Annotated in this window: 51 protein-coding genes, 1 tRNA gene and 5 pseudogenes (2 of these 57 only partly in view); 29 read left to right on the top strand and 28 right to left on the bottom strand. The window is 61.6% G+C overall.

Translation table 11 applies throughout. The annotated features are described in order from the left end of the window. Positions 1 to 616: the 3' portion of a tetratricopeptide repeat protein gene (locus KY496_RS19290; RefSeq protein ID WP_219862004.1), read on the top strand. It extends 455 nt beyond the left edge of the window; 616 of the gene's 1071 nt are visible here — the last part of the coding sequence; its start codon lies off the left edge, out of view; it ends in the stop codon at positions 614 to 616. On the opposite strand, the gene KY496_RS19295 is transcribed toward KY496_RS19290, so the two are convergent. The 3 genes from KY496_RS19295 to KY496_RS19305 all read right to left on the bottom strand — a co-directional run bounded on the left by KY496_RS19295 (position 607) and on the right by KY496_RS19305 (position 3601). Then, positions 607 to 1698 (bottom strand): NADH:flavin oxidoreductase/NADH oxidase, encoded by a 1092-nt coding sequence (locus KY496_RS19295; protein WP_219862006.1) that lies wholly within the window; start codon positions 1696 to 1698, stop codon positions 607 to 609. The two genes, KY496_RS19290 and KY496_RS19295, sit on opposite strands and share 10 nt — an antisense overlap. A gap of 221 nt (positions 1699 to 1919) precedes the next feature. Continuing rightward, positions 1920 to 2726 carry a family 16 glycosylhydrolase gene (locus tag KY496_RS19300; RefSeq protein WP_219862008.1) on the bottom strand — a complete coding sequence of 269 codons (807 nt, stop codon included), beginning with the start codon at positions 2724 to 2726 and terminating at the stop codon, positions 1920 to 1922. A 17-nt stretch (positions 2727 to 2743) separates the two neighbouring features. Continuing rightward, complete coding sequence (locus KY496_RS19305; RefSeq protein WP_219862010.1) at positions 2744 to 3601, bottom strand: polysaccharide deacetylase family protein; 858 nt, start codon at positions 3599 to 3601, stop codon at positions 2744 to 2746. A gap of 519 nt (positions 3602 to 4120) precedes the next feature. On the opposite strand from KY496_RS19305, the gene KY496_RS19310 reads away from it, so the two are divergent. The 3 genes from KY496_RS19310 (at position 4121) to KY496_RS19320 (ending at position 8995) form a co-directional block, all read left to right on the top strand. Continuing rightward, the gene (locus KY496_RS19310) at positions 4121 to 7153 is read left to right on the top strand and encodes a TonB-dependent receptor (RefSeq protein ID WP_219862012.1); all 3033 of its coding nucleotides are present in this window, start codon (positions 4121 to 4123) and stop codon (positions 7151 to 7153) included. A 125-nt stretch (positions 7154 to 7278) separates the two neighbouring features. Continuing rightward, a complete protein-coding gene (locus tag KY496_RS19315; RefSeq protein ID WP_005663795.1) occupies positions 7279 to 7998 on the top strand; it encodes a SapC family protein in 720 nt (239 codons plus the stop codon). Continuing rightward, a complete protein-coding gene (locus tag KY496_RS19320) occupies positions 7982 to 8995 on the top strand; it encodes a cupin-like domain-containing protein (RefSeq protein ID WP_219862014.1) in 1014 nt (337 codons plus the stop codon). The genes KY496_RS19315 and KY496_RS19320 overlap by 17 nt, the downstream gene beginning before the upstream one ends. A 50-nt stretch (positions 8996 to 9045) precedes the next feature. Here the strand turns inward: KY496_RS19320 and KY496_RS19325 are convergent, their stop codons facing one another. The 9 genes from KY496_RS19325 to KY496_RS19360 form a co-directional block, all read right to left on the bottom strand. Beyond that, a complete protein-coding gene (locus KY496_RS19325) occupies positions 9046 to 10350 on the bottom strand; it encodes a sugar MFS transporter (protein WP_005663791.1) in 1305 nt (434 codons plus the stop codon). A 12-nt stretch (positions 10351 to 10362) separates the two neighbouring features. Then, complete coding sequence (locus KY496_RS19330) at positions 10363 to 11343, bottom strand: glucokinase (protein ID WP_005663789.1); 981 nt, start codon at positions 11341 to 11343, stop codon at positions 10363 to 10365. Further along, positions 11340 to 13862, bottom strand: coding sequence for a glycoside hydrolase family 3 protein (locus KY496_RS19335; protein ID WP_184238460.1), 2523 nt, complete (start codon positions 13860 to 13862; stop codon positions 11340 to 11342). The genes KY496_RS19330 and KY496_RS19335 overlap by 4 nt, the downstream gene beginning before the upstream one ends. A 37-nt stretch (positions 13863 to 13899) precedes the next feature. After that, a complete protein-coding gene (locus KY496_RS19340) occupies positions 13900 to 15264 on the bottom strand; it encodes a GH1 family beta-glucosidase (RefSeq protein ID WP_005663785.1) in 1365 nt (454 codons plus the stop codon). Between the two features lie 126 nt (positions 15265 to 15390). Then, positions 15391 to 16458, bottom strand: a complete 1068-nt coding sequence (locus tag KY496_RS19345) for a LacI family DNA-binding transcriptional regulator (RefSeq protein ID WP_005663783.1) — start codon at positions 16456 to 16458, stop codon at positions 15391 to 15393. Between the two features lie 80 nt (positions 16459 to 16538). Next, positions 16539 to 17585, bottom strand: coding sequence for an ABC transporter ATP-binding protein (locus tag KY496_RS27170; RefSeq protein WP_005663781.1), 1047 nt, complete (start codon positions 17583 to 17585; stop codon positions 16539 to 16541). Positions 17586 to 17591: 6 nt separating this feature from the next. Further along, the gene (locus KY496_RS27175) at positions 17592 to 18452 is read right to left on the bottom strand and encodes a carbohydrate ABC transporter permease (RefSeq protein ID WP_051205051.1); all 861 of its coding nucleotides are present in this window, start codon (positions 18450 to 18452) and stop codon (positions 17592 to 17594) included. 32 nt (positions 18453 to 18484) lie between these two features. Beyond that, positions 18485 to 19378, bottom strand: a complete 894-nt coding sequence (locus KY496_RS19355) for a carbohydrate ABC transporter permease (protein ID WP_005663778.1) — start codon at positions 19376 to 19378, stop codon at positions 18485 to 18487. Between the two features lie 4 nt (positions 19379 to 19382). Beyond that, on the bottom strand, positions 19383 to 20633 hold the full coding sequence (locus tag KY496_RS19360; RefSeq protein WP_219862015.1) for an ABC transporter substrate-binding protein: 1251 nt from the start codon (positions 20631 to 20633) through the stop codon (positions 19383 to 19385). Positions 20634 to 20894: 261 nt separating this feature from the next. Between KY496_RS19360 and KY496_RS19365 the strand changes: the two genes are divergently transcribed. From KY496_RS19365 to KY496_RS19390, 6 genes are all read left to right on the top strand, one after another. Continuing rightward, the gene (locus KY496_RS19365; protein WP_370659787.1) at positions 20895 to 22094 is read left to right on the top strand and encodes a cation:proton antiporter; all 1200 of its coding nucleotides are present in this window, start codon (positions 20895 to 20897) and stop codon (positions 22092 to 22094) included. A 272-nt stretch (positions 22095 to 22366) separates the two neighbouring features. Further along, positions 22367 to 23671, top strand: coding sequence for an integrase family protein (locus KY496_RS19370; protein WP_219862019.1), 1305 nt, complete (start codon positions 22367 to 22369; stop codon positions 23669 to 23671). A 248-nt stretch (positions 23672 to 23919) separates the two neighbouring features. After that, on the top strand, positions 23920 to 24153 hold the full coding sequence (locus tag KY496_RS19375) for a hypothetical protein (protein WP_219862021.1): 234 nt from the start codon (positions 23920 to 23922) through the stop codon (positions 24151 to 24153). Between the two features lie 4 nt (positions 24154 to 24157). After that, a complete protein-coding gene (locus tag KY496_RS19380; RefSeq protein ID WP_219862023.1) occupies positions 24158 to 24973 on the top strand; it encodes a plasmid recombination protein in 816 nt (271 codons plus the stop codon). Between the two features lie 327 nt (positions 24974 to 25300). Beyond that, the gene (locus KY496_RS19385) at positions 25301 to 26080 is read left to right on the top strand and encodes a Hachiman antiphage defense system protein HamA (RefSeq protein ID WP_219862025.1); all 780 of its coding nucleotides are present in this window, start codon (positions 25301 to 25303) and stop codon (positions 26078 to 26080) included. 259 nt (positions 26081 to 26339) lie between these two features. Further along, on the top strand, positions 26340 to 29582 hold the full coding sequence (locus tag KY496_RS19390; RefSeq protein ID WP_229520313.1) for a DEAD/DEAH box helicase: 3243 nt from the start codon (positions 26340 to 26342) through the stop codon (positions 29580 to 29582). Between the two features lie 60 nt (positions 29583 to 29642). On the opposite strand, the gene KY496_RS19395 is transcribed toward KY496_RS19390, so the two are convergent. Both KY496_RS19395 and merR read right to left on the bottom strand, forming a co-directional pair. Continuing rightward, on the bottom strand, positions 29643 to 31115 hold the full coding sequence (locus KY496_RS19395; RefSeq protein WP_219862029.1) for a hypothetical protein: 1473 nt from the start codon (positions 31113 to 31115) through the stop codon (positions 29643 to 29645). A gap of 48 nt (positions 31116 to 31163) precedes the next feature. Further along, positions 31164 to 31598, bottom strand: coding sequence for an Hg(II)-responsive transcriptional regulator (merR, locus tag KY496_RS19400; protein WP_005413398.1), 435 nt, complete (start codon positions 31596 to 31598; stop codon positions 31164 to 31166). A gap of 71 nt (positions 31599 to 31669) precedes the next feature. Here merR and merT point away from each other — a divergent pair, with 71 nt between their 5' ends. The 9 genes and pseudogenes from merT to KY496_RS19445 form a co-directional block, all read left to right on the top strand. Then, entirely contained in the window at positions 31670 to 32020 is a 351-nt protein-coding gene (gene merT, locus KY496_RS19405) for a mercuric ion transporter MerT (RefSeq protein WP_031623830.1), read from the top strand. Positions 32021 to 32035: 15 nt separating this feature from the next. Beyond that, positions 32036 to 32311, top strand: coding sequence for a mercury resistance system periplasmic binding protein MerP (merP, locus tag KY496_RS19410; RefSeq protein WP_005413396.1), 276 nt, complete (start codon positions 32036 to 32038; stop codon positions 32309 to 32311). 70 nt (positions 32312 to 32381) lie between these two features. Then, positions 32382 to 32966 carry a tetratricopeptide repeat protein gene (locus KY496_RS19415; RefSeq protein WP_200412083.1) on the top strand — a complete coding sequence of 195 codons (585 nt, stop codon included), beginning with the start codon at positions 32382 to 32384 and terminating at the stop codon, positions 32964 to 32966. Between the two features lie 8 nt (positions 32967 to 32974). Next, complete coding sequence (gene merC, locus KY496_RS19420; protein ID WP_005413394.1) at positions 32975 to 33397, top strand: organomercurial transporter MerC; 423 nt, start codon at positions 32975 to 32977, stop codon at positions 33395 to 33397. 38 nt (positions 33398 to 33435) lie between these two features. Then, the gene (gene merA / locus KY496_RS19425) at positions 33436 to 35121 is read left to right on the top strand and encodes a mercury(II) reductase (RefSeq protein WP_005413393.1); all 1686 of its coding nucleotides are present in this window, start codon (positions 33436 to 33438) and stop codon (positions 35119 to 35121) included. A gap of 14 nt (positions 35122 to 35135) precedes the next feature. Next, on the top strand, positions 35136 to 35774 hold the full coding sequence (gene merB / locus KY496_RS19430; RefSeq protein ID WP_000761850.1) for an organomercurial lyase MerB: 639 nt from the start codon (positions 35136 to 35138) through the stop codon (positions 35772 to 35774). A gap of 111 nt (positions 35775 to 35885) precedes the next feature. Then, positions 35886 to 36251, top strand: coding sequence for a mercury resistance co-regulator MerD (gene merD / locus KY496_RS19435; RefSeq protein ID WP_000995361.1), 366 nt, complete (start codon positions 35886 to 35888; stop codon positions 36249 to 36251). Next, a complete protein-coding gene (gene merE, locus KY496_RS19440) occupies positions 36248 to 36484 on the top strand; it encodes a broad-spectrum mercury transporter MerE (RefSeq protein WP_005413392.1) in 237 nt (78 codons plus the stop codon). Before merD ends, merE begins: the two co-directional genes overlap by 4 nt. A gap of 48 nt (positions 36485 to 36532) precedes the next feature. After that, a pseudogene (locus KY496_RS19445) lies at positions 36533 to 36820 on the top strand (DUF3330 domain-containing protein); the annotation flags it as partial. Positions 36821 to 36858: 38 nt separating this feature from the next. Here KY496_RS19445 and KY496_RS19450 read toward each other — a convergent pair. Genes KY496_RS19450 through KY496_RS19465 form a run of 4 tightly spaced genes read right to left on the bottom strand, consistent with a single transcriptional unit; the run spans position 36859 to position 41338 of the window. Further along, positions 36859 to 37473, bottom strand: a complete 615-nt coding sequence (locus KY496_RS19450) for a recombinase family protein (protein ID WP_010981357.1) — start codon at positions 37471 to 37473, stop codon at positions 36859 to 36861. Positions 37474 to 37533: 60 nt separating this feature from the next. After that, entirely contained in the window at positions 37534 to 38751 is a 1218-nt protein-coding gene (locus tag KY496_RS19455) for a TniQ family protein (RefSeq protein ID WP_005413389.1), read from the bottom strand. After that, positions 38748 to 39656, bottom strand: coding sequence for a TniB family NTP-binding protein (locus tag KY496_RS19460; RefSeq protein ID WP_003830789.1), 909 nt, complete (start codon positions 39654 to 39656; stop codon positions 38748 to 38750). The genes KY496_RS19455 and KY496_RS19460 overlap by 4 nt, the downstream gene beginning before the upstream one ends. Before the next feature lie 2 nt (positions 39657 to 39658). After that, positions 39659 to 41338: a Mu transposase C-terminal domain-containing protein gene (locus tag KY496_RS19465; protein ID WP_003830788.1), complete on the bottom strand. Its 1680-nt coding sequence runs from the start codon at positions 41336 to 41338 to the stop codon at positions 39659 to 39661. A 216-nt stretch (positions 41339 to 41554) separates the two neighbouring features. Between KY496_RS19465 and KY496_RS19470 the strand changes: the two genes are divergently transcribed. Then, positions 41555 to 42145 carry a recombinase family protein gene (locus KY496_RS19470; RefSeq protein WP_109345554.1) on the top strand — a complete coding sequence of 197 codons (591 nt, stop codon included), beginning with the start codon at positions 41555 to 41557 and terminating at the stop codon, positions 42143 to 42145. A gap of 294 nt (positions 42146 to 42439) precedes the next feature. On the opposite strand, the pseudogene KY496_RS19475 reads toward KY496_RS19470, so the two are convergent. After that, positions 42440 to 42598: pseudogene (locus KY496_RS19475) on the bottom strand (IS3 family transposase); the annotation flags it as partial. A 132-nt stretch (positions 42599 to 42730) separates the two neighbouring features. Between KY496_RS19475 and KY496_RS19480 the strand changes: the two are divergent. The 4 genes and pseudogenes from KY496_RS19480 to KY496_RS19495 all read left to right on the top strand — a co-directional run. Further along, positions 42731 to 42898: pseudogene (locus KY496_RS19480) on the top strand (IS5/IS1182 family transposase); the annotation flags it as partial. A 266-nt stretch (positions 42899 to 43164) separates the two neighbouring features. Further along, positions 43165 to 44250, top strand: coding sequence for a catalase family protein (locus KY496_RS19485; RefSeq protein ID WP_219862030.1), 1086 nt, complete (start codon positions 43165 to 43167; stop codon positions 44248 to 44250). Positions 44251 to 44262: 12 nt separating this feature from the next. After that, a complete protein-coding gene (locus KY496_RS19490) occupies positions 44263 to 44961 on the top strand; it encodes a hypothetical protein (protein WP_219862032.1) in 699 nt (232 codons plus the stop codon). A 1-nt stretch (position 44962) separates the two neighbouring features. Further along, positions 44963 to 46339, top strand: coding sequence for a Dyp-type peroxidase (locus KY496_RS19495; protein WP_219862033.1), 1377 nt, complete (start codon positions 44963 to 44965; stop codon positions 46337 to 46339). A gap of 251 nt (positions 46340 to 46590) precedes the next feature. Here KY496_RS19495 and KY496_RS19500 read toward each other — a convergent pair. The 3 genes and pseudogenes from KY496_RS19500 to KY496_RS19515 all read right to left on the bottom strand — a co-directional run. Continuing rightward, a pseudogene (locus KY496_RS19500) lies at positions 46591 to 47111 on the bottom strand (transposase); the annotation flags it as partial. Between the two features lie 37 nt (positions 47112 to 47148). After that, positions 47149 to 48554 (bottom strand): annotated as a pseudogene (locus KY496_RS19505) (IS3 family transposase); the annotation flags it as partial. A gap of 428 nt (positions 48555 to 48982) precedes the next feature. Beyond that, a complete protein-coding gene (locus tag KY496_RS19515) occupies positions 48983 to 49627 on the bottom strand; it encodes an antitoxin Xre/MbcA/ParS toxin-binding domain-containing protein (RefSeq protein ID WP_219862039.1) in 645 nt (214 codons plus the stop codon). A gap of 135 nt (positions 49628 to 49762) precedes the next feature. Between KY496_RS19515 and KY496_RS19520 the strand changes: the two genes are divergently transcribed. Further along, the gene (locus KY496_RS19520) at positions 49763 to 50005 is read left to right on the top strand and encodes a helix-turn-helix domain-containing protein (protein WP_109345544.1); all 243 of its coding nucleotides are present in this window, start codon (positions 49763 to 49765) and stop codon (positions 50003 to 50005) included. A gap of 432 nt (positions 50006 to 50437) precedes the next feature. On the opposite strand, the gene KY496_RS19525 is transcribed toward KY496_RS19520, so the two are convergent. The 6 genes from KY496_RS19525 to petA all read right to left on the bottom strand — a co-directional run bounded on the left by KY496_RS19525 (position 50438) and on the right by petA (position 54707). Continuing rightward, positions 50438 to 50513: transfer RNA gene (locus KY496_RS19525), tRNA-Thr, on the bottom strand. A 25-nt stretch (positions 50514 to 50538) separates the two neighbouring features. Beyond that, positions 50539 to 51039, bottom strand: a complete 501-nt coding sequence (locus KY496_RS19530) for a ClpXP protease specificity-enhancing factor (RefSeq protein WP_071360827.1) — start codon at positions 51037 to 51039, stop codon at positions 50539 to 50541. Positions 51040 to 51174: 135 nt separating this feature from the next. After that, positions 51175 to 51786 (bottom strand): glutathione S-transferase N-terminal domain-containing protein, encoded by a 612-nt coding sequence (locus tag KY496_RS19535; protein ID WP_219862041.1) that lies wholly within the window; start codon positions 51784 to 51786, stop codon positions 51175 to 51177. Positions 51787 to 51884: 98 nt separating this feature from the next. Continuing rightward, positions 51885 to 52649: a cytochrome c1 gene (locus tag KY496_RS19540; RefSeq protein WP_219862043.1), complete on the bottom strand. Its 765-nt coding sequence runs from the start codon at positions 52647 to 52649 to the stop codon at positions 51885 to 51887. 28 nt (positions 52650 to 52677) lie between these two features. Further along, on the bottom strand, positions 52678 to 54090 hold the full coding sequence (locus KY496_RS19545) for a cytochrome b N-terminal domain-containing protein (protein ID WP_219862045.1): 1413 nt from the start codon (positions 54088 to 54090) through the stop codon (positions 52678 to 52680). 2 nt (positions 54091 to 54092) lie between these two features. Continuing rightward, complete coding sequence (gene petA, locus KY496_RS19550; RefSeq protein WP_005663766.1) at positions 54093 to 54707, bottom strand: ubiquinol-cytochrome c reductase iron-sulfur subunit; 615 nt, start codon at positions 54705 to 54707, stop codon at positions 54093 to 54095. A 222-nt stretch (positions 54708 to 54929) separates the two neighbouring features. On the opposite strand from petA, the gene mscL reads away from it, so the two are divergent. The 4 genes in view from mscL to KY496_RS19570 are tightly spaced (at most 50 nt apart) and all read left to right on the top strand, a layout consistent with a single transcriptional unit that may run on beyond the window. Then, complete coding sequence (mscL, locus tag KY496_RS19555) at positions 54930 to 55349, top strand: large conductance mechanosensitive channel protein MscL (protein ID WP_005663765.1); 420 nt, start codon at positions 54930 to 54932, stop codon at positions 55347 to 55349. Positions 55350 to 55399: 50 nt separating this feature from the next. Next, a complete protein-coding gene (locus KY496_RS19560; RefSeq protein ID WP_040775530.1) occupies positions 55400 to 56545 on the top strand; it encodes a Do family serine endopeptidase in 1146 nt (381 codons plus the stop codon). Positions 56546 to 56571: 26 nt separating this feature from the next. After that, entirely contained in the window at positions 56572 to 57270 is a 699-nt protein-coding gene (locus tag KY496_RS19565; protein WP_005663762.1) for a DUF2461 domain-containing protein, read from the top strand. An 11-nt stretch (positions 57271 to 57281) separates the two neighbouring features. Continuing rightward, positions 57282 to 57552, top strand: the 5' portion of a protein-coding gene (locus KY496_RS19570) for a cupin domain-containing protein (protein WP_005663760.1). The gene runs 107 nt beyond the window's last position; only the first 271 of its 378 coding nucleotides appear in the window; it begins with the start codon at positions 57282 to 57284; the stop codon falls past the right edge of the window.

Genomic DNA, 57552 nt, shown 5'->3' on the forward strand with positions numbered 1-57552 from the left:
TGCGGGCTTGGGACAAACGGAAAGGGCGGAACAGATGCGCAGACAGGCGGCGGCGCTGCGCCAGCATGACCTGCGCGCCGATTTTGCCGCCGCCGGCGGCAAGACCGAGGTGGCGCCGCTCGGCCAGGCCTTGGCCGCGCCAAAGCCGCAGGCCCACCCCGACTGGTCCCAGTCCTATATCCACGTCGGCGTGGATGGCATGATGGAGTTGCGGCGGGTGGAGGCGGCGCGCGCGGCGCACGAGGCGCAGGAGGAACGCGAGGCGCCGGCTTCGGCTGCGGTGGCGCGGCTGGAGATCCGCAACGGCAATGGGGTGACCGGCATGGCGCGCGCGCTGTCGAATCGCATCGACGAACCGGGCATCCGGGTGACGCGCCTGTCGAACGAGGCGGGCTTCGCGGTGCCGCATACCCGCATCGAATACGAGCCGTCCCATGCCGACGCCGCGCGCAGGCTGGCGCGGCGCCTGGGCAGCACCCAGCTGCGCGAAGTCGACCTGGGCGCGCCCGTCAACTTGCGGCTGGTGCTGGGCCGCGACCTGGCGCGCCACGGCACGGCGCTGCGGCTGGCGCCGCCCGCGCCGGCCGCGGACCAGCAGCGGCTGGCTTACCGGTAGCGTTCCAGCCACCAGCCGTACTGCGGCGGCAGGATGGCGAACGGATTTTCCACGCCCAGCTCCTTGGCCGCGCGGAAGGCGTAGTGCGGATCGGCCAGGTGCTCGCGGCCGATCATCACCAGGTCCATCTGCTCATCAAGCACCGCCTGGTTGGCCACCTGCGGGTCGCCGATATACCAGGACGACGCCACCGGCAGGCCGGCCTCGTTCTTCACACGCCTGGCGACCGGCGCCAGGAAGCCCGGACCCCAGGGAATCTTGACGTCGGGGACGGTGAAGTTGACGCTCACGTTCAACATGTCCAGGCCGGCCTCGCGCATGCGACGGGTCAGCTCGATCGATTCCGCCAGCGTCTCTTCGTCGCTGCCGTCGTATTCGATCACGCCCATGCGCGCCGTCAGCGGCAGGTGCTGCGGCCATACCTCGCGCACCGCGGCCAGGGTCTCGAGCAGGAAGCGTCCGCGGCCATCGAGGTCGCCGCCGTACTGGTCATCGCGGCGGTTCGAATGCGGCGACAGGAAGGATTGCGCCAGGTAGCCGTGGGCGAAGTGCAGCTCCAGCCATTCGAAGCCGGCGGCCAGGGCGCGCCGCGCGGCGTCGACGAAGCCCTGGCGCACGCGCGCGATGTCGTCCAGGGTCATCTCTTGCGGCACTTTCGGCAGGTCGCCGCCGAAGGCGAGGGCGGATGGGGCGATGGTCTGCCAGCCGTCCGGCGCGTCGTTCGGGATGTGCGCGTTGCCGTCCCACGGACGGTTCGCGCTCGCCTTGCGGCCGGCGTGGCCGATCTGGATGCCGGCCACCGCGCCGGCATCCTTGATCGCGGCGGCGATGGCGGCCATGCCGGCCACCTGTTCGTCGTTCCACAGGCCGGCGCAGCCCGGGGTGATGCGGCCTTCCGGCGTGACGGCCGTGGCTTCGACGATCACCAGGCCGGCGCCGCCGCGCGCGATCGACGCGTAGTGGGCGCGATGCCAGTCATTGGTGACGCCGTCGACGGCGCTGTACTGGCACATCGGCGGCACCGCGATGCGGTTGCGCAGGGTGACGGATTTGAGGGTGAAGGGAGTGAATAATGCGGTCATTGGTGCTTTCCAGGTGATGCTTCCTGCGCAACGACGCCAATACTGGCGCGCCGGGCGGCAAATGGCCGCTCGGGTCTGTGGTCGCTGTGGAGGAAGATCGGGGATTGTCGAATCGGTCCTGGCATGCACCCTGTGTCAGGGTTGCGTGCCTGGCCGTATTCTCGCACCGATGCGGATTGTTTGCAGGAGGCGGCCACGAATCCGGCCGCCCGGCCAGGCCGTCAGGGCGCGGCCTTGCGATACACGCGCACGTAATCGACCAGCATGCGGCGCGGGAACGGCGTGGTCGCATCCGGATAGCCCGGCCAGTAGCCGCCCACGGCCAGGTTGAGCAGCACGAAGAAGGGATGCTCGAACACCCATTCTCCCTTGACCGTCGCGGGCGTCGCGGTGTGGTAGTGAATGCCGTCGCGGTACCAACGAATTTCTTTCGGCTCCCATTCGACGGCGAACACGTGGAAGTCGTCGCCGTACTCCGCGCCCTCGAGCGCGCTGGCGCGGCTGTTTGCGTGCTCGCCCGAGTAGCCCGGCCCGTGCAGGGTGCCGTAGGCATTGGCCGGCTCCTTGCCGATGATCTCCATGATGTCGATCTCGCCGCTCTTCGGCCAGCCGACCTGCTTGATGTTCGCCCCCAGCATCCAGAACGCGGGCCAGATGCCCTGGCCCTTCGGCACCTTGATGCGCGCTTCGTAGCGGCCGTACTGCGTTTCCTTCAGCCCGGCCGTCTTGAGCCGCGCCGAGGTGTAGTCCTTGCCTTCGTAGCGTTCCTTGCGCGCCTCGATCACCAGGTGACCGTCTTCCACGCGCACGTTCTCGGGCCGGCCGGTATAGAACTGCATCTCGTTGTTGCCCCAGCCATGGCCGCCGGTCTCGGGGAGCCATTTGCCGCGGTCCAGCGTGGCGCCGTCGAATTCATCGCTCCATTCGAGGGTCCAGCCGGCCAGGCCGTCGGTGGCGGCGGGCTGCGTGGCGCAGCCCGCGCTGGCGGCCAGCACGAGCAGCGCGGCCAGTTTGCTTATTGTCTTCATATGTCTCCAAGGCGACGTCATCGCGCCGCGGGCGTCGCCGCCCGCTGCTGCCTGACGTGCTTCATGATGTTGAGGAAGGTGTCGGTCCAGTACTCCTGGCGATGCGCGGCGAGGAAGCGGACCAGCTCCTCGTGCGCCTGCGATGACACGCTCAAGTGGTCGCCGCCGATGCCGTGGAAGGTGAACGCGATCATGGTGCCGCGTTCGCGCGCCTGCTTGACCTGCGCAATCAGTTCGGCGCCGCTCGCGCCCACAGGCGCGATCGAGGCCACCCGGTAGGGATCGACCGCCGCCATCGAGGCCGGCACGCCGGGACCATTGCCGGCCTTGATCGCCACGAAGCGCGCGTGCAGCGCCGGCAGGTAGTCGCCGCCGAGGGCCTGCACGTCGAAGCAGGGGGCGGTATAGGTGCGCTCGCGGCGGCCGTCGATCGCGTTCAGGAACGTGTTGGCGAGCAGGACCTGGTCTTGCATCTGCTCGCGCGTGGTGGTGTCCAGGTCGCGCTGCGGCGCGACCCAGGCGCGGTCCGGCCCCGCGCCGGAACATTGATGGAACAGGCTGTGGTTGCCCAGTTCATGGCCGCCCCTGGCCGCGGCGCGCCAGTCCTCCATGCGCCTGGCCACCGGCTCGCTGGACAGCTGCAGGAAGAACGTGCCCTTGATGCCGTGGCGGTCGAGCGTCGGGATCGCGTTGTCGAGCTGGGAATCGAGGGCGTCGTCATACGCCAGGCTGACCGCGGCCCGCGCGCCGCCGGGCCAGGCAAAGGCGGCATCCTGCGCATGCGCCGGGCTGGTAACGACGAAGGTAACGCCGGCCGCGAGCAGGGCGGTCCGGACGATGGCGCGGCCCGCGCGACGGGCAAGAAAGTGGTGCATCCATGCTCCAATTTGGAAACGTTACCATAACGTCAACCCGACTATAGCATCGCCGAAAAATCGGTGTCAACGAGGGAAACGACAGGACGCGCCTTCGTTCGGTAACAGGCGCTCACTCCAGGGCTGCACCAAAGTGTTGCAAAACTACGTCATACCCCCTTGGATATTCGGTTGACAATTTTTTTTCCTAACCCTAATATTCAGTCAACTTCATGGAAACGTTTCCATGTCTCGAACCAGGCAGCTTCGTTCCCCAAATGGTCGACAAGGCCAAGGAGCCGAGGACACATGAAACAGCGCGACGCGCACCGGGCAATCCACGCAACGAGGCCACCGGCACCAGCCGGAGGCCTCGTTGCGCCGCTTGGCGCGCCGCAGGTCTTCCTGGTCGGGAGGTGACCAGGCAAGGATGGATCAGCAGCGAGTAGCGAAAAACACGACGCATGCCGCAGTGCGTCCGATTTGGCGGAGACACCGTAGCTAGGCGACGGTCATATTTATAAAAAAACAGGAGAAGACATGTACTACCCGAAGGCGAAACAGACTCTGATCAGCCTGGCAGTTGCCAGCGCATGTTCGGCATTCATCCCGGCATTCGCGCAGGACCAGGCGACCGCGCCGGCCGAGACCGCGACCAGCGCCCCGAACCAGGCACTTGATCCCGCCAGCAACCCCACCGGCTCGATCACCGGCCCGGCGCAGCCGGGCACCCAGACCGTCGTCGTGACCGGCCTGCGCGCCAGTCTCGAATCGTCGATGAACCTCAAGCGCAATGCGCAGGGCTTCGTCGACGGCATCGTCGCCGAAGACATCGGCAAATTCCCCGACACGAACCTGGCCGAATCGCTGCAGCGCATCTCGGGCGTGTCGATCGACCGCGAAATCGGCGAAGGCTCGAAGATCACCGTGCGCGGCGTGGGCCCCGACTTCAACCTGGTGCTGCTCAACGGCCGCCAGATGCCGGTCTCGAACCTGGGCGACCGCAACGGCCGCGCCTTCGACTTCGCCAACATCGCCTCGGAAGCGATCTCGCAGCTGCAGGTCTACAAATCGAGCCGCGCCGAGACCCCGACCGGCGGCGTCGGCGCGACCATCAACGTGATCACCGCGCGTCCGCTGTCGCGTCCGGGCATGCAGGCCAGCATCGGCATCAAGGGCGTGCACGACACCTCGGCCACCAACCTGCCGGATGGCCTCCAGCACGGCAACAAGGTCACCCCTGAAGTGTCGGGCATCTATTCGAACACCTCGGCCGACGGCCGCTTCGGCATCGGCCTGTCGGCCAGCTACCAGGAGCGCAACCTGGGCTACAACCGCGCCTCGGTGCCGAATGGCTGGAAAGGCCCGTTCCGCGGCGACGAGAACACCTGGGGCACGATCCCGCAGCCGGGCACCCCGGGCTCGGAACTGATCACCAACCGTCCCGGCCCGAACGACCAGTACCAGGTTCCGCAAAACCTGAACTACAACCTCTCCGGCGTGCAGCGCGAGCGCACCAACGGCCAGGTGGTGTTCCAGTTCGCGCCGAACAAGTCGATCACCTCGACCCTCGACTACACCTACTCGGAAAACAAGATCCACACCCGCCGCAACGACATGTCGGCCTGGTTCAACTTCGGCCCGTCGTCGAGCAGCTGGACCGACGGTCCGATCGCCTCGCCGCTGGTGTACACCGAGTTGATCCCGGCCGGTAACAGCGACATCGCCATGGGCGCCTCGGACTTCGCGACCAGGAGCGAGAACAAGTCGCTGGGCTTCAACACCGTCTGGCGCGTCAACCCCGACCTCCGCCTGGAACTCGACGCCCACAGCTCGTCGGCCGAATCGACTCCAGACAGCCCATGGGGTTCGAGCAACGTGATCGGCACCGCCAGCTTCAGCCGCGGCAACACCACCGCCGACTTCTCGCAGGACTTCCCGGTCCTCTCCATCGACGGCGCCGACTTCCTGCGCTCGCCGCAGCAGGTGACCGGCTCGGTGTTCGAGAACGGCTACATGAAGACCGAAGTCGACCAAATCCAGACCCACGGCAGCTGGAAGGTGATGGAAGCGTCCGAGTTCAAGTTCGGCGTCGGCGCCACCAAGGTCAAGTACCGCTCGGCGTTCTCGGTGCAGCAGCGCGACACCTGGGGCGGCGCCACCCAGGCCTCGGACTACCCGGCCAGCCTGTTCACGCCGGACAGCCTGTCCAAATACTTCGACCAGATCGACGGCAGCGGCAACCCGAACCTGTTCAACCGCTTCCACACCTTCAACTTCGGCCAGATCCGCGACATCGTGGCGCAAGCCTCGGGCCTGCCGCACCTGTACCTGCCGAAGACCACCTACGACACCGACCGCCGCACCGAGGAAAAGTCGAAGAGCCTGTACCTGCAGTTCAACACCGAGTGGGACACCCGCTACCCGATCAACACCTCGGTCGGCGTGCGCTACGAGAAGACCGACGTCAGCTCGACCGCGCTGGTGCCGACCCCGGTCGCGATCAGCTGGGTGTCGCAGAACGAACTGCCGGTGGTGTTCGGCGAATCGGGCTTCACCACGCTGACCGGCAAGTACAACCACGTGCTGCCGACGTTCGACGCCGACATCTCCTTCCGTCCCGACCTGAAGGGCCGCTTCAGCTACGGCGAAACCATCGGCCGTCCGCGCTACGACCAGATCGCCGGCGGCCAGGTGCTCGACACCCTGGCGCGCGTCGAAGGCGGCACCGGTTCGCAGGGCAATCCGGCGCTGGAGCCGGTCAAGTCGAAGAACATCGACCTGGCCATCGAGTGGTACTACGCCCGCCAGAGCTTCTTCTCGGTCAATCACTTCCGCAAGCACCTGGACAACTACGCCGGGCAGTCGCAGATCATCGCCCAGCCGTTCGGCGTGCGCACCCCGGTCGGGGGCGCCTACTGGAACGCGGCGCTGGCCAACGGCTGCACGACCGCGGACACCACTTGCATCCGCAACTACATCTTCCGCAACTTCAACGGCCAGCCGGGCGTGGTCGCGGGTCCGGACAACGCCTCGGGCGACGCCACCGGCACCATCACGGCCATCGGCACCGATCCGATCGCGGACTTCCGCATCACCTCGTACTCGAACCAGCAGAAGGCGCGCATCCGCGGCCTGGAATTCAACCTCCAGCACATGTTCGGCAACAGCGGCTTCGGCATCCAGGCCAACTACACCTACGTGAACTCGGGCCTGAAGTACGACAACGCCAGCAAGGGCGAGCAGTTCGCGCTGGTCGGCCTGGGCGACTCGGCCAACCTGGTGGGCATCTTCGAGAACGACAAGTGGAATGCGCGCGTGGCCTACAACTGGCGCGACGAGTTCCTGTCGTCGACCTTCGACGGCCAGGGCCCGAACCCGAACTACGTCGAGAAATACGGCCAGCTGGACGTGAGCGTCGGCTACAACGTGAACGACAACCTGTCGCTGTCGTTCGAAGGCATCAACCTGACCGACGAGATCCAGCGCATCCACGGCCGCACCAAGAACCAGGTGCTGTTCGTGACGCAGTCGGGCCCGCGCTACATGCTGGCCGCACGCTACAAGTTCTGATCGGGCTTTGTCTGTGCCGTCGTTCGGGAGTAGACTTCCCGGATGACGGTATTGACGGCGGGTCGGCAACAGCCGGCCCGCCGTTGTCGTTTCACTGACACCCACTACAAGATAACGAGACATCCATGCCCAACATCGCCCTGCTGAACAATATCGAGCACAAGGACCTGCGCATCATCCACGGCCACCGCCCCGGCCTGGGCAGCGAAGTCGCCTGGGTGCCGACCTTCGCCGACGAATTCCGCTCGCTGCAGGCGCACTATCCGATCATCTTCCGCCAGCTGGACGACGGCGCCAACTACGAGGCGATCGCGCTGCTCGGCTTCCAGCAAGACGAGAACCTGTTCCTCGAGGACGGCCGCTGGGATGCGCCGCTGGTGCCGTGGCTGCACGAGCGCCTGCCGTTCTACATCGGCCGCAACGGCGACGAACTGATGATCCAGGTCGACCTGGATCACCCGCGCGTCAGCACGACCGAGGGCGAACCGGTGTTCAAGCCGCATGGCGGCAATACCGACTTGCTCGAGAAGATGAGCCAGACGCTGTCGAACATCCACAACGGCGTGCAGGCCAACGCGGGCTTCCTCGAGGCCCTCAAGCGTTACGAGCTGCTCGATGCCTTTGTGCTCGACATCGAATTCGACAACGGTGAAAAAGCCCGCATGAGCGGCTTCTTCACCATCCACGAGGAACGCCTGGGCGCGTTGGACGGCGCCGCCATCGCCGAGCTGCACGCGGCCGGCCACCTGGCCCCCATCTACTTCGCGCTGGCGTCGTTATCGCATTTCCGCGACCTGATCGACCGCAAGAACCGCAGGAACGCGCGCGATGGCGCCGGCCGCTAAGCCGGTCCGCGAGCTCACCGGGCTGCGGCCCGCCGACCTCGGCCCCGCCATCCTCGCATCCACCGAGCCGCTGCTCTTGCGCGGCCTGGTGGCCGACTGGCCGGCGGTGGCCGCCGCGCGCACGTCGCCGCAGGCCGCCATCGCCTACCTGCGCCGCTGGTACGTCGACGCCACCGTCAACGCCATGCTCGGCGCGCCCGAGATCGACGGCCGCTTCTTCTACAACGAGGCGCTGGACGGCTTCAATTTCCAGTCCATGCGGGTGCGGCTCGACGCCGTGCTGGACGAACTGGAAAAGCACCTGGCCAATCCAACGCCGCCGGCCATCTACGTCGGCTCCACCACGATCGACGGCGCGCTGCCGGGTTTCAGGGGCGAGAACGACGTCGACCTGGGCCCGCGCGATCCGTTGGCCAGCATCTGGATCGGCAACCGCACGCGCATCTCGGCCCACTACGACCTGCCCGACAACCTGGCCTGCATCGGCGCCGGGCGCCGCCGCTTCACCTTGTTCCCGCCGGGCCAGCAACGCAATCTCTACGTCGGCCCGATCGACCTGACCCCGGCCGGCCAGCCCATCAGCCTGGTGGACTTCAAGCATCCTGATCTCGCGCGCTTTCCGCGCTTCGCCCAGGCGCTGGAACACGCCCAGGTGGCCGACATGGAGCCAGGCGACGCGATCTTCGTGCCCAGCATGTGGTGGCACCACGTCGAGGCGCTGGATGGCTTCAACGTGCTGGTGAACTACTGGTGGCGCCAGTCGCCGGACTGGATGGACACGCCCAACAACGCCCTGATGCACGCCCTGATGACGGTGCGCGACCTGCCGCCCGCGCAGCGCGCGGCCTGGGCCGAGCTGTTCCGCCACTACGTGTTCGAGGCCGATGCCGACACCGCGGCCCACATCCCGCCGGCCGCGCGCGGCCTGCTGGCGCCGTTCGACGACAACGCCTCGCGCATGGTGCGCGCGCAGCTGCTCAAGCGGCTGAACCGCTGATAAAAAAGGCCCGCAGATCCTGCGGGCCTTTTGCCTGATGCTGGCGCGGTTTATTCGGCCGCGATCTTCTGCTTGTGCAGGTTGGCGTACTTCACGCCGTAATACATGATGAACAGGTAGCAGGCCGCCGGCACCAGGAAGGAGATCTGCAGACCGATGGTGTCGGCCAGGATGCCCTGCACGAACGGCACCACGGCGCCGCCGACGATGGCCATGCACAGGATGCCCGAGCCCTGGCCGGTGAACTTGCCCAAGCCGTGCAGCGCCATGCTGAAGATGGTCGGGAACATGATCGAGTTGCACAGGCCCACCGCCACGATCGCCCACATCGCCAGGCTGCCTTCGGTGAAGGTCGCGGTCAGGACCAGCGCGATCGAACCGAGCGCGGTGACCGCCAGCGATTTGCCCGGGCTCACATAGCGCATCACGGCGAAGCCGATGAAGCGGCCGACCAGGGCGCCGCCCCAGTACATGCTGACGTAGCGCGCCGCGTCGGCGTGCGACAGGCCGGCGATGTGCGGCTCGCCGATGAAGTTGATCAGGAAGCTGCCGATGCTCACCTCGGCGCCGACGTACAGGAAGATGCCCAGCGCGCCCAGCACCAGGTGGCGATACGACATCGCGCCGCCCTTGGCGTCGACCGCCGCGGTGGTGTCGTCGAAGGCGATCTTCGGCAGGCGCGCCATCGCGAACAGCACCGCCAGCAGCGCCAGCGCGGCGGCAAGACCCAGGTAAGGGCCTTGCACGGCGGCGGCTTCGGCGGCCTTGTGCGCGGCCTGCTCGGCCGCCGGCAGCAGGGCCAGCTGGTCGGCCGAGAGCACCACGGTCGACAGGATCAGGATGCCGCCCAGCGCCGGCGCCACCGTGGTGCCGAGCGAGTTGAAGGCTTGCGTCAGGGTCAGGCGGCTGGCCGCGGTGCGCGCCGGTCCCAGCGCGGTGACGTAGGGATTGGCCGCCACCTGCAGGATGGTGATGCCGCTGGCCAGCACGAACAGCGCGAACAGGAACATGCCGTAGCCGCCGTTCGAGGCCGGGTAGAACAGGGCGCAGCCTGCGGCCGCGATCATCAGGCCGGTGACCGCGCCGTTCTGGTAGCCCAGGCGTCGGATCAGCGCGCCGGCCGGCAGCGAGACGATGAAATAGGCGCCGAAGAAGCAGAACTGCACCAGCATCGCCTGCATGTAGGTGAGGGTGTAGATCGACTTCAGGTGCGGGATCAGGACGTCGTTCAGCGAGGTGATGAGTCCCCACATGAAGAACAGGATGGTGACGATGACCAGCGCACCGGTGTGCTGGTTGTGTTCCCCATCCACGGCCGCGCTGGCCACGGTGGGGTTCTGGATTGGGTTCTGCATGGAGTCTCCGTTTTATTGCAGAGTAAGGACGTGATCCGACAGCATAGCCGAAACCCCGCGCAAAGCGGGATACTGTTCGGTGATCAGGTAGGTCGGGATACGCGACAGATAGTCGCCGAGGCGCCCCTTGTCTTCGAAGCGCGCGCGGAACGCCGATTGTTCGAAGACGGGGCCCAGGCGCGGCACGATGCCGCCGCCGATATACATGCCGCCGGTCGCGCCGAGGGTCAGCGCGACATTGCCGGCCACGCTGCCCAGGATGGCGCAGAACACGTCGACCGAGCCGCGGCAATCGTTTGATGACCCATCCAGCGCCGCCGCGCTGATGTCGGCCGCCTTGAGACGCCTGCCGGTGCGGGCCCAGTGGATCAGCTCCATGCCCATGCCCGACAGCAGGCGCTCGGCCGACACGTGGCCGTATTCTCCCCACAGCGCTTCCAGGATCGCCACCTCGTCGCGGTTGACCGGCGCGAAGCTGACGTGGCCTCCTTCGCCGGACAGCGGGATCCAGCGCTCGCCCGCCGGCACCACGCCCGAGACGCCCAGGCCGGTGCCGGGGCCGATCAGGCCGATCGTCCGGTTCGGCAGCTCGATGCCGCCGCCGACCTGCCGGCGGCCGTCCTGCGCCAGGTGCGGCAGCGACATCGCCAGCGCGGCGAAGTCGTTCACCATCAGGAGCGTCGTCAAACCCAGCTCCAGGCGCAAGGCCTCGATCGAGAAGCTCCAGTGGTGATTGGTCATCCTGATCTCGTCGCCCTCGACCGGATTGGCGATCGCGACCGCCGCATGGCGGACGGTGTCGACCGCCAGCCCGCGGGCGCGCGCGTTGGCCAGGTAGGCGCGCATCGCCGCGCCCAGGGTCGGGTAGCCGGCGGCCGCCAGCACCTCGACGTCGTCGAACCCCGCGCCCGGCGCCGACTGCAGGGCGAAACGCGCATTGGTGCCGCCGACGTCGGCCAGCAGCCGCAGCTCAGTCGCGACCTTTCGCGTCATTTCAGTTCGCCGCACTGCACGGCGCCTGCTTCCTTCGCCGCGCCGCCGGCGATCTCGATATTGGCGAAGGCCGCCGAGAATGCGGCGTCGCTGGTGACGGCGAACGGCGTATCGACCCTGGCCAGGTCGAGCCCCTTGGCCTGGAAGCACGACAGCGGAATTGCGACGGTGTTCTTGGCGCCGACGGCCAGGCGCTTGAACAGGGCGGTCGCATCCAGGTCGACGCTGGTCGAACCCTGGCGCATCGAGATCGTCACCTTGCCGGCCGGGGCCTTGGCGACGATGGTGTCGAAGCGCAGCGCGCCATCCTTGACCGCCGCCGCGGGCAGCACAATGGCGCGTGCGCCGCGCGCTTCCAGCGTGGCCGGTCCGGTCCAGGCGCCCAGCTTGGCGTCCTGCTGGGTGTTGACCTGGGCGGTGGTGACGGTGATGTTCGGCAGCTTGAAGCTGGCGTTCAGGTCGGCGCCGAGCACGGTGGTTTGCTGGCCGGAGCGGATCGCCAGCGGATAGCTCAGGCGGTCGGCCTGGCTGAACACCGGGAAGGTGTTGCCGGCGCTGCAGCCGCCTTGCGGATAGCTTTCATCCAGCTTGCCCAGTTTGGAGCGGGTGGCGACCTTCAAGCCATAACCATAGGCGAACAGCGGCGCGTAATCCTTGTCGCCGACGTTCAGCTTGATCTGGCAGGCCGACTTTGGCCACGAGAACGGCAGCACGCCGCGGAAGTCATGGCGCTGCTGGCCTTCGATCAGCAGGTCCGACACGCCCTTGCCCTCGGAGCCCGGCAGCCAGGCCGAGATGAAGGTGTCCGACAGATTCAGCAAGTCGTTGGCGAACACCGGACGGCCGGTGACCATGACGGTGACCACCGGCTTGCCCTTGCCGCCGACGGCCTTGAGCACGGCGAGATCTTCCGGATAGCGGCTGCTGTGGCGCAGGGTGCCCGATGGATGGATGTCGCCGTCGCCTTCGGCATACGGACGCTCGCCGATGACGGCGATCACGACGTCGAACTTCGACACGTCGACGCCTTTCGCATCCAGGCTGAAGGTGACGTTGTCCTTGCCGGCCGCTTCACGGATGCCGGTCAGGATGGTGTCGGCATTTTTAAAATCGGCATTGGTGGTGGCGGTGCCCTGCCAGGTGATCGACCAGCCGCCGCTCTGGTTCGACAGCTCGTCGGCGCTCTTGCCCACCACCAGGATCTTCTGGCCGCGCTTCAGGGGCAGGGCAGGGCCTTCGTTCTTGAGCAGCACCAGCGATTCGCGCACCGCCTGGCGCGCCAAGGCGCGCGCCTGCATCGCGTCGTCCTTGCCGGCATGGGCGTTCTGCATCGGGCTCTTGTCGAACAGGCCGGCGCGCAGCTTGACGCGGATGATGCGCGAGACGGCGTCGTCGATGCGCGACATCGGGATCTCGCCGGCTTCCACCTGCTTGATGGTGTTGGCGATGAAGGCCTTCCAGTCGTCCGGCACCATGATCATGTCGTTGCCGGCGTTGATCGCCTGGGCGCAGCTGTCGTTGCGGCAGCCTTTCACTTCGCCGATGCCGTTCCAGTCGGTGACGACGAAGCCGTCGAAGCCCATCTTGACCTTGAGGATGTCGGTCAGCGCGTACTTGCTGCCATGGAGCTTGCCGTATTCCTTGCCGCTGGCAGTGTCGGTCCAGCTGTTAAACGAGGACATCACGGTCTGGGCGCCCGCTTCCAGGGCCGGGAAGTAGCCGGCGCCGTGGATGTTGATCAGGTCGCGCTCCGGGGCCTCGGTCACGCCGCGATCCTTGCCGTTCTTCGTGCCGCCGTCGCCGATGAAGTGCTTGGCGGTGGCGATGGTGTTGGCGTCGTCCTTGAACACGCCCTGCATGCCCTTGACGTATTCGCCGGCATAGCTGCGCACGACTTCAGGATGCTCGGCATAGCTTTCGTAGGTGCGGCCCCAGCGGTCGTCGCGCACCACGGCCAGGGTCGGGCCGAACACCCAGGCGATGCCGGTCGCGCGCACCGCCCTGGCAGTGGCGGCGCCGATCTCGCGCATCAGCTGCGGATTGCGCGCCGCGCCCAGGCCGATATTGTGCGGGAACAGGGTGGCGCCCGGCACGTTATTGTGGCCGTGGACCGCGTCCGTGCCCCACACCACCGGCACCTTGATCGCCATGTCGGTCTTCATCGAGGCCTCGTGGTAGGCCTGGGCCAGCGCCAGCCATTCTTTCGCATCGGCGGCCTTGTTGTTGTTTGGCCAGCTGCCGCCGCCGTTCAGGACCGAGCCGAGGTAGTACTTGGTCACGTCCTCGGGCCTGGTGGTCTTGATCTCGGGCTGGGTCATCTGGCCGACCTTCTGCGCCAGCGTCATCTTGCCGACGATTTCCTTGACCCGCTTCTCGATCGCGTCGTCCATCTTGATGGCGCTGGTCACGCGCGGCCAGTCGGCCAACCTGGTGTCGACCGGAGCGGCGGCGCCGCAGACAGCCGGCAGGGCCAGGGCGATGGAAAGGGCCAGCGTGGAAGGACGAAGCTTGAAGGTCATGGGTTGTCTCGCTTTATTGTTCGTTGATGTTGAAGGTTCATTCCTGGCGCAGGAAGGAACCATACCATTTGCCGCTGTTCTTCAGGCGGCGCTGCTGGGTGGCGTAATCGATGTGCACCAGGCCGAAGCGGCGCTGGTAGCCTTCGGCCCATTCGAAGTTATCGAGCAGGCTCCAGGCGAAGTAGCCCTTGATCGGCGCGCCCCCGTCGATCGCATCCTTCATGGCGGCCAGGTGGCGCATCAGGTAGTGGCGGCGCTGGACGTCGTCGATCTCGCCATCCGGGCCGACGGTATCCTCGAAGGCCGAACCGTTCTCGGTGACGTACATCGGGCCCGGGTGGTAGTCGTTCTCGATGCGGGTGAGGAGTTCGGTGAAGCCTTCCGGCGACACCGGCCAGCCCATCGCGGTGATCTCGCCGCTGGTGGTCGGCAGCACTTTCGCGTCGAGTGGCGCGTGGCCGGCCTCGTGCTTGATCACTTCGGGGAAGTAGTAGTTCACGCCCATGAAGTCGGTCTTGACCGCGATCGCTTCCATGTCGCCCGGCGCGACGTCGGGCGCCGCGGCGCCGAACCGTTCGCGCGTGGCCTCAGGGTAGCCGCGGCCGAACAGCGGATCGAGGAACCAGCGGTAGCGCAGGCCGTCGTGGCGTTCCATCGCCGCCTTGTCTTCCTCGCTGTCGCTGGCCGCGCGCAGCGGGTGCAGGCTGACCGCCATGCCTACCTTCGCATCCGGTACGTTGGCGCGGATCAGCGGCACTGCCTTGCCGTGCGAGACCAGCACATTGTGCGCGACCTGCAGCGCCGCCTTGAGGTCGGTCTTGCCTGGGGCATGCCAGCCTTCGAAGTTGCCGATGATCGCCGTGCACCATGGCTCGTTGTGGGTGATCCAGTGCTTGACCCTGTCGCCCAAGGTGCGCGTCATGGCGTCGGTGTACTCGAGGAAGGCGTCGATGGTGGCGCGGTTTTCCCAGCCGCCTGCTTCCTGCAGCGCCTGCGGCAGGTCCCAGTGGTACAGCGTGGCCCATGGCTGCAGGCCGCGTTCGAGCATGCCGTCGACCAGGCGCGAATAGAAGTCCAGGCCCTTCTGGTTCGGCTGGCCCTTGATGCCGGTGTAGATGCGCGGCCAGGCGAACGAGAAGCGGTAGGCGTTCAGGCCCATGCCGCGCGCGATGTCGAAGTCTTCCGGCCAGCGGTGGTAGTGGTCGCAGGCTTCGATGCCGCTGGAACCGTCGCGGATCGTGCCGGGCGTGGCGGCGAAGCGGTCCCAGATCGATTCCACGCGGCCGTCTTCACGGCCGGCGCCTTCTATCTGGTAGGACGAGGTGGCGCAACCCCACAGGAAATCGCGGGCGAAATCGCTGCGCTGCGGCGCGGAAGGCTCGGGTCGGTTGGCAGTGGTCATGGTCTCGCTTCAGGTAATGAATATGTTCTGATTAAATTTTGGGAAAGCTTACCAACACATTGGAAAGCTTTCCAGTCTGGCGCCAAAAAAATGGCCGCACGCGGCCGTGGATGAGGCAAACATGCCTCACTCACTTTTACTTTTGCCTTTGCTCCCGGTTTTGCTCTTGGTGCTTTTCGCCTTGCCGCCGCCGACCCTGGCCAGCGACGCGCGCATGGTCACGCCCACCGGGAAGCTGCGCGCCACCGGGCGTTTCAGGTCATAGCAGCGGTTGAGCAGGGCGTTGATGCCGTTCTGCGTCATCTCGCGCCACGGCATGTGGACCGACGTCAGGCGCGGCGCCGAGAACTCCGCGCTCGGCGTGTCGTCGTAGCCGATCACCGACAGGTCGCGCGGCACGCTGATGCCGGCTTCCTGGAAGTAGGACAGGGCGCCGACCGCCATCTCGTCGTTGGCGCAGAACAGGGCGGTGCACGGCGTCTTCGATTCGACCAGGGCCTTGGCGGCATGCCAGCCGCCTTGCGGCGAGAAGTCGCTTTCGACCAGCCACACCTTGTCGGTGTCGACGCCGTTGGCTTTCAATTCGAGCATGAAGCCATCGATACGCGCCACGTTGTCGACCAGCGCGCTGGGGCCGGCGATGACGGCGATGTCGCGGTGGCCGTGCTCGAGCAGGGTCTGCGCCGCCAGCCTGCCGCCTTGCGCATGGTCGACCGTGAAGCACTGCTCCGGGATGTCCTTGAAGTCGTGGTTCAGCGCGACGATCAGGCGCCGCTTGCCGCCGAGGGCGGCGATGTCTTCGTCGAGCAGGGCGCTGCTCATCATGATCAGGCCGTCGCAGCCGCGCTCGATCAGGAACTCGATGCCTTCGATGGCCTGGTTGCGCGCGTCGCCCAGGCCGACGCCGAAGGCGACCACCATGTGCAGGCCTGCCGCGCGCAGCTCGGTGTCGATGATCTGCAGGATCGGCGTGTAAAAGGTGCCGGACAACACGGGGATGTAGACGCCGACCATCCGGCTGGTGCCGGACAGCAGGGCGCGCGCTGCGTGCGAAGGCCGGAAGCCCAGCTCGTCGATCGCCTTGCGCACGCGTTCGAGCGTGGCCGGCGATACCGAACCCTTGCCGCTGACCACGCGCGAGGCGGTGCCGAGACCTACTCCAGCCAGCCGCGCTACGTCCTTGATTGTCGCCACCTGCGATCCCTATTCAATAAATACGTCGATCAAAACAACCGCCAAGCATACTGCATCCGCGTGCGGATGGCACCCATCCTTCATAAACGCTGACCATTTTCAGGATCGAACAAGGAAACACGGGCGGTGTCGATCGCGAAGCGCACCGCCTGGCCGGACGCCAGCGGCCGTCCATCGTGCTCGATGCACGACAGCGCCTGCCCGCCGCAGTCGAGCCACACCACCTGGTGGTTTCCCATCGGTTCGACCAGGGTGACCGTCGCATTCAAAGGGCCGTTGTCGTCGACGTGGATGTGTTCCGGTCGCGCGGCCAGCGTGACGGCGCCGGCTGCCGCGCCACCCGTAAGTGGCAACGTCACTGCGCCGGCGTTGAAGCGGCCCCGCGCATCGACGCTGCCGTCAATAAAATTCATCGAGGGCGAACCGAGGAAGCCGGCCACGAAGCGGTTGGCGGGCGTGTCATAGACCTCGGCCGGGGTGCCGATCTGCTGGATGCGGCCGCCTTGCATCACCACGATACGGGTCGCGAGCGTCATCGCCTCGGCCTGGTCGTGGGTCACGTAGATCATGGTCGAACCGAGCGTCTGGTGCAGCATTTTGAGTTCGCGGCGCAGTTCGGCGCGCAGCTTGGCGTCGAGGTTCGACAGCGGTTCGTCGAACAGGTAAACGCCGGCTTCGCGCACCAGCGCGCGCCCGATCGCCACGCGCTGGCGCTGGCCGCCCGAGAGTTGGGACGGCTTGCGATCGAGCAGGGCGTCGAGCTGCAGCATCTCGGCCGTCTTGCGCACGCGGCGTTGCACTTCCGCCTTCGGCGTGCCGGCGATCTTGAGGCCGAACGACATGTTCTTTTCGACCGTCATGGTCGGATACAGCGCATACGACTGGAACACCATGCCGATCCCGCGCTCGCTCGGGTCGGCGTAGCTCATGTCGCGCCCGCCGATCTCGATCGCGCCGCCGGACAGGTCGATCAGGCCGGCGATGCTGTGCAACAGGGTCGACTTGCCGCAGCCCGAAGGGCCGAGCAGCACGAGGAATTCGCCCGGCTCGATCTGCAAATCGAGATCACGAATGATCTCGTTGCTGCCGCGGGTAATGCACAGTTTGCGCAGGTGGACGTTCGACATGCCGGGTTATCCTTTCACGGCGCCGGCGGCGATGCCGCGCACGAACCAGCGTCCGGAGATGAAGTAGATCGCCAGCGGCACCGCGGCCGTCAGGATGGTCGCCGCCATGTTGACGTTGTACAGGCGGGTGCCGGTGGTGGTGTTGATCACGTTGTTCAGCTGGACCGTCATCGGCAGGTTCTCGCGACCGGCGAACACCAGGCCCAGGATATAGTCGTTCCAGACGCCGGTGACCTGCATGATCGCGGCCACGACGATGATCGGCAACGACATCGGCAGCATCACCTGGATAAAGATGCGCCAGAAGCCGCCGCCGTCGATGCGCGCGGCCTGGAACAGCTCGTGCGGCACCGAGGCATAGTAGTTGCGGAACAGGAGGGTCATGAGCGGCATGCCGAAGATGACGTGCACCACCACGATCGCCGGCAGCGAACCGAACACGCCGGCATGCGCCATCATCCATACCAGCGGATAAATCATGACCTGCACCGGAATGAAGGCGCCGGCCAGCAGCACGCCGAACAGCACATTCGCGCCGCGCGGACGCCAGAACGACAGCGCATAGCCGTTGACGGCGCCGAGCAGGATCGGGATCACGGTGCTGGGCACGGCGATCGCCACCGAATTCCAGAAGCCGTGGCTGACCGCGCCCCAGGCCGCGCGCCATGGCTCGAGCGTGGCGGCAGCGGGCAGGGCGAACACATTGCCCGTCCTGATCTCGTCCATCGGCTTGAACGAGGTGATGATCATGACGTACAGCGGCAGCAAAAAGAACAGGGCGGCGCTGAACAGGAAGGCGTAGACGCCCAGGCGCGCCGGCGTGAACAGGCGCCTGCGGCGCGCGGCTTGGGCAGGGTGGCTGGACATGGGTGGCGCGATCGCCTGCAGCGAATGGTGGCTCACGCGTGGCCTCCGTTCAGGCGCGCGCGGCGGCTGCGGGCATAGGCGTAGGGCGCCAGCAGGGCCAGCACCGGGATCAGGAGTGTCACCGCGCCCGCCGAGGCCAGGCCGACGTTCGAGCGCAGGAACAGGTGGTCCATGATGAACTTGGCCGGCACTTCGCTGGCGATGCCGGGGCCACCCTGGGTCATCGCGACCACGGCGTCGAACAGTTTCACGACCGCGGTGGACAGCAGCAGGAACACGGTGGCGACCGACGGGCCGAGCATGGGCAGGACGATCTGCAGGTACACGCGCCAGGCCGGGATGCCGTCCAGGCGCGCGGCTTTATAGATTTCGGGGTCGATGCCGCGCAGGCCGGCCAGCATCAGCGCCATCACCAGGCCCGAGGCTTGCCACACGGTGGCGATGACGACGGTGTAGATCACCAGGTCCTGGTGCACGATCCAGTCGAACGAGAAGCCGTCAAAACCCATGCGGCGCACGGCGCCTTCGATGCCGCTGCCGGGCGCCAGCAGCCATTGCCATACGAGGCCGGTGGCGATGAAGGACATCGCATACGGGTAGAGGAACACGGTGCGCAGCAGGCCTTCGCCCTTGACGTTCTGGTCGATGAAGACGGCCAGCAGGAAGCCGATCACCATGCAGGCGAGGATGAAGGCGACGCCGTAGACGGCGAGGTTGTGCAGGGACAGCAGCCAGCGCTCGTTGTCGAACAGGCGCACGTACTGCGCCGCGCCGATGAAGGTATCGGACGGGAAGGTGCGCGAGGCCGTGAACGAGGTGCGCAAGGTCCACAGCGCGCCGCCGATGTAGGCGCCCAGCACCACCAGCGCCATCGGCAGGAGGGCGAAGTGAGGCGTGAGGCGGACGTGGAGGCGTTGGGCGAGCATGGCGTCAGTATTTGAGGGCGTTGGCGATGCTGCGCTGGACTTTATCCACCTTGATGTCCATGTTCCAGTAGGCGGTGAGGATGTCCTGCATGGCGCCGTTCTGGTCCGGGGTCAGGTAGACCTCGGTGACGCCCAGCTGGCGGCTGCGGTCCTTGACGATCTCGATGCCCTTTTGCGCGCACAGGTCGAGCTGCGACGCATCGGCATCAAGACGCACCGGGATCGAGCCTTTCAGCTTGCTGAAGGAGACTTGCAGCTCGGGCTGCGACACGACGTTGGCCAGCAGTTGTTGGGCCTTGATCGCCTCCATCTTGTTCGTGCGCGGGAAGACGAAGACGTCGCCCTGCATCAGGTAGGGCGTGTCGGGCTTGAGCCCGGGGATGCAGCCATAGTGCTGGCCGGGCAGCTGGCCGGCATTGGTGAACTCGCCCTTGGCCCAGTCGCCCATCACCTGGAAGCCGGCCTTACCGCTGATGAGCATCGCGGTGGCGTCGTTCCAGTTGCGGCCCGGCGAACCGGCATCGACATAGGACTTCATGCGCTTGAAGGTGAGCAGCACGTTGCGAAACTGCGGTGAGAGGATCGTGGCCTGGTCGCGATCGCGGATCACTTTCAGGTACAACTCTCGGCCGCCGATATTGACCAGCAGGGCGGAGAACAGCACGGTCTCTTGCCATGACTGGCCGCCGTGGGCCAGCGGCACCAGGCCGGCGGCCTTCAATTTATCCAGGGCGGCGAACAGCTCGTCGATGCTGGCCGGCTCCTTGTCGATGCCGGCCTTCTGGAAGGCGGCCTTCGAGTACCAGATCCAGGTCTGCATGTGGATGTTGAGCGGCACCGCGTAATAGTGGCCGTCGTGTTTGATCACGTCGATCAGCGGCTCGGGCAGGATGCGGTCCCAGTCCTGGGCCTTGGCGACCAGGTCGACGTTGTTGAGCATGTCCTGCTCGATGACGTCGGTGAACTGCTTGGAGGTGTTGAACTGGGCGGCGGTGGGCGGGTTGCCGCCGATGATGCGGTTGATGGTGACGGCGCGCGACTGGTCGCCGCCGGCAATGGCGCTGTCGATCCACACGCCGCCGGCGGCGCGGTAGGCCTGGGCGACCTGCTTGACGGCGCTCGATTCGCCGCCGGAGGTCCACCAATGGATGACTTCCGCCTTGGGCGCGGCGGCGTTGGCCAGTGCGATGCCTGGCGCGAAAGCAGCGGCGCACAGCCATGCGCAGGCTGCAGCCAGGTTGCGGGGTGTGACCATCTTGTCTCCATTGGTGCCGTTATTGTTTTGGTAAGTTTGGAAACGTTACCATCGGCTTGGCCCGACTATAGCACCGGGTTAATTCTCGGTCAAACTAATCTTGCACTATGTTATTTTGACACGAATCTTCAGAGAAACTTCACGTTGTAGATTGCTGCGTGCTGATATTTACGGGGATACTCGCGGGAGATCGTGTGGCTCGTCCTGGGGCGGGCGCCTTCACCATAATAATCAGCTTGAGACAGTCCGATGCACAGCGCAATGAGTACCACCGAAATCTTCCTGATCGCGATGTTGCTGATCTTTGCCGTGCCCTATCTGATCTGGCGACTCGGCAATACCGATTACTGGGCGCCGCTGGTCGTCGTGCAGATCATCACCGGTGTGTTGCTGGGGCCTGGCGTGTTGGGCAAGGCGTATCCGGAGTACTACAGCTTCGTTTTCAATCCGCAGGTTATTCAGACTCTCAACGGGATTGCCTGGTGGGCGGTCATGATCTTCGTAATGCTGGCGGGGATCGAGCTCGATCTCAAGAAGGCGTGGGAGCATCGGCGCGAGAGCAGCATTACGGCCGGACTGGCGCTTGGGGTGCCGTTGGTGTTCGGTAGTGTCGTTGCGGTGGGCATGCTCGGCTATTCCGGATGGATCGGGGCTGAGGCGCAAAGCTGGCAGTTCGTGCTTGGGGTAGGCATGGCGTGTGCGGTGACGGCGTTGCCGATCCTGATTCTGCTGATGGAGAAGCTGGACATCCTGCGGCAGCCGCTGGGGCAGCGCATCTTGCGGTATGCCAGCCTGGACGATATCGCGATCTGGGGTGTGCTGGCGCTGATCCTGCTCGATTGGGAGCGGGTGGGGCGGCAGCTGGGATTCTTCCTGGTCTTTATCGTCGCGACCAAATTGTTCCGGCGCTTGATGGTGAGTATTCCGGAGCGGGATCGGTGGTTCGTGATGCTGGTGTGGCTGATCGTGTGCGGGTTTGCCGCCGATTGGGCCGGGTTGCACTATATGGTGGGGGCGTTCCTGGCCGGCGCTGTCATGGATGCGGACTGGTTCGACCAGGAGAAACTCGATTTCCTGCGCCATAACGTATTGCTGGTATTGATGCCGGTCTTTTTCTTGAGCACCGGCTTGCGTACCAACTGGGCAGTGGGAGGGGCGGCAGTGTTCGTCGTGGCGGCCGTCCTGCTGGCGGCGTCGGTGTCGGGCAAGCTGGTGGGTGTGCGGATTGCCGGCCGCATTCTCGGGTGGAGCAAGGAAGAAGCCTCGATCATCGGCTGGCTGCTGCAGACCAAGGCGCTGATCATGATCATCTTTGCAAATATCCTGCTCGACAAGGGCGTCATTACCAGCGAGACGTTTACCGCGTTGCTGCTGATGGCGATTGGCAGCACGATGTTGACCGTGCCTATGGTATATCCGAAGCTGCGGCACCGCATGGCGCTGTCGCTCAAGGCGAGGTAGGCGGACCGCGAAAAACAAAAAGCCCAGTCTGGAGGACTGGGCTTTTTGCTGAATGACTGGTGCCGACTGCAGGACTCGAACCCGCCACCTGATGATTACAAATCGCCGGAATGCGGGGTTTCTTAGCGTTGATCGGCATTCCTGAAATTTGAGATAGTTACATAAATTCAGGTACTTGCGATATTTTTTTCAGAATTTGTATTGATGAGCGTTGATTGATATACTCGCTGCCGGGTTACATGGTGGTTACATAATCTGGCGCGGGTACATTAATGGCAAGAGTAAAGTTCACCCTCGGTAAGATCCGAGATTTTGAGTGCGAGGTAGGGAAGAGCCAAGCGTTCCTTTGGGACACAGAGGCGCCTGGCTTGGGACTGCGAACAACCCCTAACGGGGCGAAATCGTATATCTTCCAAGCCAAGCTGAACAACGAGACATTGCGAATGACGCTGGGTTCGGTGAAAGCGTGGACCATTGATCAGGCTCAGGCAGAGGCTAGGCGTTTAAAGGTCCTTGTGGATAGTGGACGCGACCCACGCCAAGTCAAGGCCGAGGAACAGGCGACACAAGACGCAGCAAGAGATGCTGCTGTGGCTGCAGCGCTTCGAGAGTCTGTGACGCTTGGGGACATCTGGCCCGAGTATGTCGCAGATCGTATCTCAAGTCGGGCCAACGGCTGGTCTGATCACCACATCGCAGCCCACCGCAAACTCATCCAAGCAGGGGGCGAGTCGCGAGCTCGCAGCCGAAAACTTACCGCACCTGGTCCCCTGTTTTCGCTTTCACGTGTCCCGTTGGTTGCATTGACTCAAGAACGCATTGAGGAGTGGGCAAAAGAGGAAGTGAAGACCCGTCCCTCCAGTGCGAGGCTAGCCCATCGGTTGCTAAAAGCGTGCATGAACTGGTGTGCTACGCACAGGACTTACTCAAGTGTCGTTTCAGGTAACCCGACCAAAGGTACTCGTATTCGAGAGAGCCTGGGCAAGCCAAAGAAGCGCAATGACGTGCTGCAGCGTGAGATGTTGGGACAGTGGTTCGACGCAGTGCGCAGGATCGGTAACCCCATCTTTAGTGCTTACCTACAGTGCCTGTTGCTTACTGGCGCGAGGCGCGAAGAGCTAGCCCAGCTGCGGTGGAGGGATGTGACTTTTGAATGGGGCGGCCGCATCGTCTTGAAAGATAAAATCGAAGGCACGCGGGAGGTCCCCTTAACGCCATATGTCGCGCATTTGCTTAGTCAGTTACCAAGAAGGAACGAATGGGTCTTTTCGAGCCCAACGGCAGCATCAGGCCATATCGCAGAGCCTCGGATAGCTCACAACGAAGCACTCGCCTCCGTTGGCTTGCCTCATCTCACCTTGCATGGTCTCCGACGTTCGTTTGCAACGCTCAGCGAGTGGGTCGAGGTCCCTGCCGGCATCGCCGGTCAGATCCAAGGGCACGCACCTCAAGGTGTCAGAGAGCAGAACTACATCCGGCGCCAGTTGGGTCTTCTATCGAAGTGGCATGTCAAGATTGAGCGATGGGTGTTGGATGAGGCAGGTGTAAATTTTGAACCGTCTGGGCAGGGTTCCTAAGGTAGGGACAGCTCGTGCCCAAGCCGAGTCGTAGTTTCGTGAAGTCTATACTTGTGTAGACTTCACTCGAATCAGCACTCTTTGCTCCCTCATCAACGACAGTCCTCCTCATGGCGTAGATGCTCAGCGTGCAGCTGTGGTACCTCTACAACAAAAAAAACGAAGTTTTCCAAAAATCGGCCATAAAGTCTGGATCGCCCTGCGCATCCACGTGAATTCCTCGCGTTGGCGCAACTTAGGAATTAAATATGGCGATCAATACAACGACGACCCTGTCTCCATCTCTGGCTGCGCTCGCAAACGGCAGCGAGTTTATCCTTACCTCTGAATTGGCACGTTTGATCCGACGTGCAGAGCAGACCATCAGGAAGCACTTGTCAGAGAAGGGGCACTTCTTCGGCATTGTCCCGATGAAGCTCGGTAACAGAAATCAGTGGCGGGTTAGTGATGTGAATGCATTGCTCGTCGGCAATGTAGGTTGAGTCTATGGAGCGCTTTACGTCAGCTACAGGCTCTTCCTTGAATATGGAAGAGGTCGAAAGCCGTAGCCGCAATGCCGGCGCATACTCGAGTAAAAAACTCGGCGGCCGTGCCCACCTGAAGGTTGCACTTGAGCATAACACGCGAGAGCTTCTCGCGAAGCGGGGGCCATATGGCGGTATCAAAACCGATAAGGTTCGCGACAATTACATGTTGTTCGGCCCGAAGACCACGGCAGCTGCGATGGATATCGCCGATAAGATTGTTAGCTCGGCGGATACAGGTGGAAGAAAACTCAGAGAGGACGCGGTCTGGGGCATTGAGCTCGTCTTCACTTTCTCATCTGGATCAAACATCGATTTCCACCGATACTTTGAGGATTGCGTTCGGTGGGCGCAAGAAGAGTTTAAGGTACCGATGTTGAGCGCAGCAGTTCATCTTGATCAAGGCGTTCCACATTGCCATGTCATCCTCATACCGTTGGTCAATGGCAAGATGAATGGGGGTTGGCTACATGGCCACCCTGCTAAGTTGTCAGCCCGATTGTCACGATTTTATGCTCAAGTAGGCCAACGCTATGGTTTCATCCGGCCGAGGTCAAGGCAGAAGCTACCAGCCGAGCAACGTAACACGCTTTTTCAAAGGTGCGCTGATTTTTTGTCGGCGTCATCCACGTTGACTGGGAAGCAGATGGCAGCACTTCTCGAACCTTTCAAGCGGAATCCGCTCTCGTTGGCGGAATGCTTCGGGGTTATGTCTAAAGGGTCGCGTATTGAGCAAGGTTCGATGATCGATTTGCTTACCAGCCCGGCAGGAGCTTGAGTAGTCGCCAAGGAGAAGGCCCTAGCGAATAAAGCTTCGACCTTCTACTGCCTCCTTGGCTAACGCTGCTGATACCATGTGATGCTTACAACAGTACTTTTAAGAAAATTCACTTGGTTGTTGGCAAAGTGTTATTCTTATCATTTCGCTGCTCAGCTTACCTTCCGGTTGAAATATCACGGCGCAGCTTGGCTCAGAAAGAGCTGTACGTTCCTTATGAGCACACATCATGGAAGAGGCTGAGGCTATCACAACGCGGGCACATCAATGATCCAACTGTCTGCGTCCAGTTATGAGCTGTAGGGTCTATTCATTGACGGGGGCAGAGTGACGCAGTTCAACCAGTGGTGTGTTTCGGTCGATACACCTGTCGGGGCTCACGTCAGTCGAGTCATGACGGGTCAAGCAGCGAAGCTTTTGACCGGTGTGGAAGTAACAGCAGCGATCGTTCCAGGACATTATGCGTCAGAGGAACATGTAGCAAGAGCACTTGCTCGCCTCGGTAAGTCTGGTGCGGCCGAGCTAATTGAGGGCAAGCTTCCTACCACTAAGGAAATCCGCTCTGGTGACCTTGGCGAAATCTATGCGACAGAATGGATCGATGCACATAGCGGTGGCTACGGAGCCCCGATCAAGAGGCTACGCTGGAAAGACCATCGCAACATGGCAATGCGCGGTGAGGATGTCATTGGTATCCGTCAGGACCCACAAATGCGGCAGCTCTACTTTTTGAAGACTGAAGCTAAAAGCCGCGCTAGGCTTACTGGCCAAGTTCTCACTGAAGCACGTGCTGGCCTCGACAAGAACGGTGGCTTGCCATCTGCCCATGCCCTGACATTTATCTCGACACGTCTTCTTGAACTAGGGAATGAGCCGCTCGCTGATGCAATAGACGACGCCGTACTTAAATATGGCATTCCATCTCAAAATGTTCAGCATTTGCTTTTCACCTTCTCTGGTAATGCTCCTGATGCCTTCCTTGCAGCCTCTCTTCAAGCGTATGCAGGTCCATTTCATCAGTGGGCGGTTGGCCTTAGAGTAGAGGGGCACACTGCATACGTCAGCGCAGTTTATGATCGAGTAATTGCCAATGCCAACAACACCTGAAGCAATCGTAGCGGATATCACGGAAGCATCAGCGCCCGGCTTCAGGGGCCGCCTAATTGCACGTGGGCAGGCTCGTGCAATCATATGGCGCGATGGCGTGCTTCCTCCCGATGCCCCAGACTTTGCACCACAGCTGAGTTACGATCTGCACTCTTATGGCTATGCACTCCTTAGCCTTGGTCTTAGGCTTCGCGAGCTCGGCGGCGATGTCACGCGGGCGCGCATCGCGTTTGAGCAAGCCGCGACTGCACTAGAAGCTGTGATCGCTAAGGGAGATCGCCAAGAGGTCGATCGTGACTTTCACTTCGTCATGGCGGCGGCGAGCTATCATCTTGCGCACCTCTCCGCCCGCGCTTACTCCCTGCTCGCGATCGTTGAAGGCGATGAGAACTTCTCACCGATAGAAAGAGTATTGGCCCAGCTAATGAGGCGGAACTTGGGGACGTTGCGTACAAGCGTCCTTAATTATCGGGCTTCTGACGAAGGCAGCGACGCTCGAATTACTGCGGCCATCCAAGCTAATCTTGATCAGGCAGAGAACATTGCTGAGCGCGTCGATGACAGCAGCGACTTCCTCTTCGACGGCCTCGACACTGCGCTTACCGATGCTTTCATGGCAGCGATGTCGTTGTTCCTTCTTGCGCTGGAACGCGGCGAGCGACCGCTGCTCGATCAGGCGTTGGAACGCCTTCGGACGAGTCTTGCCATTTGTGGCGAGTTGAATATGTTGCCGCAGTGGTGGGCGCACCGTATCGCGATCCATCTCCTGCCAGATCTATGGTCGAGCACCTTCCATGAGAAAGTGCCACTCCGGCCTACAGGGGGCGATGCTGCCGACTGGCCGAAACTTCGTGAATTGTTTATCGCGCTACTTCAACGGCGTGCCAAAGCGGAGATTGACCTTTGGCCATCGCAGATCGATGCGGCGAGCCGCGCTGCCGATCAGTCAGACGATCTGGTGGTTTCCCTTCCAACAAGCGCTGGTAAGACGCGCATTGCTGAGCTGTGCATTCTTCGCTGTCTGGCCGGCGGAAAGCGCGTGTTTTTCATAACGCCGCTCCGTGCGCTTTCAGCTCAGACGGAAACTACTCTGCAGCGAACGTTCGGTCCACTTGGGAAGACAATATCGGCGCTTTACGGGAGCATAGGAGCCAGCGGTTTCGACGAGGATGCGATTCGGAAACGGGATATCGTAGTAGCAACCCCGGAGAAACTCGACTTCGCACTACGTAATGATCCGTCCCTTCTCGATGACGTTGGCTTACTAGTTTTCGATGAAGGGCACATGATCGGCATAAATGAGCGTGAAGTTCGCTATGAAGTTCAAATTCAGCGCCTTCTACGCCGTCCCGATGCACATGGGCGGCGGATTGTGTGCCTTTCAGCGATCTTGCCCGACGGTGACCAGATCGACGACTTCGCTGCATGGCTGCGTCGTGATCATCCAGGCGGCCTAATCAAGAACGATTGGCGGCCGACGCGCCTGCGGTTCGGCGAGGTCGTGTGGACATCGCCTAAGGCTCGGTTGAACCTTCGGGTTGGTGAAGAGCGTCCATGGGTTCAGCGCTTCCTTACCGGTGCCGCGCCACCAAATTGGGTTCCACCAAAACGTCGCCGAGCACGTCTCTTCCCCGACGATCAATGCGAACTCTGCTTGGCAACTGCGTGGCGCTTGGTGGAAGATGGGCAGACTGTTCTGATTTTTTGCCCAGAGCGGCGAAGTGTCGAACCTTACGCCGATGTGGTCGTTGACCTTCATGAACGTGGCGCACTACGGACACTGCTTGAAGCGGATCCCGCAGTCCTTAACACCGCAATCACGCTCGGAGAGGAATGGCTGGGGCCGAACAGTGCAATTCTTAAATGCCTTCGCTTGGGTGTCGCTTTACACCATGGAGCCCTGCCAACCGCCTACAGAAAAGAGGTCGAGCGTCTGCTACGTGATAACGTACTTAAGGTGACTATCTCCTCGCCGACCCTAGCTCAAGGACTCAATTTGTCGGCCACGGCAGTCATAATGCACTCCCTCCACCGCCACGGCCAGAAGATTGACGTTTCTGAGTTCAAAAATGTGATAGGACGAGCTGGGCGCGCCTACGTCGACGTTGAAGGTATCGTACTCTTTCCTATGTTCGACGATATCGTGAAAAAGCGGCAAAATTGGGAGGGGCTTATTACCGATCTTGGTTCTCGCGAAATGGAAAGTGGTTTGGTCCGGCTAGTCTGGACACTGCTGCTGCGCATGCATGCAAGGATCGGCGGTGATGCTCATCATCTAATAAACTATGTCGTCAATAACGCGGCCGCCTGGACGTTCCCTGAGGTCGCGAACGAGGCTCCAGAAGTTCGCGAGCGCGCACTTGCCGAATGGGAGCGTCATCTTGCGACGCTCGACACGGCTATCCTCAGCCTAATTGGAGAAAATGATATTCCTGACGAGGGAATTGAGGGGGCTCTGGATGACATCCTTCAGTCCTCTCTGTGGCATCGGCGCCTGCTGCGTCACAACGAAGAGGTGCAGCAGGTTCTTGAGGCGGGCCTTGTAGCTCGCAGCCGATTTATATGGAGCCAGTCAACGGCAGCGCGCCGCCGAGGGTATTTTTTGGCAGGAGTTGGATTAACGACTGGACATGCACTCGACGCAATTGCAGCGGAAACTAATCTCCTCTTGGTGGAAGCCAACACTGCTATTTTGGTAGGGGACTCAGAGACTGCGATTGGTGCCATTACGGCTCTTGCAGGGCGGGTCTTCACCTTCTATCCGTTTGTGCCTGACCCCATGCCCTCAAATTGGAAAGACATCTTGCGCGTTTGGCTACTAGGCCAGCCTCTTGCCGCTATCGCTGCCGGTCAGGAATCGGAAACTTTGCAGTTTGTTGAGGGAGGACTAGTATATCGTCTGCCTTGGGCCATGGAGGCTATCCGTGTCCGGGCAGCTGCGAATGGCGACACGATTGGCCCTCTTGGCTTGTCCCTTGAAGACCATGAGCTTGGTCTTGCTGTCCCTGCCATCGAAACCGGTACGCTGCATCGCTCCGCGTCGATCCTTATTCAGGCGGGCTTCAACTCCAGACTGGCTGCCATAAAGGCTGTCACAGATACCGGTGCAACCTTTCAATCAGGCCAGGGGCTTCGAGAATGGCTTAGTTCAGAAGCAGTGATGGCATGGAGTGCTCAGCCAGATTGGCCGACATTAGAGACGAAGGCGATATGGACGAATTTTGTACAAAGTTTTGTTCTACATGAGAACCTTGTTTGGGAAGATCGTCGGTATTGGGCAGATGTGAGATGGCACAGCGCACCACCGCCACCAGGTATGCCTGTCCAAATTCATCATTGGGCCGGCCAGCCCCATGTTCTATCGACAGATGGCAAAGCACTTGGCATTGTGCAGGCAGCAATCTCCCCTCAACGAGCAGGGCTTTTACGTGCCCAAGTAGCTCAAGAGGGCGGGCGCATCGATGTTACTTATTTGGGGCCCGCCGACCTATCTAATACTTAGCGTAAGCTTGCACTGGCATATAGACGCCAGTAGTCACGACCAACGCTGTCATAGCCAATGTCACGTTTTGTATAAACTGTTATCTTTGGCTGAAGCCTCTTGGTCGTTCCAAATTTTTAGCACAGGCGAGAACATGTCGAAATGGCAGTTCGTTTCTTCGACTGTATCACCAAGTTTCACGCTATCGTTCGGACGGAGAATTTCTGCCTCTAAAGAGAAGCTCCGATCCTTTGTACTTGCCATTAAGATTAAGATTTCGCGTTTAGTCGGAACGTCTGATGGGTATTGAAAAGGATGGGCGGGGTCAAGCCGTGCATGCCATGCTTCGCCTATGTGCATAATCGCGTCAGCCTTTTTGTGTTGCACGATGCTGGCTACGTCTCGCATCAACATATATTTCGCTGCACGATTACCGTACATTAGTTGCATGGCGTGAACTATTTTGCTGTCTCGGAAGAGAATGACTAGCGGAATGTGATACCCGTCTTTCTCAATAGCTCGTCTTGCGTGTGCAAACAGCATGGCCGCATGTCCTTCCAAAGTTGAAGGCTGGACATTAGGCCGCTCAATTCTGTATCGCGCTGTCACCGCAACTTCTAGCGTTTCATCGCGTTTGACGACCTTCTTGAGCATCTTTAGGGAAGCACACTCTTTCAGAGAAATCGTCATTTGAATGATTTCAGGACGATGACTCATGCAATTTGGGCTCTCGCCCAACTTGGTATCTACATCGGCATCGTGAATGTTAGGAGCCGACCAAGGTGTAAGCAACCAGTGCGTGCAAGCATCAGCCAGAACTTGTGACAACACTGTATATGCGTGTGCTAACGCATCGAGCAACTCTCTACTTGGCAAGGTGTTCGCAACCCATCGTCTCTCAACCCGCAAGACGCCATGCTCAAATACCTGGCCCACAAGATAAAAAGGCGGAACTTTGCTGAAGAGCGTCTTAAGGCTGTCAAATAAGCTGCCATCTATGCTACTTTCTTCAAACCGGTCGTTATAGGACGCGATTATCTTAGCTGTCATCTGACTGTAGGTTGCTAAGTCCCCCGCTTTCTCGATGTGGTTCCGCGCCTCAATAAGCCACCGCAAGATAGAGTCCGAACGCATCTTATCCTGCTGAGGCCTATACCATGCATCAAAACCGTCCAGCGATCTCTTGCTTGCCTGTAACATGAACGTAACAGTTCGCAGCGTCTGTATGCACGCTTGCATTGCCATTCGGAATTCCTCTGGGTCGAAGTAATTTTCCTGCGCGACGTGCCAATAACGATGTGCTTCATGCAGACGCTTGAACGCAGTATCGAGAACAGAAGGATTTGGCAAATCTTTACTTTGGTTTTCCATGTCAGCAAGAAGGCTAGGGCCATAGCCTGTACAGTACGTTCGCATGCACCCGGGTGTCAATAAACGACCGTTTTTGAACATGGTACAACGATCCCATGCTGAGATGTCCATAAAATAGGGGTTTGATTTTTGAGCTGTCATTTTCAGAAGGTGACTGCACGGAATATCAAGAGTCGGCTGCACAGTCTTTTCTGATCTGTGGTCGTCTCAGAAAACGGAAAATAAAGCACGCTAAGCTGTGGAAGCCCCTGCCAAGCTCGTTCCACCTTGCAACGACGCAATCAGCGGACACGAAACATTCCCCTGCCGCGAATGGCAGGCGCACACCAGGTCAGACAGCACAGCCTCCATGCGCGCCAAATCGGCCATCTTCTCGCGCACGTCTTGGAGCTTGTGCTCGGCCAGGCTGCTGGCCTCCTCGCAGTGGGTGCCATCGTCGAGCCGCAGCAACTCGGCGATTTCATCCAGGCTGAAGCCCAACCGCTGGGCCGATTTCACGAATCGCACCCGTGTCACGTCCGCCGCGCCATAGCGGCGAATGCTGCCATAGGGCTTGTCCGGCTCGGGCAACAAGCCCTTGCGCTGATAGAACCGGATGGTCTCCACATTGACCCCGGCCGCCTTGGCAAAAACGCCAATGGTCAGATTCTCAAAATTAATTTGCATATCGCTTGACTCCGTACATAACTACGGAAGTAAGCTTAAGCTATCCAAACCAAATTTGAAAGGACAAGCGTATGTCTGAACCACAAAACGGGCGCGGCGCGCTCTTCGCCGGTGGGCTGGCCGCCATTCTTGCGTCGGCCTGCTGCCTGGGGCCGCTGGTTTTGATCGCCTTGGGGTTCAGCGGGGCATGGATCGGCAACCTGACGGTGCTGGAACCCTATCGCCCGATCTTCATCGGCGCAGCGCTGGTCGCGCTGTTTTTCGCCTGGCGGCGCATCTACCGCCCGGCGCAAGCCTGCAAACCGGGTGAGGTCTGCGCGATTCCCCAAGTGCGAGCTACTTACAAGCTCATTTTCTGGATCGTGGCCGCGCTGGTCCTGGTCTCGCTCGGATTTCCCTACGTCATGCCATTTTTCTATTAATCACAGGAGTTCATCATGAAAAAACTGTTTGCCGCCCTCGCCCTCGCTGCCGTTGTTGCCCCCGTGTGGGCCGCCACCCAGACCGTCACGCTGTCCGTACCGGGCATGACCTGCTCCACCTGCCCGATCATCGTCAAGAAGGCGATTTCCAAGGTCGAAGGCGTCAGCAAAATTGACGTGACCTTCGAGACACGCGAAGCGGTTGTCACGTTCGATGATGCCAAGACCAGCGTGCAGAAGCTGATCAAGGCAACCGGAGACGCGGGCTTTCCGTCCAGCGTCAAGCAGTAAATCTACCCGGAAAGCGATGATGAGTAACTTGTTTAGATACGGACGTTCGTCCGTCGTAAGCGGCCTTCTGATGCTCATGAGCGTCGGTGCGTTGGCCTATGACTTCAAAAGGATGGAGGCGGCCATCGAGTCGCTCTCGCCTACCACGCAAAGCGAATGGGAGCGCAAGGCCACAGCGGGTGAACCCATTGCGCAGAACGTCACCGGCATGGCGTACAAGTACGGCATCGGCGTCGCGCAGGATCAGGCAGTCTCGTGGAAGTGGTTCCGCTCAGCGGCAGAGCAGGGCGAGGCGGACGCCCAGTTCAACCTCGCGCGCATCTACGAAGGGCATGCCAACGACACCTTCTATCGTCGCCACGCACGGCCTGTGCCCGCTGACGACAGCGAGGCCGTGAATTGGTACCGCCGCTCCGCTGAGCAGAACCACACACAGGCGCAAGTTAAGCTGGCACAGCTGTACGCGAAGGGCGTCGCTCCGGCCGCGTCCGATCTGGTCCAGGCGTACAAGTGGTTCGGCATCGCCGCCGCCCGCGGCGACGAGACCGCGGTCAAGCTGCGCGCCGAGCTTGCGGCCAGATTGACACGTGAGCAGATCGCGGACGGCGATGCTCAGGCTATGGAATGGACAAGAAGTTCCAGTGTTAAGCAGTGAGCGACATCATGGGCTTGATTACACGCATCGCCGATAAAACCGGAGCGCTCGGCAGCGTCGTTTCCGCGATGGGCTGCGCGGCTTGTTTCCCAGCCATCGCCAGTTTCGGCGCGGCCATAGGGCTGGGCTTCCTGAGTGAATACGAGGGCCTGTTTATCTCCAGGCTATTGCCGCTGTTTGCCGCCATCGCCCTGTTAGCAAACGCGCTGGGCTGGCTGAGTCATCGTCAATGGCACCGCAGCCTGCTCGGCATGATCAGGCCGGCCATCGTATTCGCGGCCACGGTTTGGCTTCTCGGCAACTGGTGGACGGCGAACCTGATGTACGTCGGTCTGGCCTTGATGGTCGGGGTGTCGATCTGGGATTTCGTCTCGCCGGCACATCGCCGCTGCGGCCCGGACGGCTGCGAACTGCCACCACAACATGGCTGACGGAAACGACCGTCGCCGACAACAGAGAAGGAACAAACATGACCACCCTTAAGATCACCGGCATGACCTGCGATTCGTGCGCTACGCACGTCAAGGAAGCCTTGGAGAAAGTGCCCGGCGTACAGTCGGCCGTCGTGTCCTACGCCAAGGGCGCGGCCCAACTCGACCTTGACCCCGGCACCGCATCGGACGCACTGACTGCCGCCGTGGCCGGACTCGGCTACAAGGCAACGTTCGCTGATACCTTATCGACGGACAACCGCGCCGGGCTACTCGACAAGGTACGCGGCTGGATGGGGACCGCCGACAAGGGCAGCGACGGTGAACGCCAGTTGCAGGTCGCCGTGATCGGTAGCGGCGGCGCTGCAATGGCGGCGGCGCTGAAGGCCGTCGAGCAAGGCGCGAAAGTCACGCTGATCGAGCGCGGTACTATCGGCGGCACCTGCGTCAACATCGGCTGCGTACCGTCCAAGATCATGATCCGTGCCGCCCACATTGCGCATCTGCGCCGTGAAAGTCCGTTCGACGATGGCATCGCGGCTACTGTGCCGGCGATTAACCGCAGCAAACTACTGGCCCAGCAGCAGGCGCGCGTCGATGAGCTGCGCCACGCCAAGTATGAAGGCATCCTGGATGGCAACCCGGCCATCACCGTTCTGCATGGTGAAGCGCGTTTCAAGGATGACCAAAGCCTTACCGTCCGTTTGAACGATGGCGGCGAGCGCGTCGTGGTGTTCGATCGCTGCCTGGTCGCCACTGGTGCCAGTCCGGCCATTCCGCCCATCACTGGTTTGAAAGGCACGCCGTACTGGACATCTACCGAGGCCCTAGTGAGTGACACCATTCCCGAACGCCTAGCCGTGATCGGATCGTCGGTGGTGGCGCTGGAACTGGCGCAAGCCTTCGCCCGGCTGGGCAGCCAGGTCACGATCCTGGCGCGCAGCACACTGTTCTTCCGCGAAGACCCGGCCATCGGTGAGGCCGTCACAGCCGCCTTTCGTGCCGAAGGAATCAAGGTTCTGGAACACACGCAAGCCAGCCAGGTCGCCTATGCGGACGGCGAATTCGTGCTGACCACAGGGCACGGCGAAGTGCGCGCCGACAAGTTGCTGGTCGCTACCGGCCGCACGCCGAACACGCGCAGCTTGGCGCTGGAAGCGGCGGGTGTCGCCGTCAATGCGCAGGGAGCCATCGTCATTGACAAGGGCATGCGCACCAGTACGCCACACATTTATGCCGCAGGAGACTGCACTGACCAGCCGCAATTCGTCTATGTGGCAGCGGCCGCCGGCACCCGTGCGGCCATCAACATGACCGGCGGAGACGCTACGCTCAATCTGACCGCGATGCCGGCGGTGGTGTTCACCGATCCGCAGGTCGCCACTGTGGGCTACAGCGAGGCGGAAGCGCACCACGACGGGATCGAGACCGACAGCCGCCTGCTAACACTGGATAACGTGCCGCGTGCGCTCGCCAACTTCGACACACGCGGCTTTATCAAGCTGGTAATCGAGGAAGGTAGCGGACGACTCATTGGGGTACAGGCAGTGGCCCCGGAAGCGGGCGAGCTGATCCAGACGGCGGTGCTCGCGATCCGTAACCGCATGACCGTACAGGAACTGGCTGACCAGTTGTTCCCCTACCTGACGATGGTCGAGGGGCTGAAGCTCGCGGCGCAGACCTTCACCAAGGATGTCAAACAATTGTCCTGCTGCGCAGGATGAAAGGAGATGGAACCATGAAGCTCGCCCCATATATTTTAGAACGTCTCACTTCGGTCAATCGTACCAATGGTACTGCGGATCTCTTGGTCCCGCTACTGCGGGAACTCGCCAAGGGGCGTCCGGTTTCACGAACGACACTTGCCGGGATTCTCGACTGGCCCGCTGAGCGAGTGGCCGCCGTACTCGAACAGGCCACCAGTACCGAATATGACAAAGATGGGAACATCATCGGCTACGGCCTCACCTTGCGCGAGACTTCGTATGTCTTTGAAATTGACGACCGCCGTCTGTATGCCTGGTGCGCGCTGGACACCTTGATATTTCCGGCGCTGATCGGCCGTACAGCTCGCGTCTCATCGCATTGCGCTGCAACCGGAGCACCCGTTTCACTCACGGTTTCACCCAGCGAGATACAGGCTGTCGAACCTGCCGGCATGGCGGTGTCCTTGGTATTGCCGCAGGAAGCAGCCGACGTTCGTCAGTCCTTCTGTTGCCATGTACATTTCTTTGCATCTGTCCCGACGGCGGAAGACTGGGCCTCCAAGCATCAAGGATTGGAAGGATTGGCGATCGTCAGTGTCCACGAGGCTTTCGGCTTGGGCCAGGAGTTTAATCGACATCTGTTGCAGACCATGTCATCTAGGACACCGTGATCGGATATCGACCCAATGTTCTACGGCACCGGCATCGGATTCGCAGCGCGCGGATTGAACTCGGCGAAACGGTATATGCATTGCCGTGAACCGACCAAAAGGAGGTGTTCGATGAACGCCTACACGGTGTCCCGGCTGGCCCTTGATGCCGGGGTGAGCGTGCATATCGTGCGCGACTACCTGCTGCGCGGATTGCTGCGGCCAGTCGCCTGCACCACGGGTGGCTACGGCCTGTTCGATGACGCCGCCTTGCAGCGACTGTGCTTCGTGCGGGCCGCCTTCGAGGCGGGCATCGGCCTCGGCGCATTGGCGCGGCTGTGCCGGGCGCTGGATGCGGCGAACTGCGATGAAACTGCCGCGCAGCTTGCTGTGCTGCGTCAGTTCGTCGAACGCCGGCGCGAAGCGTTGGCCAATCTGGAAGTGCAGTTGGCCGCCATGCCGACCGCGCCGGCACAGCATGCGGAGAGTTTGCCATGAACAGCCCCGAGCGCATGCCGGCCGAGACGCACAAACCGTTCACCGGCTACCTGTGGGGCACGCTGGCCGTGCTGACTTGCCCCTGCCACCTGTCCATCCTCGCTGCCGTGCTGGCCGGCACAACCGCCGGTGCATTCCTTGTCGAGTATTGGGTCATCACGGCGCTCGGTTTGACCGGCCTGTTTCTTCTGTCACTGGCGCGGGCGTTGCGGGCATTCAGGGAAAGATCATGAGCGCTTCCCGGCCGGATGGATGGACTACGGCGGAGGGCCCAAGCGTTCGAGCGCGGGCAAGGCTTTCTGTTCGCAAAGCCGATGCCGGCGGCGGCATTCGCCGTCTTCGTCAGTCAATGGAGGGGTGCCACCATGAATGCAAATGATCCGACCGCCACCAGTTGCTGCGTGTGCTGCAAGGAAATTCCGCTCGATGCCGCCTTCACACCGGAAGGCGCGGAGTACGTCGAGCACTTCTGCGGGCTGGAGTGTTATCAACGTTTCCAGGCGCGGGCCAGCACTGCGACCGAAACGAGCGGCGAACCGAACGCTTGCGGTTCGCCGCCGTCAAATTGAGACAAACCACGCTTTCGCTACGTCGCCTCATGTCGGCATCAAATTCGGCTGAGTAGCTTCTCGCCATCTGGACGTAGCTCGCCCTTGGGTGAAATATGCCGATACAGGGTCTGCCGCGTGATGCCAAGTTCCTGGCACAGGTCGCCGACCTTGGTCTCTGACTGCCCCATTGCCGCCATCGCCAGCCGCAGCTTGGCGGCGGTCATCTTGAACGGCCGGCCGCCTTTCCGGCCGCGTGCCCGTGCTGAGGCCAGGCCCGCCACGGTGCGCTCGGCGATCAACTCGCGCTCGAACTCGGCCAGCGCGGCGAAGATACCGAAGACCAGCTTGCCGGCGGCGGTCGTGGTGTCAATGGCCGCGCCGTGCCCGGTCAGCACCTTGAGGCCGATGCCGCGTCCGGTCAGGTCATGGACGGTATTGATCAGATGGCGCAGGTCGCGCCCGAGCCGATCCAGTTTCCAAACGACCAACGTGTCGCCTGGCCGTAGTGCCTTCAGACAGCTCGCCAGACCGGGACGATCCTCGCGTTTTCCGGACGCTTGGTCTTCATAGAGATGCGCCGGATCAACACCGGCCGCGACCAGCGCATCGCGCTGCAAGTCCGTCGCCTGGGAGCCATCCGCCTTCGATACTCGCATGTAGCCAATCAGCATCTTGTACCTGTCACATATACGTTCGATTATGTGACAGTTTGCATCGGGAAGCTCTGCACGTCAAAATTTGTCACTTAACCCGTCATTCTGTCTAAGGCATGCAAAGGGTAGGCTAGGCTCATAATGTGACAGAAATTCCGGGGGGATGCCTTCCTTCGCGAAGGTGGCGCGCAACTGTTCCAAGGAAGCGGGGTCGCGCCGACCATAGGAAGCCAACGCGAACAGCGAGCGTGCCGTCTCGGGGTTGTGTCGTGCTTCAATGATGGCCTCATCAATGGCCTGGATTGCACGCTGCCAGTGATCGACGGGTTCGGGCTTCGGCGCTTTCGCCGGCAGGCCACTGGTGAACCCGGTTTGGGGCTCGGACCAGAATAGCTTTGCGTGCTCGCCTGGCGGGCTTATATCCCTCACCTCAATCAAGCTGATTGCCGTTGCCGCCGCCTCCAGCATCTGCAACCGTACTGCCGGGTTCAGGGTTTCATACGGTCGCCACAGACTTTGCCCAGCACGCAGCGGATGCCCGCAGCATTCCCAGATTTGGCGGAGATACCCCGCGTAGGTGCCGCACGTCGAAAGCGGGGTGTTCAGCTCATCGAGCAGCGTGCGTAGCAGCCTAAACCACAATCCGGCGTGGATGCGTCGGCGCGGCAACTCCACGTGGCCGGTCGTCAGTGCCTGCCAGGTACGCTGGTCCATCGCCGCAATCGCGTCGCTGGCAGTGCGCGGTTCGGCGTCGGCGTTCTCCCAGCCGAGAAACCGCCCTGGCACGCCCCAATAGGATTCCAGCCAGCAGCCATGCAGTGGGCAGCTCAGCATCAGGGGCAGCTTCCACGCGAGCAGTACGGCTTGGTTCTCCGGATCGTTCAGGCAGAGCGGACAGGCGCGGTGTATCGGTTGGGTGGGCAGCCAGGCACGCCAGCTCGTGATGGATCGCGTCTTACGGCGGAGTCTCGGCAGCAGTACCGAGAGCTGGAACGCATAGGTTTCCAATGCGGCTGGAATCTGATCATCAAGGCTGTCCAGTAGCCAAGGCACCCAGCCGGCGAAACTCATGCAGCGCAGCCGATCCAGCTCGATACCGCTCCGCTGGAAGAGCATCATCAGCAGCGACAGTGGTGGCGCGGTATCCAGGTCATCAACCTGGCCGTGACCAAGATCGTGCTCCAGCAGGTCGGACACCTCCATGTGATAGCAAAGGGCCACGCGGTTGAGCCATGAAGACAAGGCTTCGCCTTCCTTGGGAGCCGGATGCAGCGGCCAGCGTGGCGCTGGCTTCACATCAGTTCCCGCTCGAATTGCCGACGCCGCTCGCTTGGGCCGGTGTAATCGGCCATGCTGAGCGTGCGGTGGTTGATCGCTTCCTCGCCGCTCTCCACGGCGACGAGGGCCGCCGCCATCAGCAAGTGCGCCAGTTCGCCGATGGTGCCCTCGCTGCGTGTGAGCAGGTAGCGGGCCATGTCCAGCGTGGCAATCGACGAGGGTCGCCGCAATGGAAGCGAAGCGGCGAAGCTGGCCAGCAGTGAGCAGCAATCGTCGTTGGCCTCCCACACCGGCAGCATCATGGGCTCGAAGCGGTTTTCCAATTGGTCATCCGAGCGGATGGCCAGGTAGGCGTCGCGCGTGCCGACCCCGACCAATGGGATGCGCAGCTCATTGCCGAGGAAGCGCAGCAGGTTGAGAAATTCCCGCCGGTTGACGCTGTTGCCGGCCAAGACGTTGTGCAGCTCGTCGATCACCAGCATGCGCACGCCGACCTTGCGCAGCAGTGCCAGCGCCAGTTGCTCCATTTCCGGCAGCCGTGGGCGCGGGCGCAATGGTGCCCCCATCGCGGCAAGTAGCGCGACGTAGAAGCGGATCACCGACGGTTCGGACGGCATCTGCACGACCAGCACCGGCATGTGTTCCTGGTCCGCGTCGGAGCTGGCCGGATGCGTGCGCCGGAATTTCTCGATGATCATCGACTTGCCGTTGTTGGTCGGGCCAACCAGCAGCAGGTTGGGCATGCGTTGCTTGTTTGGCCACGCATACAGGGTTTCCAGCCGGTTCAGCGCCTCGACCGCGCGCGGGTAGCCGATCCAGCGGTCGGCGCGAAGGCGCTGGATGCGCTCGTCCGCCGGCAGCCGAGCCAGCCCCTGTGCCGCTGGCAGCAGGTGTGACAAGTCGATGATGGGATATTCGTCCACGGCTACCACTCCTCGATCTGGTCGAACGGTTTGGCCGGAGGCAGGTTGTCTGCCTGCGGATCAGCAACGTCCGTTTTCGGCGGAATCGGCTTGTCCGGCGGAGGCGATGCCTTGAGGTGCTGGCGTCGATCCGCGTCGCGCCGCGCCTTGCGCGTGGCCTTCTGTGCGGTGGTCACGATCTCGCGCATCTGCCCGATCATGCGGAACAGCGCCGACTCATCCACCTGTTCGCGTCCCTGCTGCCGCAATTTCGTCAGCGCCTGCCGTTGTTCCCAGAGGGTGACAGCCGGGTGCGACAAGGTACGGTAGGGGATTTCCAGGTAATGCTGCCCCTCCGGTTCCAGCACCCAGATACGGCTGATGTCACGCGGGTCGCGCCGGATCAGGAAAGCGGGCAAGCGGTCGCGTCGTGCGATCCACGGTTTGAGCGCATCGGCGTAGTAGTGAATGTGGTCGATGACAAAGCCGGTGCGAGTCAGAGTACGGCGAATGATGGGCAGGAAATCGACCAAAAAAGCCAAGGCGCGGGTGACGACAGCCGGTACACCGACACGCGCCACGGCTTCTGACCAGCGCGCCGCCGGCGGCTGAAGCAGGCCGTTGTGCACAGAGCCGTGATAGGTGCCCACCGCCAACGTGAGCCAGCGCTCCAGCTCACGCAATGTCAGGGCGGCCTTGTTTTCGGAATCGTAGTCCCCGCGCTGGTCAGGGTTGGAGAAGGTCGTCCCTGGCAATTCATCGTGGATCATCTGCATCGCCGTACCGATGATCCGTTCCACGATGCCGCCGTAGTGCGGCTGCCCTGGCGGACGATAGTCCAACCGGATGCCGTGCTGCTCGCAGCCACGGCGCAGCGCCTCGCTCTTGAACTCGGCCGCGTTGTCCAAGTAGAGCAGCCTGGGCTTGCCGCTCATCGGCCAATCCATTTCTATATTCAGACCCTCCAGCCAGGGACGCTTGTCGCAGGCGACATGCACAAGGCACAGGCCGACCGAAACAGATGACGGCGCTTCCAGCGTGACGACCATGCCGAGCACGCAGCGGGTAAACACGTCGATGGCGATGGTCAGATACGGACGGCCAATCGGTTGCCGGTCGCGCTCGTCCACCACGATCAGGTCGATGACCGTGTGATCAATCTGCACTTGTTCCAGTGGCGCGGTCACGGCGGGAGGCTCACCACCGACACCTTGCAGGCTGCGGGACGCATCCTGACCTTCCCGGCGGCGAGTGGCCTTGAGCGGGTCGAGGCCGGCGATCCGCAGGGCCAAAGTGTTGCGCGCCGGCACCCGTAGCTTTTGCGCTTTGCAAGCCTGCGCGACCTCGCGGTGGAACGCCGCCAGGCTACGCTTCTGCTTGGTCAGGAAGCGCTTTTGCAGCAACTCGCGGATGATGCGCTCAACTGATTCCGGCAAGCGTCCCTTGCCTTTTCCGCCGCCGGACTGGCCGGGAACCAGGTCCGTCACAAACCCAGCACCTTGCCGGGCACGCCGGATCAGGACATACACCTGCCGCCTGGATAGGCCCAGCGCTTGAGCAGCGGCATCGGCGGCTTCATGCCCAACCACTTCAAGCGCTGCCAGCGGCCCGATGATTTCGGTCCGGTGCCGGGCCTGTGCCCATGCCGCATCGGGCAGGGTGGCCACGCCCTGCTCGGCAATTGGTAATGTGTCTGACGCCATGCTCACACCTCGCTTTGGTGCACACGAGTATTGAGCATAGTCGAGATTGGTGCAGATGACTTCTGATATTGCGTGGTCAGGAGCCGACTGCACACCTGGCGTTACGCCCCGTCAATTGGTGCAGTCGTCTTCTGAAAATGACATGAGCATGTTCAAATGTAAAATTAGCGTTATTGAACAGGATCGAGCACTGTTGCATAACGGAGAGATGGGAAGATGGCAATTTTTGGCTATGGGCGAGTCAGCACCAAAGAACAGACGACAGAGAATCAGCGACGTGAGATTGAGACGGCCGGCTATGAGGTTAATTACTGGTATGCTGACGAGGGCGTGTCGGGGAAGGTCTCAGCGCTACTGCGTCCGCAGTTCGCCAAGATGCTCGGACAGATCCGAGACGATGAGACCCTAGTAGTGACAAAGCTGGATCGCCTTGGCCGTGATGCTCAGGACGTCGGCGCCACTATCAAGGCCCTAACAGCGCGCCGCATCCAGGTCATCGTCCTGCAACTAGGGAAGCTGGACCTTACCAGCGCTGCGGGCAAGTTGATGCTAACTATGCTCGCGGCTGTGGCTGAAATGGAGCGCGACCTGCTGGTTGAGCGAACCCAGTCTGGCTTGGCCCGGGCAAAAGCAGAAGGGAAGACGCTGGGGCGCCCAGCCAGCACTACCGACGAGCAGCGCTCTGCAATGGCGAGACAACACCAGGCCGGCGCTTCGATCAGCGCCCTGGCGCGCACCTTTGGTATTTCTAGGGCTAGCGTCATGCGGATAGTAAAGCCGGCCAATACTGCAGATGTTCCTACTTGAGGTTTCTTTAGGGTGTGTGTGTGCGGCTTTGCTCTACAACCGTCTCAAGCTGAACTAGCAAATCCTCGACATCCCCATTCTTGCCCCAGATCCGCTGTATAAGACAGCTTGTATGCCTGCGCCGCAGCGGGATGCCAGTGCCACTTCGGTAATCGCCCTCACGCGGGCGCGCGCACTGGTCCGAGTTGGCGGCCGCAGTACATTACAAGTACTGGCGAAAAGCTATCGAGCGCTGCACGTGGTTCGTTGCTGCCCTTGGTAATGCCAAGCGTTGTAGCACAAACGTCACCCTTACTGGCATACCCAGCGACGCAGCGTTTCAGGTACGCAGCCGATTTCGTCTGCGATGGATTCGATCGCAGTCCACTGCGAGCTGTACTCGTTGGCGGTCTCGCTGACCATGCACACGGCGCGTTGGATGACTTTGGGCGAATACTTGAGTTGCGTCTTCATGACTCTATTCCCCTGAGCAATGGAGCAGCTCAGAATTCGGGACGATTCAGAAAGATTGCATCTTCAAAGTTAGTGAGCGCTAGTTAGCGCGACGGTTAGTGCAAGATCGTCGCTTACTCATTAAGAGCGCCTAACGACATCCTGTACGCGACGCGCAAGCTGGGCCGGGCGATCTGGAAGAAATGGAGCGGCTACTATCGACGAAGTCTTGTCGAGACCAATATGCGATGCTTCAAGCTGCTGGGTGAGCGCGTGATGGCACGCGACTTTGACCATCAAGTGGCCGAGTTACAGGTGTGAGCAGCTGTCCTAAATCGCTTCACTCGGCTGGGCACTCCGATTACGGTCCCAGTGTTGTAAGACTGACTAGAAAATGCGTCAGCTCGGCCCGCGCCCGATTTATTCAACAAAGCCCAATAGATGAATCAACAAACGAGGTCCGAAAGATCAGGCAGCAGTTGCGTCAAGCTTTACGATAGAGTGTTCACTCGGTTGCACTGCAACAAATTATCTCCTAACATACACTTTCATGATGCTTTTAATGCAACTTTTTAAGGAGTGTCGCTGTGCGTCCTTTGCCCTATGCCCCTGATGTAGAAACGGTTTCTGAAGACGAAGCACACCTGACAGACCAGATCGTTGAACAGATGGCGGCCGCCAACCGCTGCGCCTTCGAGCGTCACCGTCACGCAGTCCGCGACGCCCATGCCAAGTCCAATGGCCTGCTGATTGGCGAACTAGCGGTGCATGCGAATTTGCCGCCCGAGCTGCGTCAGGGGATTTTCGCCGAGGCGCGCAGCTACCACGTTGTCGCGCGCCTATCCTCGGCACCCGGCGACATCCACTCCGACAAGATTCCGGCACCGCGCGGCTTTGCGCTCAAGGTGATGGGCGTGGAGGGCGAGCGCCTGTCGCCCGGCATTGCTGGCGCCAACCAAGACTTCCTGATGGTGAACTTTCCGGTGCTCGCCTTCGGCACCATCCCCAAGTACAAGCAGATGCTAGCGCTGCTCGAAGCCAATTCACATGCGCCGGATACCTTCCAACGGCTGGTGGCTGGCACCGCGCGTGGCGCGAAAGAGCTAGTGCAGGCACTGGGTATGGAACCAGGCGCAACGCTCGAAGGATTGGCGCGCGATAATTACCATCCGCTCGGCGAGACTTACCACACGCAGGCGGCGATCCGCTTTGGCGACTACATTGCCAAGCTCGCGCTCGCGCCCAAGTCTGCGGAGGTGCGTACGTTAACAGGGCAGCCTCTGACAGAGGTGCATGATGCCTGCATGCGCGACGCCGTCAGCGCCTTCTTTGCCGAGCATGGCGCCGAATACGAACTGTCGGCGCAGTTGTGCGTCGATCTGACGGCGATGCCGGTCGAAGACGCCGCCGTACGATGGAGCGAGGAGCGTTCGCCACACTGCCCTATCGCCACGCTGCGCTTCCCTCCGCAACCGACTGCGACGCCGCAGCGCCAAGTGTATGGCGACGATGTCCTTTCCTTCAATCCTTGGAATGGCATTCAGGCCCATCGTCCGCTGGGCGGCATCATGCGCATCCGGCGCGCGGCCTACGAACGTTCGAGCGCGTATCGCCATGCGATGAATGCGCGTCCGCGCACCGAGCCATCGCAGCTTTCCGACATTCCAGACTAAGGAGCCCATGATATGATCGACAAGACCACCGACCCACGCCTCGACGATGAAACCTGGCTGGAGGAAATCAGGCGCCGCATTGATGCGGTGGCGCACGACGCCCCGCACTTGGCAAAGATCGCACTGGAAGCGATGGTACGCAAACACAATCCCGACCTGAAAGGCAGCGCCAGATCGGCTGGGCGGGCGGGCAAACAGTCCGGCAACGTTTCCGAGCTGACGGCCATTGCACCGCTCAAGCCGGGCGGTGCCGACCGGCTGCGTCGCATCTTCGATCTCACCAACGGCAATATGGATGGCGCGCAGCGCGTCTCCACCTTGCACGACATGCGCTTCGTCTTCTTCGACAACGATACCCGCATCCTGTTTGCCACCACTTATGACGGCGACTGGGACAGCTATATCAACGATTTTGCGACCAAGATTCCGGAATTGATGGACCTGTTGTTCGCGAACGTGGAAGGCTGGCCTGGGATCGCCAGTCCGCAGGTGAAGGACTTCATCGCATCGCACCAGATCGACGCCGCTGGCTGGTTCGTCGCCAATCCGCAGGTGACCGTGGTCGATACCCGCCGCTACCAGCGTATGGAAAAGGCGCTGAACATCTTCTTCGACGTCATGGCCGCGCACCCTCCTGCGAGCGAGACGACACGCATGGCGCTGGACACGCTCACAGCCGCGATCTCGCAGCCGGAAGGGGTGGATTACTGACATGAGCCTGCTCAACGATCTAAAAGCGCGCTTCCAGCGCGAACGGGTGACGCTGCCACTGGACGACATCCAGGCCTTGATCCTGCGTTCCCGTCCGGAACCCTACGTCGGCATTCACGCGATGCTGCATTTCGACGATGCGGAAGGAGGGCGCGACCTGATCCGCCGCCTCGCCGCCCACATCCCTTCCGCAGCCGACTGGACCGACGACCGCGACGCCTGGACAGGCGCCGCGCTCAGCTTCCAGGGCCTGAAGGCACTGGGCCTGCCGGGATCATCGCTGGCGAGTTTTCCCTTACCTTTCCAACAAGGCATGGCAGCACGCGCAGAGCAGTTGCGGGACGTCGAGGACAATGCGCCCGAACACTGGGATGAAGCGTTTCGCCCCGGCGCCTGCCACCTGGCGCTGACGATCTATGCGCGCGACGAAGCCGCGCTCGAAACGGCGCGCGCCAAGGCCATGGGCGAACTGGCGCGCTCGCACGGCGTGACCTTGGTCGGCACCCACGCATTCGGCGCCGATGCCGATGCCAAAAACCCCTTCGGCTTTCGCGACTCAATTTCGCAGCCTGCCGTTGAAGGCAGCGGCGTCGATGCGCTACCGGGCCAGGAGCGCGCGATCGCGGCCGGTGAATTCATCCTCGGCGAAAACAGCGAGACCGGGGCGCCAGTGGCGATGCCCAATCCGCCCGAGTTAGGACGCAATGGTTCTTTCGTGGTGCTGCGCAAGTACGCCAGTCAGGTGGGCGCGTTTAACGACTTCGTGCGTAGCCAGGCGGCCAGTGAATCTGACGAAGAGCTGCTTGCTGCTAAGCTGGTCGGCCGCTGGCGTAGCGGGGCGCCACTGATCCTGGCGCCGGGGCGCGACGATCCGGCACTGGGCGCCGACCCGAACCGCAACAACGATTTCGATTTTTCGACGGATCCGCGCGGCCTGGTCTGCCCGCATGCGTCCCACATGCGGCGCCTGAATCCGCGCGACAGCAGGCTGACGATCCTGACCGATGTGAACATCCACCGCATTATCCGGCGGTCCTCGACCTTCGGCCCCAAATGGAGTCGCGAGGTAACGGCGGCAGACGATGCACGGAGCGAGCGCGGCATCTTCTTCATCTTCATCAGTGCACGTGCCTATGACACCATCGAGTTTCTTCAACAGGAATGGATCAACCGCGGCAATTTCATCGACTTGGGCACGGAGCGCGACGCTATCGTCGGCCTGCACGAGACGCCTGGCAGTTTCACGCTGCCGCAGTCGCCAGTGCGGCGCCGGTTGGACGGCGTGACTACGTTCAACCAGCTCAAGGGCGGCGAGTACCTGTTCATGCCCTCGCTGGCAGCGTTACGCTGGATCGGCGAGGCTGGTTGGGCGCGTTAATAATCTGCGGAACAGGAAGCTGCAACCGTTGGCCCGTAGGCGTAGGAAGACTGCTTCACGGATGCGCCGCCAACCGTCGGCTTGCAGCCACTCTTGAAGAGGATTCTAGTGAATACCTCGAATTTAAACTCCATACACTAGAGAACCCGATAATATGGTTTCTAATGTCGAAGAAGAACGAATGCGTCCTGACGTATTCTTGATGTGCCAGAGGCGTATCCGGCGTTTGTCAACGTAGTTGTCGCGTCAACTCAAGCGGCGCACTGTACTGCTTCTGGCCGAATCCTTTCCGGATTCAACCAGACCTGACTCTCCAGTGTCCAGTTCCTAATCCCCGCGACCAGAGCTGCGGATGGCGGTTGCGGGCATCGTCATAAACCTGCTCCCGGCGTTTCAGAATCGCCGTGTCCTGGCCGTTGTGACGCTGTGCTGGCGTCACGAATTTCAGGCCACTGTGCTTGTGCTCCTGGTTGTACCAGCGCACGAATTTCTGCGTCCATGCCTGCGCTTGCTCCAGGCTCGCAAACGGTTTTCTCGGGTAGTCTGGCTGGTATTTGCAGGTGCGGAATAGCGATTCGGCATAGGCATTGTCGTTGCTCACACGCGGCCTGCTGAACGACGGCGCCACACCAAGTTGCTCCAGGGTGGCCAACATGGTCGCCCCTTTCATGGCGCTGCCATTATCTGAATGGAGCAACAAGGAACGGCCTGCCAGTCCTTCGGCCAGGCTGGTCCGGCGCATCAGCCGTGCGGAACGTGCCAATGAATTTGAAACACCTGGTGGAATCGTGAGAGTCTAAATTTCCTGTTCAGGCGGCTTTTTTCTCCGTGGCTGGCGGGTTGATCCACGCTGCTGTCGGCAGCTTGGGCTGTCGCGGTACGCGGTGCTTGAAGCGGCTTGGCGTGCGCCGGTAAGCGTTCTCCAGGGTTGCCTGACGCAGCTTGCGAATCTCGGCGGCACGGCCGGTATGGACGCTTTCAGGAGTCATCATCCCGATGCCGGAATGGCGGTGCTGCTGGTTGTACCAGGTGAAGAAGGTGGCGCAGTGGGCGCGTGCGTCAGCGAGCGAACCAAAGCGCGCCGGGAAGCCGGACTGGTACTTCAAGGTCTTGAATTGCGCCTCGGAATACGGGTTGTCATCCGACACGTAAGGGCGGCTGTGCGATTTGGCGATGCCCAGATCACACAGCAGTGTAGCCACCGGCTTGGAGCGCATGCTGCTGCCGCGGTCGGCATGCAAGGTCAGCGTACCGGGCGGAATGTTTTCTTTTGCGGCGCTGTCGGCGATCAGCTGTTCGGCCAGTTCGGCGGTCTCCTGCTCGGCCACCATCCAGCCGACAACGTAACGGCTGAAGATGTCGAGAATGACGTACAGGTGGAAGCAGGTGCCCCGGACCGGCCCCTTGAGTTTGGTAATGTCCCAGCTCCACACCTGGTTCGGCGCAACGGCCAGCAGTTCCGGCTTGGTGTACTCCGGATGGCGCAGCTGGTTGCGACGGTCACGCACGGCAGCACAGCCTTGCAGCAGGCGGTACATCGTGCGGACCGACGCCACGTAGCGACCCTCGTCGAGCAGTTGGGCGTGGATGGCGGCCGGCGCACAGTTGGCAAAGCGCGGGCTGTTGAGCACCTCCAGCACGACGCGCCGCTCATGCTCGGACAACGCGAGCGGTGGACGTCGGGCCGGCACAGCCGGCGTCACGGGCGGTAATGAACAAACCCGTTGCGCGGTGCGATGACGATACAGCGCGCTGCGCGGCAGCTGCAACGCGCGGCAGGCTGCGGCCACGCCAACTTCGCCAGCCAGGTGATCGGCGGCGCTGATCACTTCGGCTCGCTCGGAGTGTCGGCGGTACTCAGCCCCAGCAGGGTGGAAAGTTTTTTTTGGACGTCGATGATCAGGTCGGCCTTGGCCAACTTATCGCGCAGGCGCGCAACCTCGGCTTCCAGGTCGCGCACTTTGCGGTCCTGAGCGGCAGTTGGGTCGACCTTCGGGCCACGCTTGCGCTCGAGGACCTGGGACGCCGCAGCGGCCTGGCGTTGCTTGCGCCAGGTGGCCAGATGAGACGAATAGATGCCTTCGCGGCGCAGCAAGGCACCGATGTCGCCAGGGGCCGTGCAGGCGTCGGCAGCGGCAAGGATGCGCAGCTTCTCGGCGTTGGAAAAGGTGCGGCGCTTGGCGGCGGGAACGACCTCGGGATCGGGACGGGCCGTCGGTGCTGCTGGACTCCTGGGTCTACAGGAGTGCTAATTTGATGCTTTCGGCTGTGCATGTTGGGGACCTACCGCTGTACTCTAAATTAATCGGGTAGGTGTCTCAAGTTATATTGGCACAGGGGGGTTGCGCTCGATCAATCCCGTTGTCGCTTAGCTAGCCTGATGAGAAGGCGCTCTTGTTTAGATTTGGGGCGGAAGTACTCGCGTACATGCCAACGAACAAGGTCAAAAAACTTGAGTCCCGGTTCTGGCTCTGGTGGATCAGGCAGGCGAGGCATCGGTCCATGCCATCCACCGTACCGATGCACAGATTTAAATGTATCAAATTCGTCCAACGGATTGATCTCTATATCGTTTACAGGGTTGCAAAACAATGTGATGAGCACGTATGACAAGCTCAATAGATTGAAAAGACGCGGAGCACGTCAATCAGCCTGCTCAAAACGTTCTTCAAGCAACTTCTCAACTAAGTTACAACCTTCTGCAGTTTGAATGACATCAACAGGCCTATCGTGGCCTAGGCCAACCTTAGGGCTCTTCAGCCAAGTGGCTGCGGCATGGCGATCGCCAAAAAGTTGCGTTGCACGATCGTAGATGGCTTGTGCGCGCGTTAGCGTTCCTGGGTCCTCGCCAGCTGATGTGCGAGCATCTGCCTGTGACGAGACGGGCGTCGCTACAGATGAAAAGAGCGGCTGAGGTTCGTGCTCGAATTCGCCAAACTCTTCTTTATCTAGATGCAACCCCTCTTTATGTGGATCTTGCGACTCGTAATCTTCCTCTTCCAAGGAGCGTCTGCCTTTGCAACGAGGGAAAGCTGTACAACCCCAAAATTCTCCTCTGGCTGAGGGCCGGAGTATCATCCGAGAACCGCACATGCTGCACTGCGGCACTCGTTCCGCTACGTAATCCCGCATCCGTTTAGCTTTCTGAACGAAGGATTCAAGCTCTGGCGTCACCTCGCCCTCGACCACCCATTCTTGTAGCCCCTTATCGAAGTAAGCGCCATGACGCTTGGCAAAATCTTCTACCGCTGGGGTGATCTCAGCGAGGATGGTTATCTTCTTTGTCATTGATGCGTTCTCTCTCTTCCAAAAAGGAAGCACAGTGAAAAATTAGCTAAGACACGCATGCACAGATGCCTTCCTGCACGGCATTGAGGTACATGTACCGTCGCCTGTGTTGGATTATAGCTAGATCATTCGGCTGTGCCAAACCTCTCCCAACATCGTCAGACCAGTGAGCTAGTCGCGCTTGGAGCTGCGATCAAGAGCTTCCGTATGAGCAAGAAGATCTCTCAAGAGGATCTGGCGCTCATCGCTGGCGTGGACAGGAGTTATCTAGGCAGAGTAGAGCGCGGCGATAACAACGTGGCAATCCTTACGCTCCATCGAATAGCGCGTGCGTTGGATGTATCCTTGGCTGAGCTGTTTCGACAAGCCTGCCTATAAATCCGGCAGCTACAGCGGATCGTTAGCCTGTGGACAAGTAAGTTGGCTCGCAACGACCGGCTTCCCATTTGTCAATTTTGCCAAACGAGGAAAGAGAAATTTTCTACACTGCCTCTTGAGAACAGCCAGCAGACTGCGTGTATCTGGCATTGCATTTACGAAAAGATCATCCCATTTGCCATTTTTGCCAAATGGGATGCCTAAGCACGACTCTACAGACGTCAGCACTAACCGACAATTTCGCGAGCATGACTAGGCGCTTGTCTGACGAGCTAGATGCAAAGGGTTGTTGTGTACGAATACAGCCATGTAGACGGCGGGAAGTTGAACGCAGAGCCGTCAAGTGAGCACGGCTGGGTTACATGGCGGTTACATTAGACTCAGAAAGCAAAAAGCCCAACGCTAAATGCTGGGCTAAGTGCTTGATTTGATTGGTGCCGACTGCAGGACTCGAACCCGCCACCTGATGATTACAAATCAACTGCTCTACCTGATGAGCTAAGTCGGCATGACCTTAAGACAACGATTATACGCTATTTGATCCGCGTCAAGGTTGGCCGTCCACCCTTCTTCGGCGGCTCATCATCCCCGCCAGGCGTAGTCGTAGGCGCATCCGCCACCACCGGCGAATCCACACCCTTCGACGGCACCGCCGACAAGGCCGGCGCAGCCGGCGCACTCTCGACCGAAGCCCCCGACGACTGCGCATCACCCTCCGGCGCCGTGCCCACCTCAAACGCCATCCCCTGCCCATTCTCATTGGCATAAATCGCCAACACATTGTGCACAGGGATATAGATCTCCCGCGACACGCCATTGAAGCGCGCACGGAAGTGGATGGCGTCATTGTCCATCTTCAGCCCCGACGTCGCGCCGTAGCTGATGTTCAGGATGATCTCGCCTTTCCGGACATACTCCATCGGCACCGTCGTCGCCCCGTCGACCTTGACGGCGATATAGGGCGTGAAGCCACTGTCCGTGCACCACTCATAGATGGCGCGCAGCAGGTAGGGTTTGGTGGAAATTTCTGCCATGGTGGTGTTGTCTAGAAATACAGGCGTTTGCGCCAGTTTACCGGAATCGTCCGACGGACGTCCAAAAACCGGCGCGTGTGAAGCAATCAAGCTGGCAGGGGCGGAATGCGTAGGCATCCCACCCCAGACGCATCATCAACGACGCATCACTTTCTCGGACGGGGTCAGCGCCTCGATGTAGGCCGGACGCGAGAAGATACGCTCGGCATACTTCATCAGCGGCGCAGCGGTCTTCGACAGCTCGATGCCGTAGTGGTCCAGGCGCCAGAGCAGCGGGGCGATCGCCACGTCCAGCATCGAGAACTCGTCACCCAGCATGTACTTGTTCTTCAGGAACAGCGGAGCCAGCGTGGTCAGGCGATCGCGGATTTCCGCACGCGCCTTGTCGTGGTTCTTGTCGTTCGCCTTGTTGCGCTCGCTTTCCAGCGTGTGCACGTGGACGAACAGCTCTTTCTCGAAGTTGAACAGCATCAGGCGGGCACGGGCGCGCATCAGCGGGTCGGCCGGCATCAGCTGCGGGTGCGGGAAGCGCTCGTCGATGTACTCGTTGATGATGTTCGATTCGCACAGGATGAGTTCGCGCTCGACCAGGATCGGTACCTGGCCGTATGGGTTCATCGTCGAAATATCTTCCGGCTTGTTGAACAGGTCAACGTCGCGGACCTCGAAGTCCATGCCCTTTTCGAACAGGACGAGGCGGCAGCGTTGGGAGAACGGGCACGTGGTGCCGGAGTAGAGAACCATCATGGTTTATAGTTCCTTAAGAAACAAAGGGGTGTAGCGCAGAGCACTCACCCCAGAGAAATGATTGCCCGTATTATAGCCAACCGGGCAATGAAAGCGAATTACTTCACTTGTTTCCAGTACGATTCGTTCAAACGCCAGGTCAAAAACACGAACACGGACAGGAACAACAGCACGATCACACCCAGCTTTTTGCGGGTAGCCTGGGCCGGTTCGGCCATCCAGACCATGTACGCGACCAGGTCGGCGGTGGCGGCATCGAAGTCCTGCTGGCTCATGGTGCCCGGCGATACTTGCTCGAAGCCGGCGAACTTGTGCACCGTTTTGCCTGGCTCATGCGGATCGGCTTCCTCGGCGAACCTGGCGGTGCGAATTCCCTGCTGCTGCCACATCGCATGTGGCATCGCAACATTTGGCACCACCATATTGTTCCACCCGGTCGGGCGGGTTTCGTCCTGATAGAAGCTGCGCAGATAGGTGTACAGGTAGTCGGCGCCCGAGCCGGCCGGCGAGGCTTTGGCGCGCGCGATCACCGACAGATCCGGCGGCACCGCGCCGAACCAGGCCGCAGCATCTTTCGGGCGCATCGCCGTTGTCATCATGTCGCCGACCTTGTCGGCAGAAAACAACAGATTGTCACGAATCTGGTCTTCCGACAGGCCCAGGTCGCGCAGGCGGTTGTAACGCATCGAGGCCGCCGCATGGCAATTCAGGCAATAGTTGACGAAGATCTTGGCGCCGTTCTGCAGCGAGGCCATGTCATTGCGGTCCGGTGCGCGGTCCAGCGGGATGCCGCCCTCGGCGGCGAAAGCCAGTCCCGGCACCAGCGCCAGGACTGCAATCAGTTTCTTTGCAAACAATTTCATGTCGTGTCCTTGTGCTCTTGTCCGGTGATCAATGCGGGGTGAAGGTGACACGGGTCGGCACCGGCTTGAAGGTGCCCATCGTGCTCCACCACGGCATCAGGAGGAAGAACGCAAAGTAAGCCAGCGTGCACACTTGCGACAGGATGGTGAAGGCCGGGGTCGGCAGCTGGGTGCCAAGGTAGCCCAGCGTCACGAACACCAGCGCAAAGAGGGCATAGATCCAGCGGTGCCAGCTCGGACGGTAGCGCAGCGATTTCGCCGGCGAGTGGTCGAGCCACGGCAGGCCGGCGATGATCATCACCGACGAACCGAACAGCACCACGCCCCAGAATTTCGCGTCCAGCACCTGCGGCAGCATGCCGATGATCAGCAGCAGGCCGACCACGGCGATGATCGCCTTGGTGCGGAAGGCCAGGCGCGATTTCAGCCAGATGAAGGCCACGTACAGGGCGACGCTGATCATCAGCACGTACATGAAGTCGGCCGTGGTCGCGCGCAGCACCGAGTAGAACGGGGTGAAGTACCAGGTCGGCGCGATGTGCGGCGGCGTCTTCATCGAGTCGGCCGGCAGGAAGTTGTTGTACTCCAGGAAGTAGCCGCCCATCTCGGGTGCGAAGAACACGACTGCCGAGAACAGCAGCAGGAATACCGACACGCCGAACAGGTCCTTGGTGGTGTAGTAGGGGTGCGACGGAATGGCGTCCAGCGGATGGCCGTCCGGGCCCAGATGCTCCTTGACTTCGATGCCGTCCGGGTTGCTCGAGCCGACTTCGTGCAGCGCCGTCAGGTGGGCGGCCACCAGGCCCAGGATCACCAGCGGCAGCGCGATCACGTGGAAGGCGAAGAAGCGGTTCAGGGTGGCGTCGGAGACGACGTAGTCGCCGCGGATCCACAGCGACAGGTCTTCGCCGATCACGGGGATGGCGCCGAACAGGTTCACGATCACCTGGGCGCCCCAGTACGACATCTGCCCCCATGGCAGCAGGTAGCCGAAGAAGGCCTCGGCCATCAGGCACAGGAAGATGCCGAAGCCGAACAGCCAGACCAGCTCGCGCGGCTTGCGGTAAGAGCCGTACATCAGCCCGCGCGCCATGTGCAGGTAGACCACGATGAAGAAGGCCGAGGCGCCGGTCGAGTGCAGGTAGCGCACCAGCCAGCCCCACGGCACTTCGCGCATGATGTATTCGACCGAGCCGAAGGCCAGCGCGGCGTCCGGCTTGTAGTGCATCGTCAGGAAGATGCCGGTGACGATCTGCAGCACCAGCACCAGGGCCGACAGCGAACCGAACAGATACCAGACGTTGAAATTCTTGGGAGCGTAGTACTTGCCCCATTGATCGTTCCACAGTTTCGATGCCGGGAAGCGGTCGTCGACCCAGGCCAGGGCTTTCTGGGCCACCGGTGCGTCGGCGGGTAGCTTGGTCTCCTTGAATGCGCCCATTGTTATGCCTCGCCTTTCTCGTCTTTGCCGATCACCAGCTTGTTATCGGACAGATACATGTACGGGGGGACATCCATATTCGTCGGCGCCGGCTTGTTCTTGAACACGCGCGCAGACAGGTCGAAGGTCGAGCCGTGGCAGGGGCACAGGAAGCCGCCCGGCCAGTTGTCGGGCAGGTTCGGCTGCGGGCCGGCGGAAAGGCGCGAGGAGGGCGAGCAGCCCAGGTGGGAGCAGATGCCGACAGTGACCAGCACTTCCTTGTGCTCGGCGCGCGAGCGGAACGGGTTCTTGGCGTATTCCGGCATCGGCAGCTGGAACACATTATCGGAGGCGGGATCGGCCAGTTCGCCCTGGTCCTTCTCGAGCGTGGCCATCATTGCGGGGGTGCGGCGCAGGATCCAGACCGGTTTGCCGCGCCATTCGACGACTTTCATTTCACCCGGAGCGACGTCGGAGATATCGACTTCAACCGGGGCTCCCGCCGCTTTTGCGCGTTCGGAAGGCTGGAAGGTGCTGACCAGGGCTCCCGCCGTGGACACGCCGACTACGCCGCCAGCCGCGCATGTCGCGACCAGCAATCCGCGTCGGCCCGGATCGACCTGCTTTTCATTACTCATACCAACCCCACTCCGTGAATATACGAATTTTAAGAATTAATAGCGAGCTTCCAGCATCCAAAATTATATGTGAACGGCAATACCTGAGGGAAAAAAATTGTCTGGGCTACACGCTTTAGCAGAATGGTCTTTTGTGCTCCTGCAGCATTCGGCCGAAAGACAGCCTCCGGAGCGTTCGGGTATCATGCAATTGCTTGTATCAATAACAATGGGAGAAGTCCAATGGCGATGCTGGAAGAGTTCAAGAAGTTTGCGATGCGCGGCAATGTCATCGACCTTGCCGTCGGCGTGATCATCGGCGGCGCGTTTGCGCGCATCACCGATTCGCTGGTCAAGGACGTGGTCATGCCGCCGATCGGCGCGGTCCTCGGTGGCCTCGACTTCGCCAACTATTATATTCCTCTCAATAACCAGGGCTATCACCTCCCCTTGGCAGAAGCGCAAAAGGCCGGTGCTGTATTGGCGTACGGTAATTTCCTGACCATTTTGCTGAACTTTATCCTGCTGGCCTTCATCATCTTCCAGATGGTGCGTGTGATTAACCGCCTGCGCGGCCCGGCCGAAGAGGCCAAACCTGCTGCTCCAGTGACGCCGGAAGACATCGTCCTGCTGCGCGAAATCCGGGATTCCCTTAAAAAGTGAAAGACGATCTGGTCCACGACATCCGGCGTCCGCAGCCCAAGCGGCCGCTTTTGCGACGCCTTTGGCTGCTGTTCGCGCAAGCGGTGACGATTGCGCTGGCGGCCTGGTTCGTGGTGGCCGCCATGCGGCCCGAATGGCTCGACAGGCCAGACACGGTCGCGGTCGGCACGCCGGGCAATCCGGTGCCGATGCTGCAGGCGCCGCCGCGGGCGGCGGGCGGCAGCTTCCGCAATGCCGCGGCCAAGGCGATGCCGGCCGTGGTCAATATTTACACGAGCAAGGCGTCGCGCCAGTCGCATCCACTGCTGCGCGACCCGTTCTTCCGCCGCTTCTTCGGCGACCGCGCGCCGCCCGACGAGCAACTGGCCAGCCTCGGCTCCGGCGTCATCGTCAGCAGCGACGGTTATATCCTGACCAATTTCCACGTGATCGACGGCGCCGACGCGATCGAAGTCGGCCTGGCCGATGGCCGCAAGGCCGCGGCGCGCCTGGTCGGCACCGATCCCGAGACCGACCTGGCCGTGATCCGCGTGAGCGAGCGCAACCTGCCGGTGATGGTGCTGGGCGATCCCGAGCAGGCGCGCGTGGGCGACGTGGTGTTGGCGATCGGTAACCCGTTCGGCGTCGGCCAGACTGTCACCCTGGGCATCATCTCGGCCCTGGGCCGCAACAACCTGCACATCAATCACTTCGAGAATTTCATCCAGACCGATGCCGCGATCAATTTCGGCAACTCGGGCGGGGCCCTGGTCGATACCGAAGGCAATTTGCTGGGCATTAACGCGGCAATCTATTCGCAGACTGGCGGCTCGGTCGGGATCGGCTTCGCGATTCCCGTGTCGACCGCCAAGACCGTGCTCGATTCGATCGTCAAGCACGGCAGCGTGGTGCGCGGCTGGATCGGCATCGAATCGCAGGACATCACGCCCGAGCTGGCCGACAGTTTTGGCCTGGCCAAGCGCAGCGGCGCCATCATCGCCGGCGTGGTGCGCGGCGGGCCGGCCGACCGCGCCGGCATCGTGCCGGGCGATATCCTGGTGGCCGTGGCCGGCGAGCCGATCGCGGACACCAGCGAGATGCTGAACCTGATCGCCCAGCTCGAGCCCGGCGCCAAGACGCAAATGACGATCCTGCGCAAGCGGCGCGAAGCCACGGTCGACGTGACGGTGGGCCGCCGGCCGCGCCAGGCGCCCTGAACTTTTCTTTCGACACCTGAACCACCATGCATCTGCGCGACCTGACGCAATTTCTCAGCGAACTGAGCGAAAACAATAACCGGCCCTGGTTTCTTTGGAATAAACCGCGCTACGACATCCTGCGCACCGAATTCGAAGAAACGGTCACGGAACTGATCAAGGCCCTGACGAAGTTCGACAAGCAGGTGGCGGCCTGCAATCCCAAGAAGGCGATGTTCCGGATCCACCGCGACACCCGCTTTTCGAAGGACAAGACGCCGTATAAAACCCGCTTCTCGGCCGGCATCACCCCGCACGACAAGCGCCGCCCGAGCGCGGGCGGCGGCTCGACCTATTATTTTCAACTCGAGCGCGACGGCACCCTGGGCTTCGGCGTGGGAGAGTACCTGCCGCCGCCGGCGCGCCTGAAGGCGATCCGCGAGCACGTGGTCAACGATGCGACGGGTTTCGCCAAAGTATTGAAGAATAAGAATCTTCGCGCCACCTATAACGACATGCTGGAAGAGGACAAGTTGCAGCGTCCACCCAAGGGCTTCGATCCCGATCATCCGCATGTCGATTACCTGAAACTGAAAAGCTTCTTCGTGTGGACCGAGGTGAAACTGGACCTGAATGCACCGGATCAACTGGTGCCGCGGTTGGCGCAAGGATTCCAGGACGCCTATGCGCTGGTCAGCTGGCTGCGCAGCGTGCCGGAACCGCAAGAGGAAGCGACAAGCACATAGAGGAGGGCGACATGGCCTTGCATCACGCAGTATCCGGCGAAAAGATTGCTTTGCAACGCGGCGACGACGACATCGCCCATTTCACCTCGGTGGCCCTGGTCAAGACCGAGCACATGGAACTGATCCGACTGGTGTTGCCGGTCGAACGGCCGATTCCCGAGCACCGGGTCGATGGCGAAGTGACCATCGTCTGCCTGGAGGGCGAGATCGCGATCGACGCCCACGACAAGACGACCACCCTGCAGCCGAACGAGATGGTTTATCTGGCGGGCAGCGTGCCGC

Source organism: Massilia sp. NP310, assembly GCF_019443485.1.
GTDB classification, from domain to species: Bacteria; Pseudomonadota; Gammaproteobacteria; order Burkholderiales; family Burkholderiaceae_D; genus Telluria; species Telluria timonae.

What these genes read in the sequence shown, in the direction of transcription:
- KY496_RS19295 (WP_219862006.1), bottom strand. Translation starts at nt 1,698, where the DNA reads ATGACCGCATTATTCACTCCCTTCACCCTCAAATCCGTCACCCTGCGC.
- KY496_RS19300 (WP_219862008.1), bottom strand. Translation starts at nt 2,726, where the DNA reads ATGAAGACAATAAGCAAACTGGCCGCGCTGCTCGTGCTGGCCGCCAGC.
- KY496_RS19305 (WP_219862010.1), bottom strand. Translation starts at nt 3,601, where the DNA reads ATGCACCACTTTCTTGCCCGTCGCGCGGGCCGCGCCATCGTCCGGACC.
- KY496_RS19310 (WP_219862012.1), top strand. Translation starts at nt 4,121, where the DNA reads ATGTACTACCCGAAGGCGAAACAGACTCTGATCAGCCTGGCAGTTGCC.
- KY496_RS19315 (WP_005663795.1), top strand. Translation starts at nt 7,279, where the DNA reads ATGCCCAACATCGCCCTGCTGAACAATATCGAGCACAAGGACCTGCGC.
- KY496_RS19320 (WP_219862014.1), top strand. Translation starts at nt 7,982, where the DNA reads ATGGCGCCGGCCGCTAAGCCGGTCCGCGAGCTCACCGGGCTGCGGCCC.
- KY496_RS19325 (WP_005663791.1), bottom strand. Translation starts at nt 10,350, where the DNA reads ATGCAGAACCCAATCCAGAACCCCACCGTGGCCAGCGCGGCCGTGGAT.
- KY496_RS19330 (WP_005663789.1), bottom strand. Translation starts at nt 11,343, where the DNA reads ATGACGCGAAAGGTCGCGACTGAGCTGCGGCTGCTGGCCGACGTCGGC.
- KY496_RS19335 (WP_184238460.1), bottom strand. Translation starts at nt 13,862, where the DNA reads ATGACCTTCAAGCTTCGTCCTTCCACGCTGGCCCTTTCCATCGCCCTG.
- KY496_RS19340 (WP_005663785.1), bottom strand. Translation starts at nt 15,264, where the DNA reads ATGACCACTGCCAACCGACCCGAGCCTTCCGCGCCGCAGCGCAGCGAT.
- KY496_RS27170 (WP_005663781.1), bottom strand. Translation starts at nt 17,585, where the DNA reads ATGTCGAACGTCCACCTGCGCAAACTGTGCATTACCCGCGGCAGCAAC.
- KY496_RS27175 (WP_051205051.1), bottom strand. Translation starts at nt 18,452, where the DNA reads ATGTCCAGCCACCCTGCCCAAGCCGCGCGCCGCAGGCGCCTGTTCACG.
- KY496_RS19355 (WP_005663778.1), bottom strand. Translation starts at nt 19,378, where the DNA reads ATGCTCGCCCAACGCCTCCACGTCCGCCTCACGCCTCACTTCGCCCTC.
- KY496_RS19360 (WP_219862015.1), bottom strand. Translation starts at nt 20,633, where the DNA reads ATGGTCACACCCCGCAACCTGGCTGCAGCCTGCGCATGGCTGTGCGCC.
- KY496_RS19365 (WP_370659787.1), top strand. Translation starts at nt 20,895, where the DNA reads ATGAGTACCACCGAAATCTTCCTGATCGCGATGTTGCTGATCTTTGCC.
- KY496_RS19370 (WP_219862019.1), top strand. Translation starts at nt 22,367, where the DNA reads ATGGCAAGAGTAAAGTTCACCCTCGGTAAGATCCGAGATTTTGAGTGC.
- KY496_RS19375 (WP_219862021.1), top strand. Translation starts at nt 23,920, where the DNA reads ATGGCGATCAATACAACGACGACCCTGTCTCCATCTCTGGCTGCGCTC.
- KY496_RS19380 (WP_219862023.1), top strand. Translation starts at nt 24,158, where the DNA reads ATGGAGCGCTTTACGTCAGCTACAGGCTCTTCCTTGAATATGGAAGAG.
- merR (WP_005413398.1), bottom strand. Translation starts at nt 31,598, where the DNA reads ATGCAAATTAATTTTGAGAATCTGACCATTGGCGTTTTTGCCAAGGCG.
- merT (WP_031623830.1), top strand. Translation starts at nt 31,670, where the DNA reads ATGTCTGAACCACAAAACGGGCGCGGCGCGCTCTTCGCCGGTGGGCTG.
- merP (WP_005413396.1), top strand. Translation starts at nt 32,036, where the DNA reads ATGAAAAAACTGTTTGCCGCCCTCGCCCTCGCTGCCGTTGTTGCCCCC.
- KY496_RS19415 (WP_200412083.1), top strand. Translation starts at nt 32,382, where the DNA reads ATGCTCATGAGCGTCGGTGCGTTGGCCTATGACTTCAAAAGGATGGAG.
- merC (WP_005413394.1), top strand. Translation starts at nt 32,975, where the DNA reads ATGGGCTTGATTACACGCATCGCCGATAAAACCGGAGCGCTCGGCAGC.
- merA (WP_005413393.1), top strand. Translation starts at nt 33,436, where the DNA reads ATGACCACCCTTAAGATCACCGGCATGACCTGCGATTCGTGCGCTACG.
- merB (WP_000761850.1), top strand. Translation starts at nt 35,136, where the DNA reads ATGAAGCTCGCCCCATATATTTTAGAACGTCTCACTTCGGTCAATCGT.
- merD (WP_000995361.1), top strand. Translation starts at nt 35,886, where the DNA reads ATGAACGCCTACACGGTGTCCCGGCTGGCCCTTGATGCCGGGGTGAGC.
- merE (WP_005413392.1), top strand. Translation starts at nt 36,248, where the DNA reads ATGAACAGCCCCGAGCGCATGCCGGCCGAGACGCACAAACCGTTCACC.
- KY496_RS19450 (WP_010981357.1), bottom strand. Translation starts at nt 37,473, where the DNA reads ATGCTGATTGGCTACATGCGAGTATCGAAGGCGGATGGCTCCCAGGCG.
- KY496_RS19465 (WP_003830788.1), bottom strand. Translation starts at nt 41,338, where the DNA reads ATGGCGTCAGACACATTACCAATTGCCGAGCAGGGCGTGGCCACCCTG.
- KY496_RS19470 (WP_109345554.1), top strand. Translation starts at nt 41,555, where the DNA reads ATGGCAATTTTTGGCTATGGGCGAGTCAGCACCAAAGAACAGACGACA.
- KY496_RS19490 (WP_219862032.1), top strand. Translation starts at nt 44,263, where the DNA reads ATGATCGACAAGACCACCGACCCACGCCTCGACGATGAAACCTGGCTG.
- KY496_RS19495 (WP_219862033.1), top strand. Translation starts at nt 44,963, where the DNA reads ATGAGCCTGCTCAACGATCTAAAAGCGCGCTTCCAGCGCGAACGGGTG.
- KY496_RS19515 (WP_219862039.1), bottom strand. Translation starts at nt 49,627, where the DNA reads ATGACAAAGAAGATAACCATCCTCGCTGAGATCACCCCAGCGGTAGAA.
- KY496_RS19530 (WP_071360827.1), bottom strand. Translation starts at nt 51,039, where the DNA reads ATGGCAGAAATTTCCACCAAACCCTACCTGCTGCGCGCCATCTATGAG.
- KY496_RS19535 (WP_219862041.1), bottom strand. Translation starts at nt 51,786, where the DNA reads ATGATGGTTCTCTACTCCGGCACCACGTGCCCGTTCTCCCAACGCTGC.
- KY496_RS19540 (WP_219862043.1), bottom strand. Translation starts at nt 52,649, where the DNA reads ATGAAATTGTTTGCAAAGAAACTGATTGCAGTCCTGGCGCTGGTGCCG.
- KY496_RS19545 (WP_219862045.1), bottom strand. Translation starts at nt 54,090, where the DNA reads ATGGGCGCATTCAAGGAGACCAAGCTACCCGCCGACGCACCGGTGGCC.
- petA (WP_005663766.1), bottom strand. Translation starts at nt 54,707, where the DNA reads ATGAGTAATGAAAAGCAGGTCGATCCGGGCCGACGCGGATTGCTGGTC.
- mscL (WP_005663765.1), top strand. Translation starts at nt 54,930, where the DNA reads ATGGCGATGCTGGAAGAGTTCAAGAAGTTTGCGATGCGCGGCAATGTC.
- KY496_RS19565 (WP_005663762.1), top strand. Translation starts at nt 56,572, where the DNA reads ATGCATCTGCGCGACCTGACGCAATTTCTCAGCGAACTGAGCGAAAAC.